Origin of the sequence: Pseudonocardia sp. WMMC193 (genome assembly GCF_021728735.1) — a bacterium.
Taxonomy (GTDB): Bacteria; Actinomycetota; Actinomycetes; order Mycobacteriales; family Pseudonocardiaceae; genus Pseudonocardia; species Pseudonocardia oroxyli.
In genome coordinates this window covers 281,254-337,975 of the sequence record NZ_JAKKDO010000003.1, presented here as the reverse complement: position 1 = coordinate 337,975, position 56,722 = coordinate 281,254, and the positions used below count along the sequence as shown (strand labels likewise).

Sequence of the window (56,722 nt, the reverse complement as noted above, 5' to 3'; positions counted from 1 at the left end):
ACCTTGCGGATCCGCTCGGACCCGCCCTCCGGGGCGAAGGTGAGCCCGGAGCGGCGGCCGTTGCGGGAGATCTCGTTGGCGAGGTCGATGTTGAAGGCGTCCACGCGAGTGGAGGGCAGCGACAGCGAGGTGTTCGTGCCCTCGTACCGGTCGGCGAGGCCCTTGGTGATGTCCGCGATCTCGGAGTGGTCCGCGCTGCTCAGCGAGAGCAGCCCCACCTCGTCGAACCCGGAGGCCCGGACGGCGGAGTCGACCATCTCGCCGATCCCCTGCAGCGACCGCTCCCGCACCGGGCGGGTGATCATGCCCGCCTGGCAGAACCGGCATCCCCGCGTGCAGCCGCGGAAGATCTCCACCGAGGCCCGCTCGTGCACGGTCTCGGCCAGCGGGACCAGCGGCGCCTTGGGGTAGGGCCACTCGTCGAGGTCCGACGTCGTGCGCTTCTGCACCCGCTCCGGCGCCCCGTCGACCGGGGTCACCGACCGGATCTCCGGCCCGTACTCCACCTCGTAGCAGGAGGGGACGTAGCAGCCGTCGGTGTGCGCGAGCCGACGCAGCAGCTCGCGGCGGGTGCCGCCGGCGGACTTCCACTCCCGCACGACGTCCGTGATGTCCCCGACGACCTCTTCGCCGTCGCCCAGCACGGCCACGTCGATGAAGTCGGCGATCGGCTCCGGGTTGAAGGCCGCGTGGCCGCCCGCGACGACGACGGGGTGCGTCTCGTCGCGGTCCGCGGCGTGCAGCGGGATCCCGGCGAGGTCCAGCGTGGTCAGCAGGTTCGTGTAGCCGAGCTCGGTGGAGAAGGACACCCCGAGCAGGTCGAACGCGCCCACCGGGTGGTGGGCGTCGACGGTGAAGGCGGGCACCCGGTGCTCGCGCATCAGCTTCTCGAGGTCGGGGAAGACGGCGTAGCACCGCTCGGCGAGCGCGTCGGGCCGCTCGTTGAGCACCTCGTAGAGGATCATGACGCCCTGGTTGGGCAGCCCGACCTCGTAGGCGTCCGGGTACATCAGCGCCCAGTGGACGTCCACGGACTCCCAGGGCTTGGCCTGCGCGTTCAGCTCACCGCCGACGTACTGCACCGGTTTCGAGACGCGGGGCAGCAGGGGTTCCAGGGCGGGGAAGACGGACGCGGGGCTCACGCGGGTCAAGGGTAGGCCCTGTGCACCGGACCCGCGGCACAGGGCCGACGCACACGCTCCGGCACACGGTCGGCGCGCAGCCTGCTCGGCATGACCACCACAGACCCCCTCCGCACCATCGGACCCAAGCACCGTGCCCTGTGGGCCTCGGGCTCCTACGCGACCGTCGCCGCGGACCTCATCCCCACCCTCGGCGCGCGGCTCGTCGAGGCGGCCGAGATCCGGCCAGGCGAGCGGGTGCTCGACATCGCCGCGGGCACGGGCAACGCGTCGGTGCCCGCGGCGGCCGCGGGGGCGTCCGTCGTCGCGTCGGACCTCACGCCGGAGCTGCTCGACGTCGGCCGCGCCGCCCATCCCGAGATCGAGTGGGTGGAGGCGGACGCGCAGGCGCTGCCGTTCGAGACCGGGGAGTTCGACGTCGCGCTGTCCTGCGTCGGGATCATGTTCGCCCCGTTCCACGAGCGCGCCGCAGGCGAGCTGCGGCGCGTCGTGCGGCCCGGCGGGCGGATCGCGCTGCTCAACTGGACGCCGCAGGGGTTCGTCGGGCAGCTGTTCGCGACCATGAAGCCCTTCGCGCCGCCGCCCCCGCCCGGTGCCTCGCCCGCTCCGCTCTGGGGCACGGCCGACCACGTCCGGACGCTGCTGGGGACCGAGGTCGTCGCGACGACCGGCACGATCACGTTCGACGTCACCCGCGACCCGGTGGCCTTCCGGGAGTGGTGGAAGGCGAACTACGGCCCGACCATCGCCGCCTACCGGGCCCAGGAGGACCCGGCCGCGCTCGACGCCGCGTTCCTGGAGTTCCTGCGGCGCACCCAGGACCCCGCCGGGACCTGGACGGCGGAGTACCTGGTGGTGACGGCGGTGCGTCCCTGAGGAGCGCGGTCGGAGCCGGAGCAGGATCGCACACACCGGGGCCCGAACGGACGTGTCCGGGCGTATCACCCGGTGCCGTCCTGGGCTCTCTCCGTGAGGAGGGGTGATGGGGACCGTCGTCCGCTTGTTGGGGCCGCCGCGCGTGCTGGGAGCCGACCTGCCCGTGCCCCGGGGCCGCAAGCCCTGGGCGCTGCTCGCGCTGCTGCTCACGAGCACCGGCCCGGTCCCCCGCAGCCGCGTGCTGGAGCTCCTGTTCCCGGACGCGGAGGACCCCCAGGCCGCCCTGCGCTGGACGCTCAGCCAGGCGCGGCGAGCCGTCGGAGCGGCCCTCACCGTCGGCGGTGACCCGCTGACCTGCGAGATCGCCGCGGACGTGCGGGTCGACGTGCGGGACGTCCTCGCCGGGCGCGCGCCCGCCGGCTGGCCGCTCGGCGAGGCGACCCTGCCGTTGTTGGAGGGCGCCGAGCCGGACGTCCCGGAGTTCGCGGCGTGGCTGCACGGGCGCAGGCAGACCCTCGCGGTCGCCGGTGCCCGCCTGCAGCGGGCGCACCGACGGGGCACCCCGGCCAGCCGGGTGGCGGTGCGGGAGCTCGTCCGGGTGGGCGAGCAGGTCATGGACGCGGGGGCCGCGCGGGACGGGACGGCGATCCTGCGCGGCGCCGTCGAGCGGGCCCGGGGCCTGGGAGACGACGTGGTCCTCGCCGAGGCCCTGGCCCACTACGGCCGGGCGTACGTCCACGCCGTGGCCAGCACCGATCCCCGCGCGATCGCGGCGCTGCGCGAGGCGGACCGGCTCGCCACCCGCGAGGGCCGCGCCGAGGTGGCCGGGCTGGCCCGGCGTGAGCTGGGCTTCGTCGCGACGGCGACCGGGGACCAGACAGGTGCGCTGCGGATGTTGGCCCGGGCCGAGGCGGCCGCGGCGGACCTGCCCGACGACCTCGCCGCCGTCGCCTACGGGCGCGGGTTCGCGCTGGTGGACACGGACGGCTCGGCGCACGCCGAGGCGCAGCTGGACAAGGCCGTGGCGATGACCGGCGGGCGGGACCGACCCCGCGCGCACGCGGCGGCCCTGGCGATGCGGGGCCGGGCCCGGCTCGCCACCGGGGACGACGAGGGCGCGGCGGCGGACGTCGACGCGGCGCGCGCCCTGGCCACCGAGCTCGACTGGACCCCGATGCGGCCGTGGATCGACTCGTTGCACGGCGAGGTGCTGCTCCGCGCGGGCCGGGCGCGGGAGGCGGCGACGGTCCTGGCGGACGCCCGCACCCTCGCCGAGGTCGTCGGCGACGCGTGCTGGGTCGCGCTGACCAGCCGCGGCCTGGCCGCCGCGCAGGCCCGCCTCGGCACCCCCCGCGAGGCCGCCGCCTCCCTCGCGACGGCGACCGAGACCCTCGTCGCCGACGCGGACGTCTGCTGCTGGATCGAGCTGCACCTGCGGGACACGCTCTGCAGCATCACCGCCGAGTTCGACCCCGCCCGGGCGAGCCGCCAGGCCGAGTACCTGCACGGCCGTGCGGTCGCGACGGGTCTGACGATGTACGCCTCCCGAGCCCGCCCCCGCATCATGTCGTGAGGGCGGAATCGCATTATGGAACCATATTGTCCGTTCAGCGGCCCGAAACGCGCATTATGGTTCCATAACGCCTGTTCAGGGGCTCGAAACCGGCGCGCTCAGTTCTCGAGCAGGCCCGCCATGCGCAGGGCGGCGCGGACGTCCTCGTGGTGCCACTCGTCGAGCTCGACGAGCGGCAGGCGGATGCCGCGCTCGATCAGCCCCATCTCGGCGAGCGCCCACTTCACCGGGATCGGGTTGGCCTCCACGAACAGGGCCCGGTGCAGGCCCGCGAGGTCCGCGTCGATCGTCGCGGCCTCCTCGGCGTCACCGGCGACGGCGGCCTTGCACATCCGCGCCATCTGCTCGGGCGCCACGTTCGCCGTGACCGAGATGTCGCCGTGGAACCCGGCGAGCATCGAGGCCCGGGCCGTGGCGTCGTCCCCGGAGTAGAGGGCGAAGTCCGGCAGTCCCAGCGCGACGAGGTCCCGCACCCGGTCCAGGTCGCCCTTCGCCTCCTTGAGCCCCACGATGTTCGGCACCTCGGCGAGCCGCTCCACGGTCGAGGGGAGCATGTCGCAGGCCGTGCGGCCGGGCACGTTGTAGAGGTACTGGGGCAGGTCGACGGCCTCGGCCACCTTCGTGAAGTGCTGGAACAGGCCCTCCTGCGGGGGCTTGTTGTAGTAGGGCGTGACCAGCAGGGCCCCGTCCGCGCCCGCCGCGGCGGCGGCCTTGGTGAGGTGGATGGCCTCGTCGGTGTTGTTCGCGCCGGTGCCCGCGATGACCTGCACGCGCCCGCCCGCGGCGTCGATCGTCCGCCGGATGACGTCCGTGTGCTCGGCCACGGTCAGCGTGGACGACTCGCCGCTGGTCCCGACCGAGATGATCGCCGCGGTCCCGGCGAGCACCTGGCGTTCGACCAGGCGCTCGAGGGCCTCGAAGTCGATCGCGCCGTCCGCCTTCATCGGCGTGACGAGGGCGACGAGGCTTCCGGTGATCATGTTTCCGCCTTTCGGTGAGTGCCGACCGGAGACGGTAGCAAGTGTGGTGGTCGCACCACCCCGGTTTCGGATGCTCGCACGGGTCCGCCGCAGTCCGGCGGTCCCTAGCGTCGACCACCATGACACGTCCGCTGCAGGTCGGCCTCGGAGCGGTCCTCGTCGCCGTCGCGGCGCTGGGCCTGCCGTGGTGGTCCACGCCGGTCTCCGCCGTCCCGCTCGACGAGCTCGCGAGCTGGCACGCCTCCACCCTGCTCGGCGCGGAGCTGATCGGCGGCGTTCCCGCGCTCGTCCTGGTGCTGCTCGCGGTGGCCGCGCTCGCGACGGGTCTGCTGGCGGGCGCGGGCAGGCTGCCCTCCGGGGTGCACGCCGCCGTCCTCGCCGCCGCCGGTGGGGCGGCCGTGGCGGCGGGGGCGTCCGCCCTGCCGGGCGCCGGGCCGTGGCTCACCGCGGCAGGCGGCGCGCTCGCGGTGCTCAGCACCCTCACGGCGGTGACGCCCGGCAGGCGCGTGGCCCTGGCGTTGGTCGCCGCGCTGCCCGTCCCCCTGGTCCTCGCGCTGCTCGGCGCCGGTCCGCAGCCGCGCACCGCGGGCCCGTTCGTCCGACTCGCCCCGCTCGCCTACACGGGATCCCTGCGGTCGGGTGCGGTCGCGCTCGCCGGACCCGCCGGGACGGCGCTGGCCGTGCCCCTCGCGGGGACGGTCGGCTACGCGGGCCCGGGCGGCCTCGCGACCGTCGCCCCGGACGGGCGGGTGGTCGTGCGCGCCGCGACCGACGGCCGGGACCCCGGCCGGGACCCGTACCGGATCTCCGGGATGTGGGACGGGCACGTCGTCTACTGGAGCGGGCCCGACACCGTCACCGTCCGCACCCTGGACCGCGACACGTCCGCGCAGGTCACCGGCGTCTCACTGGTCACCCGCCCGGGCCCCGACGGCTCGGTGTGGCTGCGCCCCACCGCCGACCCCGACGCGATGCGCCGCCTCGACCTGCGGACCGTGCGCGACACGGTGGACGCGGCGGCCCTCCCCCGGCCCGCCTCCTCCCCCGCGCGCTCGGAGGTCGACCCGTTCGCGACGCTCCCCGTCGAGGGCGGCCTCCTCGCCCTCGGCGGCCTCGACGGGCAGTGGCGGCTGCGGCTCTACGGCCCGGCCACCCCGGTCGACCTGCCCGCCTGCGCGACGTCCGGTGGTCGGTTGGCCGCGGACGCGGACGGCGTCTGGTTCACCCAGGGCCGCGCGGACGGCAACCGCCTCGTGCACCTCGCCCCGGACGGCACCCGCACCACGGTCGACGCCCGCCTGCCCGGCCAGGTGGAGTCCCTCGCCCTCGGCGCGGACGGCACCCTCGGCCTGCTCGTCGGCCCGGTCGGCGGCGGCGCGGGCCTGTGGTCGCTGCCCGCACCCGAGACCCACCTGACGCCGGCGCCGTGCGCGTAGTTCAGCGGAGCAGCAGGGCGTGCAGCCTGCGGGCCGCGAACACCACCCCGACCAGGGCCATCACGACGAAGTAGGCGAGGTGACCGAGCATCCCCCAGTGCACGGCCCCGGTGGTGAGCCCGCGCATCAGCTCCACCGCGTGGTAGAGCGGCAGGCACTCCACCACCACCTGCAGTACGGGCGGGTACACGCTGAGCGGGTAGAACGTGGTGCCGAACAGGAACATCGGCAGCACCGCGAGGGTGACGAAGTCGAAGTCCTGCCAGGAGCGCATGAACGACGTCGCCGCCATGCCCACGGCGGCGAACGCGAAGGCCACCAGCAGCGCCACCGGCAGCGCGAGCAGCGCCCACGGCGAGGTGACCAGCCCGGCGACCGCCATCACGCTGAGGAACCCGGTCGCGTAGAGCCCGCCGCGCAGCAGCGCCCAGCCGATCTCCCCGAGCGCGATGTCCACCGGACCGAGCGGGGTGGCCAGCATCGCGTCGTACAGCTTGGAGTCCCGCAGCTTGAAGAAGACGTTGAACGTCGCGTCGAACACCGCGCCGTTCATGGCGCTGGCGGCCAGCAGCCCGGGCGCGATGAAGGCGGCGTAGCTCAGCTCCCGCCCGTCCGGACCGGGGAGGGTGCCGACCAGGGCGCCGAGCCCGGTGCCCATGGCGAGCAGGTAGAACACCGGCTCGGCGAAGCCCGAGACCACGGCGGGCCACGTCCGCCGCGACGCCGTGGCCGAGCGGAGCAGCAGCATGCGGGCGCGGCCCGCGTAGCTCCCGGCGGGCAGCAGCCACGCGAGCCCCGAGATCGGCGCCGTCATGCCGTCAGCCTCCGGGTGAAGAACCGCATGGACAGCCCGGTCCCGATCCCGACCAAGACCAGCAGATAGGCGAGGTGCAGGAGCACCAGGTCGGACGCGCCGACGCCCGCCGCCCAGCGCGCGAGCTCGGTCCCGTGCCACAGCGGCGACACCCAGGCCAGCGGCTGCACCCACCCCGGCAGGGTCGCGATGGGGAAGAAGGTGCCCGAGAACAGCGTCATCGGCAGCACGACGAACCGGAACACCGCGTTGAACGCGGTGCCCTCGTCCTGCCGGGTCGCCGCGAACGCCATGACCAGCGCCGCCACCGCGGCCCCGGTGAGCACCGCCGCGACCAGCGACCCGAGCACCCCCACCGACCGCACCCCGCCGAACAGCGCGATCACCACCAGCGACACCGCGCCGGTGAGCAGGGACTTCGCGGTGACGAACGCCAGCTGGCCGAGCGCGACCTCCCCGGGCTCGACCGGGGTCGCCGTCATCGCCTCGTAGGTGCGCCGCCACTTGAACCCGGCGAGCACGGGATAGCTCATCTCGAACGCGCCGGTCTGCACCGCGGACATGGCCAGCAGCGCGGGCGCGAGCCACACCAGGTAGTCCGCCCCACCCGTCGCCTCCTGCGCCCGGGCTCCCACCAGGCTCCCGAACCCGAGCCCGAACGCGAGCAGGAACAGCAGCGGCTGCAGCACCGAGGAGATCGCGGTGGCCCGCCAGTTCCGCCGGTACCAGCGCAGGTGGGCCTCCAGCACCCGCGCGACCCCGTGCACCCGGACCATCAGTCGACCAGCGTGCGGCCGGTGAGGCGGAGGAAGACGTCCTCCAGCGACGAGCGCCGCACCAGCGCCGACAGCGGCCGGACGCCCGCGGCGTGCACCGCCGCCTGCGCGCGCTCGCCGTGCGGCACGTAGAGCAGCACGCGGTCCGGCAGCAGTTCCACCCGCTCGGCGTGCGGCTCCAGCTCGGCGACCGGCGGGGCCGCGTCCGAGGGGAACCGCAGCTCCAGCACCTCGCGGGTGGACCAGCGCTCGATCAGGCCCGCGGGCGAGCCCTCCGCCACGATCACCCCGCCGTCCATCACCACGAGCCGGTCGCAGAGCTGCTCGGCCTCGTCCATGTAGTGCGTGGTGATGATCTGGGTGACGCCCTCGCGTTTGAGCCGGTAGAGCCGCTCCCACAGCAGGTGCCGGGCCTGCGGGTCCAACCCGGTGGTCGGCTCGTCGAGCAGGAGCAGGTCGGGGTCGTTGACCAGGGCGCGGGCGATGGTGAGCCTGCGCTTCATGCCGCCGGACAGCGCGTCCACCTTCGCGTCCGCCCGGTCGGTCAGCCGCGCGAACTCCAGCAGCTCGCCGGCCTTGGCGCGCACGTGCCGCCGAGACAGCCCGAAGTACCGGCCGTAGACCTCGAGGTTCTCCCGCACCGACAGCTCGATGTCCAGGTTGTCCAGCTGCGGCACCACGCCCAGCCGGGCCCGGATCCGCGGGCCCTCCCGGTCGGGGTCTCGCCCCAGCACGCTCAGCTCCCCCGCCGAGCGCGGCGACACGCACGCGATCATCCGCATGGTCGAGGACTTGCCCGCGCCGTTCGGCCCGAGGAAGCCGAACACCTCGCCCTCGGCGACCTCGACCTCGATCCCCCGCACCGCCTCGAACGCGCCGAAACTCTTGCGCAGCCCGCGCGCGACGACCAGTCCCTCCCCCATGCCCGGCACACTAACCACCTCCTCCGACACTTCCGGTGCCGTCAGAGGTCGAGCTGGAACCAGTGCTCGTCCCGCCAGTCCGCCGGGCCCAGGCGCAGGGCGCGGGGGAACCGGCCGACCTCCGTCCAGCCCAGGTGGCGGTAGAACGCGGGCAGGCCGGTGCCGCCCCGGGCGGAGAGCAGGAGCTGGGTCAGCCCCAGCGCGCGGGCCCGGTCGACGGCGGCCGCGAGCAGTAGCCTGCCCAGGCCGCGGCCCTGCCGCTGGGGGTGGACCATGAGCCGCAGCACCGTCGCCCGGTGCTCGACGACCGGTCCGCCGCCCGGCTGCAGGAACACCACGCCGTCGAGGTCTTCGGGGCCGCCGAGGGCGATCAGGTGCAGCCGCCCGGCCCGGACCTCGTCCAGCGAGCGGGCGGCGAGGCCGCGGATCTCCGCCTCGGGCGCGTCCGGGGCGAAGCCGACCGCCCCGCCCGCCCGGATGACGGCGACCCACAGGTCGGCGAAGGGCGTGTCCAGCCCGGCCGGGTCGAGCACCGGCCGGGCGGTCACGTCAGAGATCGGGGAACCAGAGCTTGATCTCGCGGGCGGACGACTCGGGCGAGTCCGAACCGTGCACCAGGTTCGCCTGGGTCTCCAGGCCGAAGTCGCCGCGGATGCTGCCGGGCGCCGCCTTCTCGACGGGGTCGGTGCCGCCGGCGAGCTGGCGCCACGCCGCGATCGCGCGCGGCCCCTCGGCGACGGCCGCGAGGACCGGGCCGGAGGTGATGAACTCGAGCAGGGACTCGAAGAAGGGCTTGCCGTCGTGCTCCGCGTAGTGCTGCGCGGCGAGCGCCCGGTCGACGGTGCGCAGCTCCACGGCCACGAGCTTCAGGCCCTTGCGCTCGATGCGCGCCAGGCACTCCCCGATCAGGTTGCGGGCGACGCCGTCCGGCTTGACGAGGACGAGGGTGCGTTCAGTCACGCCACGCAGCGTATCGGCGGGCTCAGCGGGCGAGATCGGCAGCCCCGAACGAGACGGCGAACCGCTCGCACCAGATGCTGACGCTGGTCAGGCCGGTGAGGTCGGTCCCCGGCGGGACCGGATAGTTCGCGCTGCCGAGGTTGCCCTTCAGGTCCCCGAGGTCCAGCACGCGGCCGTCGTCGAACACGTGCCAGCCGGCGCGCCCGGGCAGGACGGGGGCGTCGGTCAGCCACACCTTGAGCTTCGGGCCGTTGCTGGTGACCAGGTCCGCCAGCCGCACCACGAAGGTGCCGTCGGGCAGCTGCAGGAGCGTCGCCGTCCCCCTCGTCTCGTGCTCGTGGCTGATCAGCTCGCCGCGGGCGACGACGACGGGTTCAGCCGGTGCGGCAGGCGCGGCGGGCTGGGCGGGCTGGGCGGGCTGGGCCGTGGGGGCGGGCTCCGCCACGGTCTCGTCGACCACGAGCTTCCACGGCTGGAACCAGAACGCCGCGGCAGCGAGCAGCACGACGAGACCCGCCATCGCCGGGAGAACCACGCGACGACGGCGCCACCAGGACCGGGGCGGAGAGGAGTGCACGCCGGTCAGCCTCGCGAACCGGACGGACCGCCGCCAGGGGCACGGACCTGACGAAACGCTTACGGCTCGCCGCGCTGCGCGGGCAGCTCGCCGCGCGACATCCTCCGTGCGACGTCCTGGCGCATCCACAGCAGGGTGCCCCAGACCAGCGCGAAGAGCGCACCGACGATGAACAGCGAGAAGTGCAGGAACCCGCACAGCAGCAGCGCCACCTGCAGCCCGACGGCGACCCGCAGCCCGTACGGCCGCCGCTGCACCCCCGAGGCGAGGATCATCAGCACCCCGAGGACCGAGACCACGGTCAGCGCCAGCGGGGTCGCGGCGGCCCCGTCGAACCGGGCGACCACCAGCAGCGCGAGCACCACCACGATCGCCTCGAGGATCAGCACCCCCGCGCAGATCCCACGGAAGCCCTTCATGGGGTCGACCGGTGCGGGCCGGGCCGCGGGCTCGGTCATGCCGGTTCCTTCCCGTACAGGGTGCGGGTCTCCCCCGCGGTCACCACGGAGCCGGTGACGATCACGCCGACGCCGGAGTCCCCGGCCTCCTCGGCCAGCTCCACGGCCTGGTCGATCGCGGCCTGCAGGTGCGGCTCCACGCTCACCCGGTCCCGCCCGAACACCTCGACGGCGAGCTCGCCCAGCTCGTCGGGGTCCATCGCCCGCGACGACGAGTTCCGGGTGATCACGACCTCGTGCAGGGCGGGCTCGAGGGCCTCGAGCAGCCCCTTCGCGTCCTTGTCCCGCATCACGCCGATCACGCCGACCAGCCTCGCGAACCGGAACTCCGAGAGCAGCGCCGCCGCGAGCGCGCGGGCGCCGTGCGGGTTGTGCGCCGCGTCGATCAGCACCGTCGGCCGCCCGACGCCGCCGTCCATCGGCTCCAGCCTGCCGGGCGAACGCACCCCCGCGAACGCGGCGCGCACCGCCTCCGGGTCGAGCGGCTGCTGCGGGCCCGCACCGACGAGGGCCTCGGCCGCGGCGAGCGCGATCGCCGCGTTCGACGCCTGGTGCTCGCCGTGCAGCGGCAGGAAGATCTCGTCGTAGGTGCCGGACAGGCCCTGCAGGGACAGCCGCTGCCCGCCCACGGCCAGCTCCCGCTCCCGCACACCGAACTCGGCACCCTCGCGGGCCACCTGCGCGTCCACCTCGGCGCAGCGTTCGATGAGGACCTCGGCCACGTCCTTGTCCTGCGCGGCCAGCACCGCGACCGAGCCGGGCTTGATGATCCCGGCCTTCTCGCGGGCGATGCCCAGCAGGTCGGTGCCGAGGAACTCCGCGTGGTCCAGCCCGATCGGCGTGATCACCGCGACCGCGGCGTCGACGACGTTCGTGGCGTCCCACCGGCCCCCCAGCCCGACCTCGACGATCCCGGCCTCGACCGGCGCGTCCGCGAAGGCCGAGTACGCCATGGCGGTGAGCACCTCGAACTTGCTCAGCGGCGTGGGCTGTTTCGCGTCGATCAGCTCGAGGAACGGCTCGACGTCCCGGTACGTCGACACGTACTTCTCCGGGCTGATCGGCCGGTTGTCCAGGTTGATCCGCTCGGTGGCCCGCTGCAGGTGCGGGCTGGTGTAGCGGCCCGTGCGCAGCCCGATCTCGGACAGCAGCGCGTCCACCATGCGGGAGACGGACGTCTTGCCGTTGGTGCCGGTGATGTGGACGACCGGGTACCCCCGCTGGGGGTCGCCGAGCACGTCGACGAGGGCCTGGATCCGGTCCAGCGACGGCTCCATGACCGCCTCCGGCCAGCGCCGGTCCAGCACCGCGTCCACGGCGAGGAACTCGGCGTAGCCCGCGACGGTGGACTGCGCGGGCACGACGTCCGGCGACTCGCCGCCGCGGATCTGATCCAGGACCGCGGAGATCACCGCGTCCTCCGCGCTCTCCTCGGGCGAGCGGACCCCGCCCTCGCCCTCGGGCAGCTCCTCGGGGTGGTCGGGGTACTCCTCGGGGTACTCGCCCCGCTCGTCGTCCGGTCCCGTCATGACGCGGGCAACCCGGCCAACCGGGCCTCGACCCGCTCGATCTCCGCGACCGCGGCGGCCCGGCGCTCGCGGATCCCCGCGACCACCTTCTCCGGCGCCTTCTCGGTGAACTTGGGGTTCCCGAGCTTCTTGTCGGCCTGCTCCAGCTCCTTCTGCGCGGCCGCCAGGTCACGCCCCAGCCGGGCCCGCTCGGCGGCGACGTCGATCGCACCGGAGGTGTCCAGCTCGACGTGGACGGTCCCCGACCCGAGCGCGACCTCGACCGTGGCCGTGGGCGCGAACTCCGCGCCCGGCGGGTCCAGCCGGGTGAGGAACCGCGCCGCCCGCTCGTGGGCGGACAGCCCCGCCGCGTCCAGCCCGACCAGCCTGGCCTCGACCGACTTGCGGTCCGGCAGGCCCTGCTCGGTGCGGAACCGGCGGACCTCGGTGATCAGCTTCTGCACGGCCTCGACCCGCGCGACCGCCGCGGGGTCGACCGGGCGGCCCGCGCCCGTCGGCCAGGCCGCGGTCACGACCGTCTCACCGCCGGTCAGCGCCGTCCACAGCACCTCGGTGACGAACGGGGTGATCGGGTGCAGCAGCCGCACCAGCGCGTCGAGGACGTGCCCCAGGACCGCCCGGGTGCCCTCCGCCGTGGCCGGGTCGTCCAGCTGCGGCTTGGCCAGCTCCAGGTACCAGTCGCACAGCTCGTCCCACGTGAAGTGGTAGAGCCCTTCGGTGGCCTTGGCGAACTGGAAGTCCTCCAGCAGCGCGTCCGTCTGTTCGCGGACCTCGCGCAGCCGGCCGAGGATCCACGTGTCGGCGTCCGTCGGCTCGGCCGGGAGCGGCAGGGCCGGGTCCGCGCCGTTGGCGAGGGCGAACCGGGTGGCGTTCCACAGCTTGGTGGTGAAGTTGCGGGACGCCGCGACCCAGTCGGTGGACAGGGACATGTCCGTACCCGGGTTGGAGCCGCGCGCGATGGTGAACCGCAGCGCGTCCGCCCCGTAGGTGTCGATCAGCTCCAGCGGGTCGATGACGTTGCCCTTGGACTTCGACATCTTCTTGCCGTGCTCGTCCCGGATCAGGCCGTGCAGGTAGACGTCCCGGAACGGCGTCTCCCCCATCGCGTACGTGCCGAACATCATCATCCGGACGACCCAGAAGAACAGGATGTCGTAGCCCGTGACCAGCACGGAGTTCGGGTAGTACCGCTCCAGGTCCGGCGTGCGGTCCGGCCACCCGAGCGTGGAGAACGGCCACAGGCCGGAGGAGAACCAGGTGTCGAGGACGTCCTCGTCCTGGTGCCAGCCCTCGCCCGTCGGCGGCTCCTCGTCCGGCCCGACGCAGACCATCTCCCCGTCGGGGCCGTACCAGACCGGGATCCGGTGGCCCCACCACAGCTGCCGCGAGATGCACCAGTCGTGCATGTTGTCGACCCAGTCGAAGAACCGGGACTCCATCTCGGCCGGGTGGATGCGGGTGTCCCCGTTGCGCACGGCGTCCCCGGAGGCCTTGGCCAGCGACTCGACCTTGACCCACCACTGCAGCGACAACCGCGGCTCGATGATCACGCCGTTGCGCGAGTCGTGGCCGACCGAGTGCAGGTAGGGCCGCTTCTCCGCGACGATCCGACCCTCGGCGCGCAGCGCCTCGGTGATCGCCTTCCGCGCCTCGAAGCGGTCCAGCCCGTCGAACTGCGTGCCCGAGCCCGCGATGACGCCGGACTCGTCCATGATCGTGGGCATGGGCAGGTCGTGGCGGCGGCCCATCTCGAAGTCGTTCGGGTCGTGCGCCGGGGTGATCTTGACGGCGCCGGTGCCGAACCCGGGGTCGACGTAGGGGTCCGCGATGACCGGGATGTCCCGCCCGGTGATCGGCATCCGGATGGTGCGCCCGACGAGGTGGGTGTAGCGCTCGTCGTCCGGGTGGACGGCGATCGCGGTGTCCCCGAGCATCGTCTCGACGCGGGTGGTGGCGACGACGACGGAGTCCTCCCCGTCCCCGTACCGCATGGAGACGAGCTCGCCCTCGATCTCCTTGTGGTCCACCTCGATGTCCGAGATGGCGCTCTGGACGGCCGGGGACCAGTTGACCAGGCGCTCGGCGCGATAGATCAGCCCGTCGTCGAACATCTTCTTGAACACCGCGCGGACGGCGCGGGACAGCCCCTCGTCCAGGGTGAAGCGCTCACGGGACCAGTCGACCCCGTCTCCGAGGCGGGTCATCTGGCCCAGGATCGCGCCGCCGGACTCGGCCTTCCACTCCCAGACGCGCTGGACGAACGCCTCGCGCCCCAGCTCGCGGCGGGTGGGCCCGCCCTCCTCGGCGAGCTGCCGCTCGACGACGGCCTGGGTCGCGATCCCGGCGTGGTCCATGCCAGGCAGCCACAACGCGTCGAACCCCTGCATGCGGCGCCGCCGCGTGAGGATGTCGATCAGCGTGTGGTCCATGGCGTGCCCCAGGTGGAGGCTGCCGGTGACGTTGGGCGGGGGGATGACGATGCAGTACGGGTCCTTGCCGGACTCCGGGTGCGCGGTGAAGTACCCCTTGTCGACCCAGCCCTGGTAGAGGGCACCCTCTACCTCCGCCGGGCTCCACTTGGTGGGGAGTTCGGCGCGGTGTTCAGGCAGGGTCTCGGTCACGCCGTCGAGTCTACGAGGCCCTGCCGACGGGATTTCGCCCGCCCGCGGCCCCTGTGGATGGCGGACCCGGGCTGGGGATGAATGCGACGTGCAGGCGGTCGAAACCGAGGACCGGTCCGAGCGTGCCGGTACGGATGAGCCCGGGATCGAGGGCGCGGACCTGTCCGCTGGTGGGCTCGTAGACGCGCCAGGTCCCGTCGTCGGCGATCCGGAGAGCGAGGGTGTAATGGCGGGGAACCAGCGTGCCGACCAGCAGGGGCACCGGCCGCCGCGCGGCCAGCGCCGCCTCGACCTGTCGGATCACCAGGTCGGTGTCCTCGGCGGAGGCGTCGTCCACCCAGCGGAGCCGGTAGCGGCCGGCGTCCGGAGCGTGGCGGTGCAGCCAGCGCACGAAGCCCCACGGCGAGGTCCCCAGCGCCTGCGGCCACAGGCGGTTGGTCTGGCGGTGGATCTCCTTCTGCCGGGCGTCGAATCGCGCGGCGAACCCGCGGGTCAGCCCCGCCGCGTTCACCTCGCGCACCTCGAGCTCGGCGAGCCGGTCGGGGTCCGCCCAGGTCTGCATGGCCAGCAGCACCGCGGAGCCGCAGGTGGTGCCGTCCACCTGGTCCAGCCGGGCGCCCGCGTGCCGTTGCTCGCCGAGGGCCTCGGCGATGAGCGGGCGCCGCTCGCCGGAGAGCGCCGAGACCGCGGCCACCGGCACCACGACCCGTCGGGTCGTGAGCCGTTGCCAGGCCCGTCCGAGCGCCGAGACCGTCCGCATGGGGTCACCCTAGAGCGTGACGGCCCAGAGTTCCCGGCCGCGCTGGTCGCGCAGGGAGACCCGCGGGGATGTCGATCTCGCCGAAGTGCTGGGAGCCCTCGGCGGGCGAGGTGGTCGGGGCGGCGGGGGCGCTCACGACCACCTGCTCGGGCCCGACGGTCGCGTCCAGCGGCCACCTCCACCCGTCCGGATGAACGGACCATGACGAAAGGTCCGACCCGTCGGCGGTCGTGGGTGCGCTCACGCCACGATGGCTCTCATGAGCACCCCGAGCGCAGACCTGACCCCCGAGGTCGTCGAGTTCCTCAACCACGGCACCCGCACCGGCATCCTGTGCTGGACCGCCAAGGACGGACGGCCGCTGGCCGCGCCCGTCTGGTTCCTCGCCGAGGACGGCACCCTGGTCTTCAACACCGGCAAGGACACCGCGAAGGGGCGGGCGCTGACCCGCGACCCGCGGGTCGCGCTCGTCGTGGACCTCCCCGCGCCGCCGTACGCCTTCGTGCAGGTCCAGGGCACGGTGGAGCTGTCGGAGGATCCCGACGAGCTGCTGCGGACCGCGACCGAGCTGGGCGGCCGGTACATGGGTGCGGACCGTGCGGAGGAGTTCGGCCGCCGCAACGGGGTGCCGGGCGAGCTCGTGGTGCGGATCCGTCCCACGAAGGTGGTGTCCTCGCTCGACGTGAGCGGCTGAGGTTGCGCCGACGTGTTACCGGCGGTAACGTTACCGCCGGTTACACCAGCGAGCGCAAGGGAGCGATCTCATGGACGCCGCAGTGCGGGGCGATGTGCGGGGCGATGTGCAGAGCGAGCGGCGAGACGGTGTCGTCGACACCGAGTCCGTCGCGACGCGCCTGCTCCGCTCCTCCGAGCAGCTGTCGTACGACCCGGTCGTCGAGGTCGACTGGGAGACCCCGCTCGACCCGTCCTTCCACGGGACCAGCCCGGAGTGGTCCACCCTCTACGGCACGGCCTACTGGGACGAGCTGACCGAGGAGCAGCGCCGCGAGCTGACCCGCCAGGAGTCGGCCTCGGTCGCGAGCACCGGGATCTGGTTCGAGATGATCCTGCAGCAGATGGTGCTGCGGGACTTCTACGCGAAGGACCCCACCGACCCCGCCTTCCAGTGGGCGCTGACCGAGATCGCGGACGAGTGCCGCCACTCGATCATGTTCGCCCGCGGCGCGGCCAAGCTGGGCGCGCCCGCGTACCGCCCGAAGCGGCACGTCGTGGAGCTCGGACGGGCCTTCAAGACCCTCGCCGCCGGGGAGGCCGCCTACGCGGCGATCCTCGTCGCCGAGGAGGTCCTGGACGTCATGCAGCGGGACTGGATGCGAGACGACCGGGTGGCCCCGTTCGTCCGCACGATCAACAACATCCACGTCGTCGAGGAGTCGCGCCACATGCGCTTCGCCCGCGACGAGGTGCTGGCGCGGATGAAGGGCAGCGGTCGGCTCTCCCGCGAGTGGAACGCCTTCGTGATCGCCGTGTCCGCCTACGCCATCGTGACGAGCATGGTCAGCCCGGAGGTGTACACCCACGTCGGTCTCGACCGGGCCCGGGCCCTGCGCGAGGCGAAGGCGAACGAGCAGCACCACGCGATGCTCCGGTCGAGCTGCACCGGGCTGATGGAGTTCCTCGGCTCGGCGGGCCTGCTCACCAAGGCCGCCCGCGCGATCTACCGCCGCGCGCACCTCCTCTGAGCCGAGCATGCCCTACGCGATCACGCAGACCTGCTGCACGGACGCCTCCTGCGTGGCGGCCTGCCCGGTCAACTGCATCCACCCCACGCCGGACGAGCCGGACTACGGCAAGGCGGACATGCTCTACGTCGACCCGCGGACCTGCATCGACTGCGGGGCCTGTGCCGACGCCTGCCCCGTCGACGCGGTGTTCCCGGCCGAGACCCTGGTCGGCGGGCTGGCGGAGTACCCGAGGATCAACGCGGACTACTTCGCGGACAAGCCGGTGGCGCCGCGCTCGGGCCCGACCTTCCACCAGTGGGGCCCGCCCCGGTTCGACCGGGTGCTGCCCGCGGACTTCCCCCGGCTGGACGTCGCGGTGGTCGGGACCGGGCCCGCGGGGATGTACACGGTGCAGGACCTGCTGCTGCACACCCCCGCCCGGGTCACGGTCTACGACCGGCTGACCGAGCCCGGCGGGCTGATCCGCTACGGGGTCGCGCCCGATCACCAGGCCACGAAGCGGATCGGCGAGACCTTCGCCCGCCACCACGTGCACGAGCGGGTGCGGATGCGGCTCGGCGTCGAGGTGGGCCGGGACGTGAGTGTCGAGCAGCTGCGCGCCCGCCACGACGCGGTGATCTACGCGACCGGTGCCGCCGAGTCGCGCGCGCTCGGCATCCCCGGCGAGGAGCTGACGGTGCCCGCCACGACCGTCGTCGGCTGGTACAACGGTCACCCCGAGGTCCCCGCCGACGCGCTGGACGTCTCGGGCGAGCGGGTCGTGGTCGTGGGCAACGGGAACGTCGCGCTGGACATCGCGCGCATCCTCACCGCCGATCCGGCCGCTCTCACCGGGGTGCCGCCTGCGGTGCGGGCCCGGCTCGGCGCCGTGCGCGAGGTCGTGCTGCTCGGCAGGCGCGGCCCGGAGTCCGCCGCCTACACGCGACCGGAGCTGATGGCGATTCGGAACCGCTCGGGCGTCGATCTGGTCGTGGACGACGCCGACCAGCGGGTCGGGCAGGCCGTCGAGGACGGGGCCGCGCCGCTGCTCGCGGGCGTGCGGCGGGAGCGCGTCGACTGGGCCGCCCCCGTTCCGCCGGGCCGCCGGATCGTCCTGCGGTTCCACTCGGCCCCGGAGAAGTTCACCGGGTCGCTGCTGCACACCGGCGGTGCGGACATCCCCGCGGACCTGGTGGTCAAGGCGATCGGGCACCGCGCCCGCCCGCTGCCCGGCCTGCCGTTCGACGAGGCCACCGGCACCGTCCCGAACGAGGCGGGCCGGGTGGCGCCGGGGACCTACGTCGTCGGCTGGATCAAGCGCGGCTCCACCGGCGGGATCGGCGCCAACCGCCAGGACGCCGCCGAGACCGTCGCCACCCTCCTGCAGGACGCACGGGCAACAAGATAACCGCACTATGGAACCACAACGCGCCTCAGTACCCCCAGAAAGCGCATTATGGCTCCATAACGCCCGTTCTGAGCCTCCGAAACGGCATTGTGGCTCCATAATGCGGGGTCAGGCGCGCTGGGACTGGTCGTTCGAGGCGACACCGCGTTCGGTGTCGGCCTCCCAGCCCTGGGCCAGCGCCGCGATCTTCCGCGCGTAGTCCGCGGCGGCGACCGACGGGTCGTCCGCCCGGCCCGCCGCGATCCCGATCAGGAACGCCGTCACGGGCGCGGCCGGGCGGCTGACGCCGTGCGCGACGTCCGACGTCAGGTCCAACACCGTGTCGACGACCGCATCGCCGCCGACCTCGATCCCCAGCTCCCGGGTCACGGCCGTGACCCACTCCGACATGGCCTTCGCGTCGTCACTCACGGCGCGAGGCTACCCACCGAACAGCGCGGGAATCTTCACGATCAGCTGGACCAGGCCGTAGAGGAACGGGATCCCCACCCACAGCCAGGCGAGGACCACCACCGCGACGGGCGCCTTGCCGGTCCGGTCCCCCTCGTGCGCACGCTCACTCATCAGTGACCCCCTTCCTGGGCCGCGGCCGGCTCGTGCCAGCGGTCGTTCACCGGCCGGACCAGCTCGTTCGCGACGAAACCGAGCACCAACAGCGCGATCATCACGATGAAGGCGGGGGTGTACCGCGCGGGCCCGGCGACGTCGGCGCGGGAGTCCGCGATGGCGTTGACGATGATCGGGCCCAGCACGCCCGCCGTGGACCACGCCGTGAGCAGCCTGCCGTGGATGGCGCCGACCTGGTAGGTGCCGAACAGGTCCCGCAGGTAGGCGGGGATCGTGGCGAAGCCCGCGCCGTAGAAGGACAGGATCAGCATCGCGCAGATCAGGAAGACGGCCTTGTTGCCCTCGCCGATGAAGGTCAGGGCGATGTAGAGCAGCGCCCCGACGCCGAGGTAGATCCGGTAGATGTTCTTGCGCCCCACCACATCCGACAGCGACGACCAGACGAACCGGCCGAGCATGTTCGCCAGCGACAGGATCGACACGAACGCCACGGCGGCGGAGGTCAGCGTCTCGGCCGTGGTGGAGTCGCGGAAGAAGTCCTGGTAGATCGGGTTGGCCCGCTCCAGGATCCCGATGCCGGCGGTCACGTTGAAGCACAGCACGATCCAGAGCAGCCAGAACTGCGGGGTCTTGATCGCGTTGGCCGCGGAGACGCCGGCGGTGGTGACCATCGCCCGCGTCTTCTGCACCGCCGGGTCCCACCCCGCGGGCTTCCACCCGTCGGCCGGGACGCGGATCAACAGCCACCCCATCGTCATGAACACCGCGTAGACGACGCCGTGGATGAGGAAGGCCAGGGCGATCCCGTTCGGGTCGGGGTCGTTCCCGCTCGCGCCGAACGCCGTCAGCATCGACGCCGTCCACGGGTTCGCGATGAGCGCGCCGCCGCCGAAACCCATGATGGCGATGCCGGTCGAGAGGCCCGGGCGGTCCGGGAACCACTTGATGAGCGTGGACACCGGCGAGATGTAGCCGATCCCCAGCCCGATCCCGCCGACGCCGCCGTACCCGAGGACGACCAGCCAGTACTGCCCGAGCCAGATCCCGAGCGCGGAGATGAGGAAGCCCGCGACGAAGCAGGACGAGGACACGACCATCGCCCACCGCGGACCGTTGGCGTCCACCTTCGTGCCGAACACCGCGGCCGAGAGCCCCAGCATCACGATGCCGAGGGTGAAGGGCAGTGCGGAGGCGACGCCCCCGATGTCCATGCCCTTCTCGAGCGCGCCCTTGAACGCGCTCCACGCGTAGACCTGACCGATCGCGAGGTGGATCGACAGCGCGGCAGGCGGGACGAGCCAACGGCTCCATCCCGGCGGCGCGACGATCCGTTCCCGCGAGAGGAACCCCGACATGTGCTTACCTCCCCGACATTCGCGGCGAACGTAAGCCGGGTCGGTCCGGTCCGCAATCGCTGGGTCGCCCGACTCGCGTGTCCGGAGTGGGGGACTCCCGGGAATGCGACGGCGCCCGCCTCCCGATCGGGAGGCGGGCGCCGTCAGGGCCTGCTCAGGCGGAGCGTTCGCCGCGCTCCCGGCGCTGCGGGCGACGCGGGACGATCGTGGGGTTGACGTTGTTGCGGACCGTCTCCCCCGTGACCACGACCCGTGCGACGTCGTCCCGGCTCGGGATGTCGTACATGACCGGGAGGAGGACCTCCTCCATGATCGCGCGCAGCCCTCGGGCGCCGGTGCCGCGCAGGATCGCCTGGTCGGCGACGGCCTCCATGGCGTCGTCGCTGAACTCCAGCTCGACCCCGTCCATCTCGAAGAGCTTGCGGTACTGCTTGACCAGCGCGTTCCGCGGCTCGGTGAGGATCTTGACCAGGGCCTCCTTGTCCAGCGAGGTCACCGAGGCCACCACGGGCAGGCGCCCGATGAACTCCGGGATCAGGCCGAACTTGATCAAGTCCTCGGGCATGGTGTCCGCGAAGGACTCCGCACCCTCGAGCTCGTTCTTCGAGCGGATCTCCGCGCCGAAGCCCAGCCCTCGGCGGCCGACCCGGTCCGAGATGATCTTCTCGAGACCCGCGAAGGCACCGGCCACGATGAACAGCACGTTCGTCGTGTCGATCTGGATGAACTCCTGGTGGGGGTGCTTGCGCCCGCCCTGCGGCGGCACCGAGGCGGTGGTGCCCTCCAGGATCTTCAGCAGCGCCTGCTGCACGCCCTCGCCGGAGACGTCCCGCGTGATCGACGGGTTCTCCGACTTGCGCGCGATCTTGTCGACCTCGTCGATGTAGATGATCCCGGTCTCGGCGCGCTTCACGTCGTAGTCCGCGGCCTGGATCAGCTTGAGGAGGATGTTCTCGACGTCCTCACCCACGTAGCCGGCCTCGGTGAGCGCCGTGGCGTCCGCGATCGCGAACGGCACGTTCAGCAGCTTCGCCAGGGTCTGCGCCAGGTAGGTCTTGCCGCAGCCGGTCGGGCCGAGCATGAGGATGTTCGACTTGGCCAGCTCCACGCCGTCCCCGTCGCCCCGGGACCGGTCGCCCGCCTGGATGCGCTTGTAGTGGTTGTAGACGGCCACGGACAGCGTCCGCTTCGTCTGCGCCTGCCCGACGACGTACTGGTCGAGGAACTCGTGGATCTCGGCGGGCTTGGGCAGCTCGTCGAGCTTCACGTCGCCGGTCTCGGCGAGCTCCTCCTCGATGATCTCGTTGCAGAGATCGATGCACTCGTCGCAGATGTAGACGCCGGGACCGGCGATGAGCTTCTTGACCTGCTTCTGGCTCTTCCCGCAGAAAGAGCACTTGAGCAGGTCACCGCCGTCACCGATGCGTGCCATGGCCCCAGTCCCATCCGGCGCGCCCGGGTCGGGCGAGCCCACGTCGTCACAGACGGTACCTGCCGAGACCGGGCCCCGCGACGGATCGAAGGTCCTGTCGCGAATCCCGTCGGCAGACGGTCGTTATCGGTGCGCCTTGCAAGAGCTCCGCCGGTGGTCGGGCGAGGCCCGACCACCGGAGGGTGATCAGCCGACTGCGGACAGCTTCCGGCTCTGGATGATCTCGTCCACGATCCCGTACTCCTTGGCCTCGGTGGCCGTGAGGATCCGGTCCCGCTCGATGTCCTCGTGCACCTGCTCGGGCGTGCGCCCGGAGTGCGAGGCGAGGGTGCTCTCCAGCAGCTTGCGCATACGGGTGATCTCCGCGGCCTGGATCTCCAGGTCGGACACCTGGCCGTAGAAGCCCTCGGTGGCGGGCTGGTGGATCAGGATCCGCGCGTTCTGCACCGCGAGCCGACGCCCGGGCGTACCCGCGGCGAGCAGCACCGCCGCGGCCGACGCCGCCTGCCCGAGGCAGACGGTCTGGATGTCGGGACGGATGAACTGCATGGTGTCGTAGATCGCCATCAGCGACGTGAACGAGCCGCCGGGCGAGTTGATGTACATCGAGATCTCGCGGTCCGGGTCCGCCGACTCGAGGCACAGCAGCTGCGCCATCACGTCGTTCGCCGACGCGTCGTCGATCTGCACGCCGAGGAAGATGATGCGCTCCTCGAACAGCTTGTTGTACGGGTTCGACTCCTTGACCCCGTACGAGGTGCGCTCCACGAAGGACGGCAGCACGTAGCGCGACTGGGCTCCCTCGTGGGCTCGCCCACCCGGCATCTGGAAACCACTCATCACGAGCTCCCGTTCTCACTCGGGTGCGGGAGGTCGCCCGCCCGCGACACGACGTGGTCGACGAAGCCGTACTCCAGGGCCTCCTGCGCGGAGAACCACCGGTCACGGTCGAAGTCCTGGGTGATCTTCTCGACGGTCTGGCCGGTGTGCCCGGCGATCAGGGCCGCCATCTCCTCCTTGTGGCGCCGGAACAGCTCCGCCTGGATGCGGATGTCCGACTCCGAACCGCCGACACCCGCCGACGGCTGGTGCATGAGGATCTGCGTGTGCGGCAGCGCGTACCGCTTGCCGGGCGTGCCCGCCGACAGGAGGAACTGCCCCATCGACGCGGCCAGGCCCATGGCCGTGGTCGACACGTCGCAGGGGATGAACTCCATCGTGTCGAAGATGGCCATGCCCGCGGTGACGGAGCCACCGGGCGAGTTGATGTACAGCGAGATGTCCGCCTCGGCGTCCTCCGCGGCGAGCAGCAGCATCTGCGCGGCGATCCGGTTGGCGATCTCGTCGTCCACCTGCTGGCCGAGCACCACGATGCGCTGCTGGAGCAGCCGCTCGTAGACCGAGTCCGACAGCGTCATGCTCGAGGGGCCCGAGCGCATCTGCAGCGCCCGGCGGTCCTCCACGAGACGGTCCGCGGTGGACCGCGGGCCGGTGTCCTGCTGGGTCACTTCACCCTGCCTTCGCATTGGTTGACTCGGGGTCTGGACCCGACCCTACGCGGACGCGGGGTCGGAGGACCCGCAACGGACGGCGTGTTCGCCGACAGCGCAGCGACCACCCGTCCGTGCAGGTCAGCGGGATGTGATCAGGACTTGGCGGGGGCGGGCTCGACGGTCTCGTCGGCCGGCTCCGCGGCGGTCTCCTCGACCGTGCCCTCCACCGTGCCCTCGACCGTGCCCTCGACGACGGCGCCGTCCTCCGGGGTCTCCGCCGAGTCGTCCTCACCCAGGAGGTCGGACAGGTCGACGGGCTCGCCCGCCTCGTCGGTCACCGTGGCCGCGCGCACCGCGACGATCAGCGCCTTGCTGCGCCGGACGTCCTGGTAGATGGAGCCGAGCTGGCCCGCCTGCTGGATGCGCTGGACGAACTCCTCCGGCGCCATGCCGTACTGCTGGGCCTGGTAGACGATCCGCTCGGTGAGCTCCTGGTCGCCGACGGAGACCTCCTCGGCGTCCGCGAGGGCGTCGAGCACGAGCCGGGTCTTGACCGACTTCTCGGCCTCCTCCTTGGTCTCGGTGTCGAACTCCTCGCGGGTCTTGCCCTGCGACTCGAGGTACTCGTTGAACTTCTCGTCGCTGTGGTCGAAGGCGTGCACCGCGTCGTGGTGGCGGGACTCGATCTCCGCCTCGACGATCGACTCGGGCAGCGGGACCTCGACGGCCTCGACGATCTCGTCGAGCACCTTGTCGCGGGCCTGCGTGACCTGCTCCATGCGGCGGACCCGGCCGAGGCGCTCGGTGAGGTCCGCGGTCAGCTCCTCGAGGGTGTCGAACTCCGACGCGAGCTGGGCGAACTCGTCGTCCGCGTCCGGGAGCTGGCGCTCCTTGACGGCGGTGACCTTGACGGTCACCTCGGCGTCCTTGTCCGCGTACTCGCCCGCGACGAGCTTCGAGGTGAAGGTGGCCTCCTCGCCCGCGGAGAGCCCGGTGATGGCCTCGTCGATGCCCTCGATCAGGCCGCCCTGGCCCACCTGGTAGCTGAACCCGGTGGTCTGGGCCTCCTCGACCTCCTTGCCGTCCACGGTGGCCGACAGGTCGATCTGGACGAAGTCGTCCGCGGCGGCGGGGCGGTCGACGCCGGTCAGCGTGCCGAACCGGGCGCGCAGCTGGTCGAGCTGCTCGGTGACCTGCTCGTCGGTGACCTCGACGTCGTCGACGGTCACGGTGATGCCGTCGAGCTCGGGGAGGGTGATCTCGGGCCGGACGTCCACCTCGGCGGTGAACGCGACCTTGTCGCCGTCGGCGAGCTCGGTGACCTCGATGTTCGGCTGGCCGATGGGCTTGACGTCCTCGGCGGCCGACACGGCCTCGCTGTACTTGGCCGGGACCGCGGCGTTCAGCACCTCGTCCAGCACGACACCGCGGCCCAGCCGCGCGTCGAGGATCCGGGCCGGGGCCTTGCCCTTGCGGAAACCGGGGATGTTGACCTGCTGCGCGATCCGCTTGTAGGCGCGGTCGAACTCGGGCTTGAGCTCGTCGAACGGCACCTCGACTGTGAGCTTGACGCGTGTCGGGCCGATGTGCTCGACGGTGCTCTTCACGGTGGGACTCCTCGGACTGCTGCTTCGCTTCTGGTGCCCACGGCATCGACCCGCTCAGGTCGTGCGGGAACGGGTTCCGGGCACGTGTCCGGGCGAGTCTAGGCGAGAGGCGGCGAACCGGTTTCGGCCGGTCTCACCCGCGACCGGTGTCGCGCTCGGTGTCGGCGACGGTGACCTCCACCTCACGCTCCCCCACCACGGCGCGCACCACGTCGACGATCTGCGCGGCCACCTCGGTCAGCGGCGCGGCCGACGGCCAGCGCAGCACCACGGCCACCTCGACCGGCTCCGGCGCCACCCCGAGCCGGACCCCGACCACGCGGTGTCCGGGCAGGTAGGACGCCACCGTGCCGAACGGTCCACCGTCGAGCCGGACGACGGCGGGGTGGGCGAGGACGGCGTCCGCGACCTGCTGGGGCTCCACGCCGCGAACGTAGCGGACGGCGGCACCCGCGAGGGGTGCCGCCGTCCGCCGAACGAGGGGTGGGGCTCAGCTCTTGAAGACGTCCTTGATCTTCTCGCCCGCCTGCTTGAGGTTCGCGCCCACCTGGTCGGTGCGGCCCTCGGCCTCGAGCTGCTCGTCGTCGGTGGCCTTGCCGGCGGCCTCCTTCGCCTTGCCCTTCAGCTCATCGGCCTTGTTCTCGAACTTGTCCGACGTGCTCATCGCTGACCTCCCGTGTCGGCGGGCGGACGGTGGTTCCGACCCACTACCGTTCGACTCGTGGGACGGGGTACCCCGGTCTCCGACCGGTACACATCGCGGCCGGACCTCGACGACACGACGCTGGTCGTCCGGGCCCGGGAGGGCGACGTGGGGGCGTTCGCCCAGCTCGCGGAGCGCCACCAGGCCGCGCTGTACCGCGTGGCGCTGCGCCTGCTGGGCAACACCGCGGACGCCGAGGACGCCCTGCAGGAGGCCCTGCTCGACGCCTGGCGGCGGCTGGACCGCTTCCGCGGCGACTCCGCGTTCAGCACCTGGGCCTACCGGATCGTGACCAACCGCTGCCTGGACCTGCTGCGCGCCCGCCGGGCGACGGTGGGCCTGGACGCGGTGGAGGAGCCCGCGGCGCCGGACACCACCGAGCACGCCGCCGAGCTCGACGCCGGGCTCGCGGCGGTCGGCGCCGCGCTGCGCACCCTGCCGGACGACCAGCGCGCCTGCTTCGTGCTGCGCGAGCTGGAGGGCCTGGGTTACGCCGAGATCGCGCAGATCACCGGGGCGTCGGAGACGGCGGTGCGCGGTCGGATCCATCGGGCACGGACGACGTTGGCGGGAGTGCTGCGCGCATGGCGATAGATCCGGAGCCGATCGAGCCCCTGGCCTGCGGCCGGGACGCGGCGCAGGTCTGGGACGACGCCGTCGCGGGCACCCTCGAGGAGCACGAACGGACCTGCCCGCACTGTCGGGCCGCGGCGGCGGACGCCCTCGGCCTCGACGGCGTCGTGCACCGGTTCGCCGCGCAGCGGCCCGCTCCCCCACCCACGGTGCTCGAGGCCGTGCTGGGCAGCGTGCGGGACCTGGTGGCCGCCGAGCTGCGCCCGCAGGACCTGATCCCCCTCGACTCCCCCGAGGGACCGGCCCGGCTCGCCCGACCCGCCGCCGCCCGGGTGCTGCGGCACCTGGTGGACGGGATGGAGGGGGTGCGGGCGCGCAGCTGCCGGGTGGGGACGACCGGTGTGACGATGACCGTGACCGCGCGGTTCGGGGTGGACCTGGCGAGCGTGACGGCGCGGGTGCGGCAGATGGTCGTCGCGGCGGCCGAGCAGACCCTCGGCCTGCCGGTGGGCCGGGTGGACATCACCGTCGTCGACCTCTGGGAGGAGGACCCGTGGGACGCGTGATCTTCGGGGACACGGCGGTCGCCCGGATCGCCGCGGCCGTGGCGGCCGAGGTGCCCGGCGTCGAGTCCCTGCGCCCGGACCTGAGCCAGGCCCTCCTGGGCCTGGTCGGCGCCGAGCCCGTCCGCGGGGCGACGGCGGCGGTGCGGGAGGGCCGCGCCGAGGTCGTCCTGACGGTGGTGACGACCCTGGGCCACAACCCCCGGGACCTGTGCGTCGCGGTGCAGCGCGCGGTGGCGGAGCGGCTCCGGCGGGAGACCGGCCTGGTCGCGACGGTCACGGTGACGGTGGCCGACATCCTCCTGTGAGCGGGTGGGCTCAGGTCAGGGCGCAGTCGCTGCACTTCCCGCCCGCGGGCAGGCGGTAGTAGAGGCAGCAGGAGCGGCGCCGGAAGGTCCAGTCGAGGTCGGGCCCGACGGGCGGGCGCCGCTCGCCCGCCGCCGCCAGCAGCGGGTGGGCCAGGACCTGCTCGACCACCGCCGTGGCGCGCGGGTCGGCCAGCACCCGCTTCGCGCCGGCGACCGACGAGGCGACGTTGCCCCACAGCAGCTTCGCCGACACCCGTCCGGCGGCCGCCGCGACGAGGGGTTCCGCCATCTCCTCCGCGACCAGGGCGGGCAGCTCGCCCGGGTCGCGGAACCCGTCGGTGTCCGTCCAGAGCGGCCACGGGCCGGTCACCGAGATCCGCCAGAACAGGGAGTCCGGGCTCAGCGCGGGCAGCGTCCCCGTCAGCGCGACGGCGGCGATCGGCGCCGAGACCAGCCGCGCGGCGAAACCCTGCACGGCGATCGACGCGGCCACCCGGTGCTCCACCGGCGACCCCGCCTGCTCGGACAGCACGCGCTCCACGTGCGCGATGCGGGCGTCGACGGCCTCCGGCAGGGAGCGCAGCGGCCGCCAGGTCGGGTCGACCTCCTCGGCGGGGTCGGTGGACACCGTGAAGAAGGGGCCGAACCGGCCGACCTCCGCGAGCACCGCCGCCACCGATCCCGTCACGCCGACCATGCCCGCATCCTCCGCCCGTCACCCGCCCGGCGGTACTCCGGGCCCCCTCCGGCACCTCAACCTCGGGTGGGGTCGTGGGTGCGCTCGATCACGTCGAGGGAGCGGCCTGCGTCCGACCGGGTGCCTCCGACCTGCCCGAACGGACGTGACGGCGATCTCGAAGGGCCGCTTTCGTCCCAGCTCACACCGCTGATCGCGGCTATCCCTGGCGAAATGCGGTCGTCGCATGTCACTCTTTGCGCGGCGAGTGGGCACCCGATGCCGCGTGCTGCGCGCCTGACGAGCACGACGAGCAAGCCGCCGGCCGGCCCCGCCCACGGGTACCGGCCGAGAACTGTGCGCCCGCACCACCACGAAGACGACAAGGCGCGACCGCGAAAGCGTTGACCCGATCGGACCAGTGACCAGGTTCCGACGGAGCATCGCTGTAGTCTGGACCCCCCTGTGGACCTGGAACCCCCACGGTTCACGTCGTCCCGATGCGAAGTCGGGGTGCGCACCGAGACGACAGGAGGAGCTGTTGGCTGCGACGAGCAACCGCCCCGGACCCACACCGCAGGCACCGGCACCCGGCGGGCTGTACGCGCCCGACCAGGAGCACGACGCGTGCGGTGTCGCCATGGTCGCCGACCTGCAGGGTCGCCGTGACCACGGGATCGTCGAGAAGGCGCTCACGGCGTTGTTGCGCCTGGAGCACCGCGGCGCCCGCGGCGCCGAGGAGAACACCGGCGACGGTGCGGGCATCCTGATCCAGATCCCGGACGCCTTCTACCGGGAGGTCGTGGACTTCGACCTGCCCGCGGCCGGGGCCTACGCGACCGGTATCGCGTTCCTCCCCCGGGACGAGGCGAAGGCGGCCGAGGCCGTCGAGCGGATCAACGTGCTCGCCGCGGAGGAGAACCTGCGCGTGCTGGGCTGGCGCGACCTGCCCACCGACCCGGTGAAGGCCGACCTCGGCCCGACCGCGCTCGCCGCCATGCCGAGCTTCCGGCAGCTGTTCGTGGCCGGCATCGAGACCGGCATCGTGAAGCCGCCGCCCACCGGCATCGAGCTGGAGCGGCGCACGTTCTGCCTGCGCAAGCGCGCCGAGCACGAGACGGGCACCTACTTCCCGAGCCTGTCCCCGCGGACGGTCGTCTACAAGGGCATGCTCGCCGAGCCCCAGGTCGAGGCGTTCTACCCCGACCTGTCGGACCAGCGCGTGACGAGCGCCCTGGCCGTCGTGCACTCGCGGTTCTCCACGAACACCTTCCCGGCGTGGCCGCTGGCGCACCCCTACCGGTACGTCGCGCACAACGGTGAGATCAACACCCTGCGCGGCAACCGCAACTGGATGAAGGCGCGCGAGGCGCTGCTGGCGTCCTCGAAGCTGCCCGGCAACCTGGACCGGCTGGTCCCGATCGTCACGCCGGACGCGAGCGACTCCGCCACCTTCGACGAGGTGCTGGAGCTGCTGCACCTGTCCGGGCGGTCGCTGCCGCACGCCGTGCTGATGATGATCCCCGAGGCGTGGGAGAACCACGCCGAGATGGACGCCAAGCGCCGCGCCTTCTACGAGTTCCACTCCAACCTGATGGAGCCGTGGGACGGGCCCGCGCTCGTCGCGTTCACCGACGGCACCCAGATCGGCGCGGTCCTCGACCGCAACGGCCTGCGCCCGGCCCGCTACTGGGTCACCGACGAGGGCCTGGTCGTGCTGGCGTCGGAGGTCGGCGTGCTGGACGTCGAGCCCGACCGCATCGTGCGCAAGGGCAGGCTCGAGCCGGGCCGCATGTTCCTGGTCGACACCGAGGCCGGGAAGCTGGTCGCGGACGAGGAGATCAAGACCGAGCTGGCCGAGGCGCTGCCCTACGAGGAGTGGCTGCACGCCGGCCGGATCACCCTCGAGGACCTCCCCGAGCGCCAGCGCGAGACGCCCTCGCACGTCGAGCTGACCCTGCGCCAGCAGACCTTCGGCTACACCGAGGAGGAGCTCAACATCCTCCTCAAGCCGATGGCGTCGACGGGCGCCGAGCCGATCGGCTCGATGGGCAACGACGCGCCGATCGCCGCGATCTCGGAGAAGCCGCGGCAGATCTACGACTACTTCATCCAGCTGTTCGCGCAGATCACGAACCCTCCGCTGGACGCCATCCGCGAGGAGCTCGTCACCTCGCTGCGGTCGCTGCTCGGCCCCGAGGAGAACCTGCTCGAGGCGGGCCCGGCGAACTGCAGGCGGATCGTGCTGCCCTTCCCGGTGCTCGCGAACGACGACCTGGCCAAGATCGTCCACGTCAACGACGACGGCGACATGCCCGGCTTCGCCAGCTACACCGTCAAGGGCGTGTTCAAGGCGGCCGACGGCGGCGAGGGCCTCATGCGCCGCCTGCAGGAGATCCGCGGCGAGGTGTCGGACGCGATCTCGGCGGGCGCGCGGCTGATCGTGCTGTCCAGCCGCGGCATCGACGCCGAGCACGCGCCGATCCCGTCGCTGCTGCTCACCGGCGCCGTGCACCACCACCTGGTGCGCGAGCGGACCCGCACCCGGGTCGGCCTGATCGTCGAGTCCGGGGACGCGCGCGAGGTGCACCACATCGCGCTGCTCATCGGCTACGGCGCCTCCGCGGTCAACCCGTACCTGGCCATGGCCACCGTCGAGGACCTCGCCGAGCGCGGGGACATCCCCGGCGTCGACGCGAAGACCGCGGCGAAGAACCTGGTCAAGGCGCTCGGCAAGGGCGTGCGGAAGACGATGTCGAAGATGGGCATCTCGACCGTCGCGTCCTACACCGGCGCCCAGATCTTCGAGGCCGTCGGCCTGTCGAAGGAGGTCGTCGAGGCCTGCTTCGCGGGCACCACGTCCCGGATCGACGGCGTCGGGTTCGACGTGCTGGCGGGCGAGGCGCTCAAGCACCACAGGCGGGCCTTCCCGGCGGACGGCACCCGTGCCTCGCACCGCGCGCTGGCGGTGGGCGGCGAGTACCAGTGGCGCCGCGAGGGCGAGCTGCACCTGTTCAACCCGCAGACCGTCTTCAAGCTGCAGCACTCGACCCGCTCCGGCCGGTACGAGATCTTCAAGGAGTACACGAACGCGGTCGACGACCAGGCCAAGCGCCTGATGACGCTGCGCGGGCTGTTCTCCTTCAAGGAGGGCGTCCGCCCGCCGGTGCCGCTCGAGGAGGTCGAGCCGGTCGAGTCGATCGTCAAGCGGTTCGGCACGGGCGCGATCTCCTACGGCTCCATCAGCCAGGAGATGCACGAGACCCTGGCCATCGCCATGAACCGCCTCGGCGGCAAGTCCAACACCGGCGAGGGCGGCGAGGACCCGGAGCGGTTCACCCCGCTGCCCAACGGCGACAGCAAGCGCAGCGCGATCAAGCAGGTGGCGTCCGGCCGCTTCGGCGTGACCAGCAACTACCTGGTCAACGCGGACGACATCCAGATCAAGATCAGCCAGGGCGCCAAGCCCGGCGAGGGCGGTCAGCTGCCCGGCGGCAAGGTCTACCCGTGGATCGCGAAGACCCGCGGCAGCACGCCCGGTGTGGGGCTGATCTCCCCGCCGCCGCACCACGACATCTACTCGATCGAGGACATCAAGCAGCTCATCCACGACCTGAAGAACGCCAACCCGCGGGCCCGCATCCACGTGAAGCTGGTCAGCCAGGTCGGCGTCGGCACGGTCGCGGCGGGTGTCGCGAAGGCGTACTCGGACGTCGTGCTCATCTCCGGGCACGACGGCGGCACCGGCGCCTCGCCGTTGTCGTCGATCAAGCACGCGGGCGGCCCCTGGGAGCTCGGCCTGGCCGAGACCCAGCAGACGCTGCTGGCCAACAACCTGCGCGACCGGATCGTCGTGCAGGCGGACGGGCAGCTCAAGACGGGGCGTGACGTCGTCATCGCGGCCCTGCTCGGCGCCGAGGAGTTCGGTTTCGCGACCGCTCCCCTGGTGGTCAGCGGCTGCATCATGATGCGCGTCTGTCACCTGGACACCTGTCCGGTCGGCGTCGCGACCCAGAACCCGGTGCTGCGCGAGAAGTTCGACGGGCGGCCCGAGTACGTCGTCAACTTCATGCGGTTCATCGCCGAGGAGGTGCGCGAGTACCTGGCGCAGCTCGGCTTCCGGACCCTCGAGGAGGCCGTCGGCCACGCCGAGATGCTCGACACGGACGCGGCCCTGCACCACTGGAAGACCCAGGGCCTGGACCTGCGCCCGATCTTCCACTCCCCGGAGCTGCCCGAGGGCGCGTCCCGCCACCGCACCCGCGGCCAGGACCACGGCCTGGACAAGGCGCTGGACAACACCATGATCCAGCTCGCGGAGGGCGCCCTGCGCAACGGCGACAAGGTCCGCCTGGACCTGCCGGTGCGCAACGTGAACCGGACCGTCGGCACTATGCTCGGCTACGAGCTCACCACCAAGTGGGGCGCCGAGGGCCTGCCGGACGACACGATCGACATCACGCTGACCGGCTCGGCCGGGCAGTCGCTGGGCGCGTTCGTGCCGAAGGGCATCACGCTGCGGATGGTCGGCGACACGAACGACTTCTTCGGCAAGGGCCTCTCCGGCGGCAGGCTCATCCTGCGCCCGGACCCGCGGGCGCCGTTCGTCGCCGAGGAGAACATCATCGCCGGCAACGTGATCCTGTACGGGGCCACGAGCGGCGAGATGTTCATCCGCGGCATCGTGGGCGAGCGGTTCTGCGTGCGGAACTCCGGTGCCGTCGCCGTCGTCGAGGGCGTGGGCGACCACGGCTGCGAGTACATGACCGGCGGCAAGGTGGTCGTGCTGGGCAAGATCGGCCGCAACTTCGCGGCGGGCATGTCCGGCGGCTCCGCCTACGTGCTCGACCTGAACGACGGCGTGCTGGACAAGCGCGTCAACCCCGAGATGGTCGACATCGACCCGCTCGACGACGCCGACCGCGAGTTCCTGCGCGAGGCCGTCGAGAAGCATCACGCGGAGACCGACTCCCCGGTCGCCCGCACCCTGCTCGCCGACTGGGACAGTGCGGTGGAGCGCTTCGGCAAGATCATGCCGAAGGACTTCAAGCGGGTGCTCAAGGCCCGCGAGCAGGCCGAGAAGGACGGTCGGGACGTGAACGTCGCGATCATGGAGGCGGCACATGGGTGACCCCAAGGGCTTCATGACCACCGCGCGGGAGACCCCGACGCGGCGCCCGGTCGACCTGCGCCTGATGGACTGGCGCGAGGTGTACGAGGACTTCCCGCGCGACCACGTGGAGAAGCAGGCGGGCCGCTGCATGAACTGCGGCATCCCGTTCTGTCACCAGGGCTGTCCGCTCGGGAACCTCATCCCCGAGTGGAACGACCTGGTCTACCGCCACGACTGGCGCGAGGCGATCGAGCGGCTGCACGCCACGAACAACTTCCCGGAGTTCACCGGGACGCTGTGCCCCGCCCCGTGCGAGGCGGCGTGCGTGCTGGCGATCAACAACGACGCCGTGACCATCAAGCAGGTCGAGGTCGAGATCATCGACCGGGCCTGGGACGAGGGTTGGGTCACGCCCGTCGTGGCGCAGACCAAGACCGGCAAGAAGGTCGCGGTCGTCGGTTCCGGGCCCGCGGGCCTGGCCGCCGCCCAGCAGCTGACCCGCGCGGGGCACGACGTCGTCGTGTTCGAGCGGGCGGACCGCATCGGCGGCCTGCTGCGCTACGGCATCCCCGAGTTCAAGATGGAGAAGTCGCGGCTGGACCGCAGGCTCGAGCAGATGGTCGCCGAGGGCACGCACTTCCGCGCCTCGGTGGACGTCGGGGTCGACCTGACCGTCGAGCAGCTGCGCTCCGACTACGACGCGGTGGTGCTCGCGGGCGGGGCCACGGCCTGGCGCGACCTGCCCGCCGAGGGCCGGGACCTCAAGGGCATCTACCAGGCCATGGAGTTCCTGCCCTGGGCCAACCGGGTCCAGGAGGGCGACCTGGAGGAGCCCCCGATCTCGGCGAAGGACAAGCACGTCGTGATCATCGGTGGCGGTGACACCGGGGCGGACTGCCTCGGCACCTCGCACCGTCACGGCGCCGCGTCGGTCACCCAGCTCGAGATCATGCCGACGCCCCCGGAGCACCGCACCGAGGGCATGCCCTGGCCGACCTACCCGATGGTCTACCGGGTCTCCTCGGCGCACGAGGAGGGCGGCGAGCGGCTGTTCTCGGTCAACACCACCGCGTTCGTCGACGACGGCACCGGCCAGGTCAAGGCGCTGCGGCTGGTCGAGGTCAAGCGCGGGGACAACGGCTTCGAGGCCGTCGAGGGCACCGAGCAGGAGATCCCGGCGGACCTGGTCCTGCTGGCGATGGGCTTCGTCGGGCCGCAGCAGGAGGGTCTGGTCGCCGAGCTGGGCGTCGAGCTCGACCCGCGCGGGAACGTGGCGCGCGACCAGGACTACATGTCCAGCGTCGAGGGTGTCTTCGTGGCGGGCGACATGGGCCGCGGCCAGAGCCTGATCGTCTGGGCGATCAGCGAGGGCCGCTCCGCTGCCGCGGGCGTGGACAAGTTCCTGACCGGCCGGGAGGTCCTCCCGCGCCCGATCAACCCCACGGACCGCCAGATCGCCTGACCCACCCTTCCCGCCCGAGCGGCACCGTGGGGACACGACGTGTCCCGACGGTGCCGTTCGTGCGTTCGGGGTGGGGGTTGCGTCCGATCTGTCCGCTGCGGTCTGTGGTCGCCCGGGCGCGTTCGGCGTGCCTTGTTGCCTGCTCACACACTCATCTACCGATCGTCGCGCCGTGTCCCACGTTCGGCGTGACGGGTGGGACTTGTGGTGATCGCACCGCACCTCCGGGCGGAGTCCCGCGTTGAACCGGACACCGGTACCGGTGGACTGGGGAGCCCCCACCGGTACCGGACAGCTTCCGGCCGGCAGGTCCCGGCCGATGTCCCGGCCGATGTCTCACGCGATACGGAACACCGGGAAGCCCGGCGCGACCGCGGCGAGCTGCTCGTCGGTGGCGTCCTTGTCGAGGCCCTCGAAGAAGCGGCCGACCTCCCAGCCCCACTTCCGCAGGTAGTAGCGCAGGATGGGCGCCTTGTCGGCGTCCGCCAGCTCGACGACGTCGATCGTCTCGGCCCGGCGCCCCAGCCGCAGCTCACCACCGCCCGCGGCCCTGATGTTGCGCACCCACTGCGTGTGGCCGCGCGGGGCGACGAGGTAGCGGGCGCCGTCGACGGTCATCAGGTTGACCGGCGTGGTCCGCCACTCCCCCGACTTCCGCCCGCGCACCGCCAGGATCCGGCTGTTCGCGATGCTGATGCCGCGCCGTGCGAGCCAGGCGACGGTGGCGTTGAAGGCACGGTCGGCGGACTGCGGGACCAGGTATCGGGTGGCGTCGTTCACGAGGACTCCTAGTGTGAGCACTGCTCTCTGTTGAGAACAGTGAACCGCGCGCACCGCACGGAGTCAAGAGCAGTGCTCTCGTTCTAGGTGTCGAGCTCCAGCTCGAAGGAGTCGTCCCCGATCCAGACGCGCAGGCCGTCGGCGTCGTCGGTGAAGAAGCCGTCCTCCTCCTCACCCAGCTCGCGGGCGGCGCCGAGCGCGAGGGCGCTGTAGCTGATCCTGCCGTCGCCCAGGTCGACCGGGCGGTACTCCCGTGCCAACCGGGCCGTTCGGCTCTCCGTGGCCAACCAGGCCGCGTTCTCGGGTCCCACCTGACCGGTCCACGCCTCGTCGCGCATCCCCCCAGTCTCGGGCCGCACGGGCCCGGGCGGGGTCTCAGCGTGAGACGGGATCAGCGGACGACGGGAGCGACCACCGCGTCCGAGGTGGCCTCCGACACGGCGATCAGGGCGGCCGCGGCGCGGCGGGCCAGGATCCGGCGCCGCACGCGCCGGGCGATCTCGAAACCGCCCGCGGTGATCCCGGCCATCAGGATGCCCGCGGCCAGGCACAGGATCGGGTTGCCCTTGGTGATCGGCCCGAGGATCGCCCCGACCAGCAGCATGTAGACGCTCCACACCGCGGAGCTGACCAGCGTGGTGGGCAGGAACATCCGCAGCGGCAGCCGCACCCGCCCGCAGGCGGCGGTGCTCACCAGGCGCCCGCCCGGGACCAGCCGGGCACCCACACAGGCCACGATCGGCCGGGTGTAGAGGTTCCGCCGGACCCAGGCGCCGAGCCCGTCCTCCTTCGTGCCCGCGCCCCGCAGGACCCGGTTGGAGGAGCGGCCGAGCGCGTAGACGAACAGGTCACCCAGGATCGACCCGGCGACGGCGGCCACGAACAGGCCGGACACCTCGACCACGTCCCCCGTGCCGAACGCGGCGGCCGCGGCGACGGTGAGCAGGGTTTCGCTGGGCAGGACCGGGAAGGGCCCGTCCAGGGCGATGAGGAAGGTCAGCACCGGCAGCAGCCAGACGCTGTGCAACACGACGTCGAAGAACGTCGTGATGGCGTCCAGATGGTGCACCGGGCCTCCTTCCGCGCTCGCGCGACGACGGGGTGTTCGTCGAGTACTCGTTCCACCCTGTCAGAACGTCACAGCGGGGTCACGGGGGACGTCCCGGAGACCGACTCGGGGGCATCCTGATGCGGTGAGCGGTCGACGCGGGTATGCGGTCCTGCTGCGCGGGGTCAACGTCGGGGGCAACCGGAAGGTGCCCATGGCCGAGCTGCGTTCGCTGCTGGAGGAACTCGGCTTCACCGAGGTCAGGACCCTGTTGCAGAGCGGCAACGCGGTGCTGCGCGGCTCCGGCGACGTGGCGGGGGACGTGGAGCGGGCCCTGGCCCGGCGCTACGGCGTCGAGATCCGCTGCCTCGCCCTCACCCGCGAGGAGCTGCAGTCCGCCGCCGACGGGGACCCGCTCACCGACCAGGCCGACAACGGCTCGCGCGCCGTCGTGCTGTGGCTGTTCGACGACATCCCCGAGCCCGCCCTCGTCGAGGAGCTGGACCCCGGGCGCATCGCGGTCCGCGGGCGGCTGGTCTACCAGTGGTGCCCGGACGGCATCTCGAACTCCCCGGACGTCGCCGCGCTGATCCGCAGGAACTGGAAGGTCGCCACGACCGCCCGCAACCGCAACACCGTGGCGAAGCTGCTGGCGGCGATCCCGGACTGACCGGGGTGCTACCCACACCCCGGACCTCCGTGGTGCCTCGGGTGTCTCGGCGCCCGTTCCCCGCGACCCTTGTCCGTCATGAGCACCCTCACGGCAATCCCCACCCGGCCCACCGCCCGGACCGCCGCGATCGCCGCCCTGCCCGTGTCCTTCGCCGGGCGCGCGGTGGCCGGGTGGGGGCGCCGGCTCGCGGGCGCCGACCGCGCGGAGGTGTCGGCGGAGGCCATGGAGCGCAACGCCGAGCAGCTCTTCGCCGTGCTCGGCAGGCTCAAGGGCGGCGCCATGAAGGTCGGCCAGGCCCTCTCGGTGTACGAGCCGATGATCCCGGCGGGGTTCGCCGGGCCGTACCGCGAGGCGCTGGAGAAACTGCAGGACTCCGCGCCGACCATGCCCGCCCGCGAGGTGCACCGGGTGCTCGCCGGGCAGCTGGGGCGGGACTGGCCGCGCCGGTTCCGGGAGTTCTCCGACACCCCGGCCGCGGCGGCGAGCGTGGGGCAGGTGCACCGCGCCGTCTGGCACGACGGGCGGGAGGTCGCCGTCAAGGTCCAGTACCCCGGCGCCGCCGACGCCCTCGACGCCGACCTGCGCACCCTGCAGCGCTTCGCAGGCCTGTTCTCCCTGCTCGCCCCCGCGCTCGACGCCCGCGCCGTCCTCGCCGAGCTCCGCTCCCGGATGCTCGACGAGCTCGACTACCGCGCCGAGGCCGACCGCCAGCGCACGTTCGCGGCGGGCCTGGAGGGCGACCTCGTCGCGCCGCGGGTCGTCGCCTCGGCGCCGACGGTGATCGTCGGCGAATGGCTGGACGGCGTCCCGCTGCGGGACGTGCTCGGCGCGGGCGGGTGCGCGGCGACCCGCGACCGGTACGCCCACGCCATCGTCGAGACGGTGGTGTCCTCCCCCGCCCGGTTCGGGCTGCTGCACGCCGACCCGCACCCCGGCAACGTCCTGGTGCTGCGTGACGGCCGGCTCGCCCTGATCGACTTCGGCGCCGTGGCCGAGCTGCCCGGCGGGTTCCCGCCCGGGCTGGCCCGCCTGCTGACCCACCTGGCCGACGGCGACGCCGCGGCGATGCTCTTCGAGCTCAAGGCGCAGGGCTTCGCCGGGCCGGGCGTGACCGCCGACGAGGTGCTCCGCTACGTCGGCGCGCTCGCGGACCCGTTGCGCCACCGGCACTTCCACCTGCACCGCGAGTGGCTGCGGCGCCAGGGCGAGCGGATGGTCGACCCGCGGGGCCGGGCCTTCTGGGAGACCGGGCGCCGGTTGGCCCTGCCGCCGGAGCACCTGCTCGTGGTGCGGGTGCTGTCCGGGTGGCTGAACATCCTGGCGCAGCTGGACTGCACCGTCGGGTTGCGTGGCCTCGCGCAGCGGTGGGTGCCGGGGTTCACGCCGGTGGCGTAGGCCGGGTCCCCCATCCCGACGCTGCCGTCGGTGGCGGTGTGGGCGCCGGGAGCGGTGGCGCCGGATCGGGAGACACGGCCAAGCGGTACGGTCCGAATCATGGACGGGGTTCCGCGCTTCGGGCGGTCCGCACGGCTCGCGTCGTTGCCGCTGAGCTTCGCCGGGCGCGCCGTCGGCGACTGGGGGCGGACCCTCGTCGGCGCGGAGGCGGACTCGGCGCAGACCTTGGCGCGCAACGCCGACCAGCTGTTCGCCGTGCTCGGCACGCTCAAGGGCGGGGCGATGAAGCTCGGCCAGGCGCTGTCGGTCTACGAGGCGATGATCCCCACGGAGATCGCCGGGCCCTACCGCGAGGCGCTGGCGAAGCTGCAGACCTCCAGCCCGCCCATGCCGACCGCGGACATGCACCGGATGCTCGCCGAGCAGCTCGGCCGCGGCTGGCGCGCCCACTTCCGCGAGTTCGCCGACGAGCCGACGGCGGCGGCGAGCGTCGGGCAGGTGCACCGGGCCACCTGGAAGGACGGCCGGGAGGTCGCCGTCAAGGTCCAGTACCCCGGTGCCGACCTGGCCCTGGACGCCGACCTGCGCACCCTCGAACGCTTCTCCCGGCTCTTCGCCGCGATCTTCCCCGCCCTCGACGCCCGCGCCCTGATCCGCGAGCTGCGCGCGCGCACGATGGAGGAGGTCGACTACCGCATCGAGGCCGACCGCCAGCGCGCCTTCGCCGCGGGCTTCGCCGACTGGCCGGGGCTGCGGGTCCCGCGCGTCATCGCGTCCGCACCGAAGGTGCTGGTCAGCGAATGGCTGGACGGGGCGCCGCTGCGCGAGTCGCTGGGCGGCAAGGGGTCCGTGGCCGACCGGGACCGCTACGGCACCACCGTCGTCGAGACGATGTTCGCCTCCCCCACCAGGGTCGGGCTGCTGCACGCGGACCCGCACCCGGGCAACTTCCTGGTGCTGGCCGACGGCTCCGGGCTCGGCATGATCGACTTCGGGGCGGCCGCGTCCCTGCCGGACGGCATCCCGCCCGTGCTCGTCGCGATCCTGCGGCTGACCGCGGACCGGGACGCCGAGGCGCTCGACGCCCTGCTGCGGGCCGAGGGGTTCCTGGCCCCCGGCGCCGAGTCCGCGGACGTCCTGCGCTGGGTGGGCGCGCTGGGCGACCCGCTGCGCGAGGAGTCCTTCCACTTCACCGAGGAGTGGATCGCCCGCCAGGGCGCCCGGGTGGCCAACCCGACCAACCGCGCCTACCGCGAGACCGGCCGCGCGCTGAGCTTCCCCCCGGAGTACGCCCTGGTCATGCGGGTCCTCTCCGGCTGGATGAACATCCTGGCCCAGCTGGACTGCACCGTCGCCGCCCGCGGGCTCGTCGAACGCTGGGTCCCCGGCTTCCGTTGAGCCTCATGATCCCTGCCCGGGGAGGCACGCGGTCAATCTCCGACCGTTCCGCTCCCGACACGGGGATCACCAGGGGAGGACGGCGGTGCAGCACACCGGTGACACCGATGCCCGACCACGAGCGTCGCGGAGCGCACCGCTGCTGCGGACCCGACGCCCGGCCACCGCGCCGACCCGGCGACGTGCGTCACGGGTCCCGTAACGAGCGCGCGCACGGTCCCGATGGTTCGGCGTGAGCACGCCGTCCGAGAGCACCACGTACCTGTCCATCCCACCCGCGGACGAGCCCACCCCCGCACCCGCGGCGTCCGAGACACCCGCCGAGCCCTCCCTCGAGCCCTCGGACGGGCCCTCCGACACGCCGTCCGACGCGGGGCGGCCCGAGCCCGCCGACGCACGGGAGGCCGGGCCCTCGACCGCCGTCCTGGAGCCGATCGCCCCGCCGCCCACGATCCCGGCGCTCCCCCTCGCCCCGCGCGACCCCGCCGACCGGCCCTTCGCGGCGCCGCAGCGCTCCGTGCCCGGCAGACCCGACGCCTGGTGGCGCCGCCTGTTCCGCCGCTGACCCGGCGAACGGCGCGTTCGCTCACACCTGGTGAGCCGACGCGCCGTTCGCCGTCGAGAGCCGGTCGTCAGGACGCGGCGAGGCGGCCCAGCCGTCCGTGCACCTCGGCGACGACCTGCCCGGCCTCCGGGTCGGTGAGCCGGGAGCCCGCGGCGACGAGCCGCCCGCCCACCCACACCTGTTCCAGGTTGCGCAGCGAGCAGGCGAGGACGTAGGTGCCGTAGGCGTCCCAGACCGGGCCGGTGTCCGGGTCCCGGGGGTCGACGACGAGGAAGTCCGCGAAGCGCCCGACCCGCAGCGACCCGACGTCGTCGGAGATCCCCAGGACCTCGGCCGAGCCGAGCGTGTGCAGGGTCAGCATGTCCCGCACCGGCATCACCGCGGGGTCGCGGTGCGTGGCCCGCAGCAGGTAGATCCCGAAGCGGCAGTTGGAGAAGGGGTCCGCGACGTCCGTGCAGGACTGGTCGTCGAGCCCCACGCCGACCCGCATCCCCGCCGCCCGGATCTCCGGGATCGACGCGACCCCGGACGCCAGGCGCCCGTTGGACATCGGCTGCCAGCTCATGCCGCAGCCTGCCGCGGCCGCCTCGGCGATGATCTCCGGGGTGGTCTGGATGAAGTGGCCGAACACCAGGTCCGGGCCGAGCGCGCCCGCCTCGCGGTACCAGGCGAACTTCTCCTGCTGCGCCTGCACGCCGTAGGCCGTCTCCAGCAGGTGCGGCTGGTTGATCAGCCCGTGCTTGCGCATGGCGGCGACCTCCAGCTCGGCGGTCGCCTTCGACTCCGCCCACTGCACCGTGCCGCTCACCGCCACCCCGAGGTGCAGGTCCGACTGCACCGACGCGGCCAGCGCCACCGTCTCGTCGACGTGGTCGAGCGCCTCGTCGAGGGAGAACGCCCCCTGCGCCAGCATCACCGAGTGCACGTGGCGCAGCCCGGCGTCGACCTTCGCGCGCAGCTGGGCGTGCTGGTACTCCACCGGCGGGATCGTGCCGACGTAGCCGGACGACGTGGTCGACTGCGCCTCGAACCGCAGCCCGACGTCGGTGAAGTCGTAGGCCGTGGTGATCCCGTTGCGCAGGAAGTCCTGCGCCCCGTGCCGGGTCGTCCAGTAGATGTCCTGCGCATCGGCCTTCTCGGTCACGGCGGTCATCGCCTGGATCCAGCCGTAGAGCGCGAGGTCGGTGCCCAGCCCGCGGGACCCGGAGGTGAACAGGTGGCTGTGCGCGGAGACGAAGCCGGGCGCGATGATCCTGCCCGTCGCGTCCACCACCTCGGAGGCGTCCAGGCCTGCGGGCGGCGGGCCCTCCTCGACCGCGGTGATCCGCCCGTCCGCGCCGACGGTGAACCAGCCGACGAAGGGGTCGGGCCGCGCGGGGTCGATCGTCAGCAGGGTCGCGCCGTGCACGAGCAACGAGGTCACCGCGACAGCCTGCCCGTGCAGCGTTACCCCGACGTGAAATGGTCCCAGCCCGTCGGCCCGGCGTAGGGCTCGCCGTCGACGAGCACGTCGGTGCCCTCGGCCACGACCCCGATCTCCACGAAGCCCTCGGGGAGCGTCGCGTCCGCCGGGAAGGTGGCGGCCAGCGCGTGGTCCTCGCCGCCGGTGAGGATCCACTCGAGCGGGTCGACGCCGAGCGCGGACCCCACCTCGACGAGCCGGTCGGGCACGGCGAAGGCCGTGCGCGACAGGGAGATCCCGACGTCCGAGGCGCGCGCCACGTGGGCCAGGTCGGCCAGCAGGCCGTCCGAGACGTCGATCATCGCGGTCGCCCCGGCCAGTGCGGCGGCCGGGCCCGCGGCGTACGGCGGCTCGGGCGACCGGTGGGCGCCCACGACCGCCCCCGGGGAGCGGAACCCCCTGGTCAGCACGGCGAGACCGGCGGCGGCCCAGCCCAGCCGCCCGCACACGGCCACCCGGTCGCCCGGTCGGGCCCCGGAGCGCAGGACGGGGGCCCGGCCCTCCAGCGAGCCGAGCGCCGTGACGGAGATCATCAGGGCGGGACCGGACGCCACGTCCCCGCCGACCAGCCCGACGTCGACGACCCCGGCCTCGGCCCACATCCCGTCGGCGATCCCGGTCAGCACCTCGACCGGCGTGTCGGCGGGCGCGGCGAGACCGCACAGCAGCCCGGTGGGGGCGGCGCCCATCGCCGCCACGTCCGCCAGGTTGGCGGCCACGGCCTTGCGCCCCACGTCCTGCGGGCGGGACCAGTCGAGCCGGAAGTGGACGCCCTCGACGAGGACGTCCACGCAGGCCACGACGCGGCCGTCCGGCTGGGCGAGGACGGCGGCGTCGTCACCCGGGCCGAGCAGCGTGGCCGCCCCGGCGGGCCGGTCGCGGGTCACCCGCTCGATCAGCCCGAACTCGCCGAGCGACCCCAGGCTCGGTGTGTCGCTCGCCTCAACGTGCGCCACGGAGGGGTCCTCCGGGACGCTCGACGATGGGGACACGGGCCCTCCTCAGGTACGTTGCCTTCCGACTTTCCTACCGGACGTCGCGTCCGGAGGACCGAGCGAGTGAGAAAGGGAGGCACGCCGTGGTGCAGGCCTACATCCTGATCCAGACAGAGGTCGGGAAGGCGGCGGCCGTCGCCGCCGAGATCGGTGCCATCGCGGGCGTGGTGAGCGCGGAGGACGTCACCGGTCCGTACGACGTGATCGTGCGCGCCGAGGCGGAGGACGTCGACCAGCTGGGCAGGCTCGTCGTCGCCAAGATCCAGGGGATCATCGGGATCACCCGCACCCTGACCTGCCCGGTGGTCGACCTGGGCTGAGCGGATCCCCGGTGAGCACCTCTGATCTGCGACGGCCGGCGGTGGTCTTCGCGATCGCGTTGCCGCTGCTCCTCGCCCTGGTCGTGGCCGGGCTGGCGCTCTACGCGCGGGCGGGCGGGTTCACCCCCGCCCCGCCCGCGCCGGAGACCGGCCCGCTCGCCGTCGCGCCGGTCGTCGCGCCGGATGCCGGGTCGCAGGCGTGCACGGACCTGCTCGCCGCACTCCCGCCCGACCTGCCCGGTGACCCCGCGCTGGTCGGGCGGCCGGTGACCGAGCCGGGGGTGGCGGCCTGGGCCGCCGCGCCGCGCCCGGTCGTGCTGCGCTGCGGTCTCCCCCGCCCGCAGGAGCTGACCCCCACCTCGACGTTGACCGAGGTCAACGGCGTCAGCTGGCTGACGATCACCGACGGCACCCCGGAGCCGAGCCTGGTGACCTACGTCGCCGTGGACCGGGGCGTCTACGTGGCCCTGACGACCCCGACCCAGGGCGGCAGCTCCCCCGTCCAGACGATCAGCAACGCGATCACGCAGACCCTCCCCGAACGCCCGGTCCAGGTCCGCTGACGCCCCGTGAGTGGCGATGGTCGCTAGGGCGACCATCGCCACTCACGACCTCAGCGCAGGCCCACTCCTCGTGCCAGGGCGGTGTCGACGAGGGTGCTCAGCAGGGTCGGGTAGTCGACGCCGGTCTGCGCCCACATCCGCGGGTACATCGAGATCGGGGTGAAGCCCGGCATGGTGTTGACCTCGTTGACGGTCAGCTCGCCGCCGTCGCCGACGAAGAAGTCCACGCGCGCGAGGCCCTGGCAGTCCAGCGCGCGGAAGGCGGCGATCGCCATCTCCTGCACGGCGTCCGAGGTCGCGTCGTCCAGCTTGGCGGGGATGTCGAACTCGCAGACGTCCTCGAGGTACTTGGCCTCGAAGTCGTAGAACTCGCTGGTCCCGCCGACCACCCGGATCTCGGCGGGCAGCGAGGCGCGCAGCGTGCCGTCCGGGAGCTCCAGGACGCCGCACTCCACCTCGCGCCCGACGACGGCGGCCTCCACCAGCACCTTCGGGTCGTGCTCCCGGGCGGCCCCGACGGCCGCGTCCAGCGCCGCCCAGTCCGTGACGCGGGTGATCCCGACCGACGAGCCCGCCCGGGCGGGCTTGACGAACACCGGCAGCCCGAGCCGCTCGCGGTCCGCCGCCGACAGCGACTCACCGCGCCGCAGGACCGCGAGGGTGCCCGCGGGCAGCCCCTCGGCCATCAGCAGCTTCTTGGTGAACTCCTTGTCCATGCCCGCGGCGCTGGCGAGCACGCCCGCGCCGACGTAGGGCAGGCCCGCCATCTCCAGCAGGCCCTGGATGGTGCCGTCCTCGCCGAAGGGCCCGTGCAGCACCGGGAACACGACGTCGACGCCCGCGAACACGTCCGCCGTGTCCAGGCGCAGCAGGCCGCCGCGGGTGGGGTCGCCGGGCAGCGCCAACGGGGTCGCGGTCGCGTCCACGGCGGGCAGGGCGCGCTCCCGGATCCGCAGCTCGGCGGGGTCGTCGGTGCCGAGGACCCAGGCGCCGTCCGGGGTGATCCCGACCGGCACGACGTCGAACCGCGTGCGGTCCAGGTGGGTCAGCACGCTGCCCGCGGACACGCACGAGATCGCGTGCTCCGAGCTCCGTCCGCCGAAGACGACGGCCACTCTGATCCGGTCACCCATGCCCGGGGACTCTAGGGCGTGTCTCCCACTCCGCCACCACCGCTCCCGGCGCCCACGTCGCCACCGGCGGCGTTGCCGGGCCGCCCGGATAGCCCGGTATGAGGGCGGCCCGGCTGCCTTGCCGGCGGCGACGTGGATCACCGGGCCCGGCGGCGCCGGAGTGGGAGACGCGCCCTGGTCAGCGGTACCGCTGCTCCAGCTCCCGCACCTCCGGCAGGCCCACCAGGTCGGTGAACTCGTCGAAGGCGGGCAGGCCGGGCAGGGCGGACGCCGGGGTGCCCTCCCGGCGCACGGTCTCGAGCAGCGCGCGGATCCCCGCGGTGGCCGCGAGCAGGGTGCCGATCGGGTACAGCACCAGCGAGAAGCCGAGCTCCCCCGCGCGCTCCAGGCTGACCGGCGGGGTCTTGCCGCCCTCCGCCCAGTTCAGGACGAGCGGCGCGACGCCGCGCAGCCCGGTCGCGACCCGCTCGAGGTCCGCCTCCGAGGTGGGGGCCTCGACGAACAGCAGGTCGGCGCCCGCGTCGGCGAAGGCCAGCGCCCGCTCGACGGCGGCGTCGACGCCCTCGACCGCGACGGCGTCGGTCCGGGCGATGATCAGCATCTCGGAGCGCGCGTCGGTCGCGGCGCGGATCTTCCCCAGCATCTCCGGTAGCGGCACGATCTCCTTGCCCGCCATGTGCCCGCACTTCTTCGGCGCCACCTGGTCCTCAAGCTGGATCGCGGCCACGCCCGCCTGCTCGTAGGTCTGGACGGTGCGGATCACGTTGAGCGCGTTGCCGTAGCCGGTGTCCGCGTCGGCGATCACCGGCACGTCGACGGCCGCGACGATGCGGCGGGCGTTGTCCGCCATCTCGGTCCCGGTCAGCAGGCCGACGTCCGGGCGCCCGGTCAGCCCCGCCGTCGTGCCGAACCCGGTCATGTAGACGACGTCGAACCCGGCCTGCTCGACGAGCCGGGCGGACAACGCGTCGTAGGCGCCCGGCGCGACCAGCGGCGCGGGCCCGGCGAGCAGGTCCCGGAGGGGGCGACGGTCACGGGAGGACAACAGATCGGCCACGGCCCGAGGGTACGAGGAGACTGCCCCCCATGAGCGTCGATCTCGAGCCCGTCCGCCGCATCGTCACCCAGGAGCACGGCCTGTGCTCGGTCACCGTGGTCCGCGCGGACGGCACCCCGCACTCCTCACTGGTCAACGCCGGTGTCCTCGACCACCCGCGGACCGGGGCACCGGTCGTCGCGTACGTGACCTACGGCCCGGTGAAGCTGCGCAACCTGCGCGCCCGACCCGCGACCTCGGTGCTGTGGCGCTCGGGGTGGCGCTGGGCCGCCGTCGACGGCACGAGCGAGCTGATCGGCCCCGGAGACGTCGACGCCGAGGAGCTGCGTCTGCTCCTGCGCGCGGTGTTCACCGCGGCGGGCGGCACGCACGACGACTGGGACACCTACGACCGCGTGATGCGTGAAGAGGGTCGCGTCGCGGTCCTCGTCGCCCCGACCAGGGTGTACGGCAACGGGTGACGCTTCCCACTCCCGGCGCGGGAACCCTCGGCTCGACCGATGCCTCATGCAACAGTTAGCCTGAGTCAAACAGTTTCGCCGCGCAACTGGAGGCTGGGTGTCCGTCGAACAGACCATCGCGCCGGGTCCGGGCTACAAATGGATCGCGCTGTCCAACACGACGTTGGGCATGCTCATGGCCACGATCAACTCCTCGATCGTGCTCATCGCACTGCCGGACATCTTCCGCGGCATCGGCATCAACCCCCTCGAGACGTCCAACACCAGCTACCTGCTGTGGATGATCATGGGGTTCCTGGTCGTCACCGCGGTGCTGGTGGTCGGCTTCGGCCGCCTCGGCGACATGTTCGGCCGGGTCCGGATGTACAACCTCGGCTTCGCCGTGTTCACGATCTCGTCGATCCTGCTCGCCGTCACCTGGCAACAGGGGGACGCCGCCGCGATCTGGCTGATCGCCTGGCGGATCGTGCAGGGCATCGGCGGCGCGTTCCTGATGGCCAACTCCAGCGCCATCCTCACCGACGCCTTCCCGGTCCACCAGCGCGGCATGGCCCTGGGCATCAACGGCGTCGCGGCCATCGCGGGCTCGTTCCTCGGGCTGGTCGTCGGTGGCCTGCTCGGGCCGGTCAACTGGCACCTGGTGTTCGTGGTGTCGGTGCCGTTCGGCCTGTTCGGCACGTTCTGGGCGTACTTCAAGCTGCACGACGACGGCCGCCGCACCCGCGCCAAGATGGACTGGTGGGGCAACATCACCTTCGCGGTGGGCCTCATCGCCCTGCTGGTCGGCATCACCTACGGCATCCAGCCCTACGGCGACAGCGTGATGGGCTGGGGCAGCCCGCTGGTGCTGAGCTGCATCATCGGCGGGATCGTCGTGCTGCTGGTCTTCGCGTTCATCGAGACCCGGGTGGCGACGCCGCTGTTCGAGCTCTCGCTGTTCCGCAACCGGCCCTTCACCCTCGGCAACATCGCGAACCTGCTGGCCTCGCTCGGCCGCGGCGGCCTGCAGTTCGTGCTGATCATCTGGCTGCAGGGCATCTGGCTGCCCCAGCACGGCTACAGCTTCGAGCAGACGCCGCTGTGGGCCGGCATCTACATGCTGCCCCTGACCATCGGCTTCCTGGCCTCCGCCCCGCTGTCCGGCGTGCTCTCGGACCGCTGGGGCGCCAAGTGGTTCACCACCGGCGGCATGCTGATCACGGCCGTCAGCTTCGTGCTGCTCGAGATCCTCCCGGTGAACTTCGACTACTGGGGCTTCGCGGCGATCCTGCTGGTCAACGGCATCGGCATGGGCCTGTTCGCCTCGCCCAACCGGGCCGAGATCATGAACGCGCTGCCCGCCGGGAGCCGCGGGGCCGGCGCGGGCATGACGGCGACGTTCCAGAACTCCGCGATGGTCCTGTCCATCGGCTTCTTCTTCAGCCTGATGATCGCCGGGCTGTCCACGAACCTGCCGTCGGTCATGCAGACCGGCCTGCTGCAGAACGGGGTGCCTGCGGCGGACGCCGCCCGGATCGCCGACCTGCCGCCCGTGGGCGTGCTGTTCGCGGCGTTCCTCGGCTACAACCCGATCCAGGAGCTGCTCGGGCCGGTGCTGAACCAGCTGCCCGCGAGCCAGGCGGACTTCCTGACCGGCCGCAGCTTCTTCCCGAACCTGATCTCCGGCCCGTTCTCCGAGGGCCTGACGGCGGCGTTCTGGTTCGCCGTGGTGGCGTGCGTCGTCGCGGCGGTGGCGTCCCTGTTCACCGGGCGGCGGACCGTCGCGGCGGCCACCCCGGAGACGGTCGGGGCGGAGCTGGCCGCGGAAGGCGGGGAGCTGGTCGAGGCGTCCGCGTTCGAGAGCGCGTTCGACGGGTTCCCGGACGTCCCGGCCGCGGGCACCGTCTCCGGCGCCCTGCGCACCCCGCACGGCACCGCGATCCCCGGCGGCGTCGTCACGGTCACCGCGCCGGACGGCCGCCAGGTCGGCCGCGCCGAGGTCGACGCGGCGGGCGGGTACTCCCTCGCCGGGCTGCCGTCGGGCGACTACACCGTGATCGCGACGGCCCCCGGGTTCCACCCCGAGGTCGCCGCCGTGCACCTCAACGGGCGCGGCACGGCACAGGACTTCGACCTGCGCGGCGACGGCGGCGTCCACGGCCGCGTCCGGGTGGGCGACCGCCCGGCGGCGGACGTCGCGGTGCTGGCCCTCGACCGGACCGGACGGCTGGTCGGGCGGGCGGTCACCGGGCCCGACGGCCGCTTCCGCCTCGACGGCATCCCCCTCGGCCCGACGACGGTGACCGCCACCCTCGCGGGCCACGAGCCCGCCGCCGTCACGGTGACCGACGGGCAGCCCGCCGACCTCGTCCTGGCCGCGGGTGGGGCGCTCGCCGGGACGGTCCACGGCCCCGACGGCACGCACCTGCCGAACGCCCTGGTCACGGTGGTCGACGGCGCGGGTGAGGTCGTCGCGACCACGACCAGCGGCCCCGACGGCCGCTTCGCCGTCTCGCAGGTCGCCCCCGGCTCGTACACGCTCACCACGAGCGTGCACCTGCCCGCGGTGGACCAGGTCGAGGTCAGCGGCTCGGGCTGCGCCGTGGTCGAGCTGCGACTCGGCGCCGTCGGTCCCGCCCACTGACCGTGAGTGGCGATAGTCGCCAGAGCGACTATCGCCACTCACGGGGGCTGAGCAGGGGGATCACGTCGCCGCGCGGACCAGGTCCGCGACGACCGGGAGCGCCGCCGCCAGCTCGGCGCGCGTCGGGCCCGCGTAGCCGAGGACGACGCCGTGGCCCGGCCACACGTCCAGCTCGACACCGCGGGCCGCGGCCGCCGCGCGGATCCCGTCGGTCCGCGCCAGCGGGACGACGACGTGGGCGCCCGCCTGGTCGCCGCGCACCGGCGGCAGGGCCTCGACGACGAGGGCCCGCCGCTCGCCCAGCTCCCGGCGCAGCCTGCGCAGGTGCCGCGCGAGGTCGCCCGCCTCGGCGAAGGCCGCGAACACGCGTTGCCCGGCGACCCCGGGCCTGCTGCCGGTCCGTTCCCGGGCGGCGAGCAGCGCGGCCCGGACCGCGGGCGGGGCCACCAGCCAGCCCGCGCCCAGGGTCGGCGTGAGGATCTTGCTGACCGTGCCGAGGTGGACGACGACGTCCGGGCCGAGCGCGGCGAGCAGCGGCAGCGGGGCGACGTCGTAGCGCAGCTCGCCGTCGTAGTCGTCCTCCAGCACGAGGAACCCCTCGGACCGGGCCCGCTCCACCAGCGCGATCCGCCGCTCGGCGGGCAGCCGGGCGCCGAGCGGGAACTGGTGCGCGGGCGTGCAGTAGACGGCCACGACGTCCGGCGGGATGTCGGACACCCGCAGGCCGTGCTCGTCCACCGGCACCGGCACGGTGTCCAGCCCCGCCGCCCGCAGCGCGCCGACCGCCCGCCGGTACCCCGGGTCCTCGACCGCCACCCGGCCGCGGGGCAGTACCCGGGCCACCTCGGCGAGCGCGCCGGTGCTGCCCCCGGTCGCGACCACGGCGCCCGGCTCGGCGGGGACCAGGCCCCGGTGGCGCAGCAGGTGCTCGGCCACCGCGGTCCGGAAGGCGGGCACCCCGGCGTAGACCGGCAGCAGGTCGGGCTCCGGTTCCGCCCCCGCGCGCCAGGCCCGCCGCCAGGCCGCCCGGTCGATCACCTCGGTGCACGGCACCCCCGGCCGCAGGTCGATCCCGCCGGGCTCGGCGGCCGGGCGGGCGGGCTCGGCGACCCGGGCCGGGGACAGGGCGGGCGGCACGGCCCGCACGAAGGTCCCCGCGCCCACCCGGCCCTGCACCCAGCCCTCCGCCAGCAGCTGGTCGTAGGCCGCGGCGGTGACCGTCCGGCTCACGCCCAGGACGGCGGCCAGTGCCCGGGTCGAGGGCAACCGGTCCCCCACCCGCAGCGCGCCGCCGACCGCCGCCGCGCGCAGCCCGTCCGCCAGCTGCGCGGCCAACGGCCGGGTGCGGTCCAGGGGCAGCGGGGGCAGCTCCACGAATGGCCTTCCGAGATCTCGTCGAAATGGCCGTTCCAGGATGCCACCCACGGGCCCGACACTCGACCCGTGACGCTCTCGACCACACCCCGCACCACGCTCGGCAGGCTCCGGGAACGGGGCGCGACCGACCGCACCGCCCTCCACGACGTCCTCGACGCCGGCCTGGTCTGCCACGTCGGCCTGGTCCGCGACGGTGCCCCCGTGGTGCTGCCCACCGGCTACGGCCGCATCGGCGACACCCTGTACCTCCACGGCTCCACCGGGGCGCGCTGGCTGCGCGCGGGGCCGGTCTGCGTGACCGTGACCCACCTCGACGGGCTCGTCTACGCCCGCTCGGTCTTCCACTTCTCGATGAACTACCGCTCCGCGGTCGTCTTCGCCGAGGCCCGCACCGTCACCGACGAGCAGGAGCGGTGGGCGGCCCTCGAGGCGATCGTCGAGCACCTCGCCCCCGGCTCCTGGGGGTACGCCCGGGTGCCGAACAGGCGCGAGCTGGCCGCCACCGTCGTGCTCGCCGTGGACCTCACCGAGGCCAGCGTGAAGGTCCGCACCGGCCCGCCCGGAGACGACCCCGAGGACGTCACGGACGCGGTGTGGGCCGGCGTCGTCCCGCTGACCGGCGGCTACGGCACCCCACAACCGGACGCGCACGTCCCCACCGGCACCGAACCCCCACCCCACGTCCGCACGCGCTGACGCACCCGTGCGCGGTAAGTGGTGCCAGAGCACCACTTACCGCGCACGACCCCGGGGCGGGGGCCGGGCCAGGCCGTGTCCCGTGGATCACCGGGCCCGGTGGCGGTGATCCACGGGACACGGCCTAACGTCGCGCGGCGTGAGCACGTCCTACCCACCCGCCGAGCGGCTCGACCTCGTCGAAGAGCTGCACGGTCACCCCGTCGCCGACCCGTACCGGTGGCTGGAGGACCCCGAGGACCCGCGCACGAAGGCCTGGTCGGCCGCGCAGGACGAGCTGGCGCGCACCGCGCTGGACGCCCTGCCCGGGCGCACCGCTCTCGCCGACCGGCTGCGCGGCTACCTGTCCGCGGGGTCGGTCTCCGTGCCGCTGTGGCGCGCGGGCCGGGCCTTCTTCAGCCGCCGTGCCCCCGGGCAGGACTTCGCCGTGGTGTACGTCCGGGAGGCCGACGGCTCCGAGCGCCCGCTGCTGGACCCCATCGCCTGGGACGCAGGCGGCCGCACCACGCTGGACACCTGGGTGCCGGACCTGGAGGGCGCGAAGGTCGCCTACCAGGTCAGCCACGGCGGGGACGAGCAGTCGGTGCTCTTCGTGCTGGACGTCGCGAGCGGCGAGATCGTCGAGGGCCCCATCGACCGGTGCCGGTACTCGTCGGTCGCGTGGCTGCCCGGCGGGGAGGAGTTCTTCTACGTCCGCAAGGTCGCCCCTGGCGAGGTGCCCGCGGGCGAGGAGGACTTCCACCGCCGCGTCTGGCGCCACCGGGTCGGCTCTCCGGACGACGTGCTGGTGGAGGCCCCGGGGCTGTACACGGACCACACCTACTACGGCGTGCGCGTCTCGCGGGACGGGCGCTGGCTCGTCGTCTCGGCGAACGTCGGCACCGCGCGCCGCGACTCCGTCTGGGTGGGCGAGGTCGGCGGCCCGCTCGTCCCCGTCCTCACCCAGGCCGACGACGTCCAGGCCACCTGCTGGGTCGAACGCGACGGCAGGCTCTACGTCCACACCACCGACGGCGCCCCGCGCGGGCGGCTGGCCGTGGCGGACCCGGCGGCGCCGCAACGGGAGCACTGGCGCGAGCTCGTCCCCGAGGATCCCGGTTCGGTCCTGCAGGGCGTCCGGTACCTCGAACCCGGCACCCTCGTGCTGGCCCGCTCCCGCCACGCCGTCGCCGAGCTGACCCTGCACGCGCTCGACGGCACGCCCACCGGCGAGATCCCGTTGCCCGGCACCGGGTCCCTCACCGGGCTGACCGTCGCGGACCGGGACACCCCGCAGGAGGGCGGGAAGGTCTGGATCGGCTGGACCGACCTCGTCACGCCCCCGCAGGTGCACCGCTACGAGCGGGGACGGACCGTGCTGGAGGCCACCGCGCCCGGCCAGGTCCAGCTCCCCGCGGTGCGCTCGCAGCTGCGCGAGTTCACCTCGGCGGACGGCACGACCGTGCGGATGTTCACGGTCACCCCGGACTCCGACGGTCCCTTCCCCACCCTGGTGACCGGGTACGGCGGCTTCGCGCTCGCCCGCGAGCCCGCCTACACGTCGTCCGCCCTGGCCTGGGTCGCCGCGGGCGGCGCCTACGTGCTGGTCGGGTTGCGCGGCGGCAGCGAGGAGGGCGAGGCCTGGCACCTGGCGGGCAACCGGGCGCACAAGCAGAACGTGTTCGACGACCTCCACGCCGCCTGCACGACCCTGCTCGCCGACGGCACGGCCTCACGCATCGCCATCCAGGGCGGGTCGAACGGAGGGCTGCTGGTCGGCGCGGCGCTCACCCAGCGCCCGGAGCTCTACGCCGCCGTCGCGTGCTCGGCGCCGCTGCTGGACATGGTTCGGTACGAGCGGTTCTCGCTGGGCCGCACCTGGAACGACGAGTACGGCACGGCCGACGACCCCGTCGAGTTCGGCTGGCTGCTCGGCTACTCCCCCTACCACCACGTGCACGAGGGCACCGCCTACCCGCCGACCCTCTTCACGGTCTTCGACTCCGACACCCGGGTCGACCCGCTGCACGCGCGCAAGATGTGTGCGGCGCTGCAGCACGCCACCACGGGCGGCCCCGTCCTCCTGCGTCGGGAGTCCGACGTCGGGCACGGGGCCCGCTCGATCTCGCGCACCGTCGCGCTGTCCGTGGACACCCTGGCCTTCCTGGCCCACCACACCGGGCTGGACCTGACCACGAGCGAGCGTGCGAGCGGATCATCGGCACAGCGCCCGCGCGCTCTGCCGAATCCCCCTGGGCCGGCCGAGCGAAGCGAGGACGAGCGGTGAGCGTGATCGCCCCGGAGGCACCGGCCTGTGCCGCGGAGGTGGGCTCCTGGTGCGCCCGCCTCTGGTCCTGGACCCACGTCGACTTCCTCGCCGACTCCGCGGACGCGCTGATCGGCGGCGGCCTGCGCATCCTGCTGATCGTCGTGATCGCGCTGTTCGTGCGCTGGCTGCTGCACCGCACCATCCACCGGGTCGTGGACGGCGCGGGGACCGGCCGGGTCTCCCGGCTGCTCGGCCGCGCCCCGAAACGGCTGCGGCCCAGCGCCCAGCTGTCCGCGCGCCGCGAGCAGCGGGCCAAGACCATCGGGTCGGTGCTGCGGTCGATCGTCTCGGCCGTCGTCCTGCTGGTCGCGTCGATCATGGTGCTCGCCGAGTTCGGGGTGAACCTCGCGCCGATCCTGGCCAGCGCCGGGATCGTGGGCGTCGCGGTCGGCTTCGGCGCCCAGAACCTGGTGAAGGACTTCCTGTCCGGCATGTTCATGCTGCTGGAGGACCAGTACGGGGTCGGGGACATCGTGGACACCGGTGAGGCGAGCGGCGTCGTGGAGGCCGTGGGGCTGCGGATCACCACGCTGCGCGATCACCAGGGCACGGTCTGGTACGTCCGCAACGGCGAGATCCTGCGCGTCGGCAACAAGTCGCAGGGCTACGCCGTGGCCGTCGTCGACCTGCCGCTGGCCCACCAGGCCGACATGGCCCAGGCGACCGAGCTCGCGGGCCGGATCGCCCGCGAGCGGGTCCAGGACCCCGAGATCGCCGCTGACGTCCTGGAGGACCCGGAGGTGCTCGGCATCGAGAAGGTGAGCGCGGAGGGCGTCACGCTGCGGATCACCGTGAAGGTCGCGCCGGGCAAGCAGTTCGGCGTGCAGCGCGCCCTCAACGCCGCGATCACGGACGCCTTCGACGAGGAGCACGTGCCGCGCCCCGCTCCGGTGTCGGGGAGGATGGGCTCGTGAGCTCTCCGCAGAACTTCTACGCCGAGGTGGGTGGTGAGAAGGTCTTCCACCAGATCGTCCACCGCTTCTACGAGCAGGTGGCCGAGGACGAGATCCTGCGGCCGCTGTACCCCGAAGAGGATCTCGGCCCGGCCGAGGACCGGCTGCGGATGTTCCTCGAGCAGTACTGGGGCGGCCCGCGCACCTACTCCGACCAGCGCGGACACCCGCGGCTGCGGATGCGGCACGCCCCGTTCAAGGTCGGGCCGCTGGAGCAGGCGGCCTGGCTGCGCTGCATGCGCGTCGCCGTGGACGAGGCGGATCTGGACGAGCCGCACCGCGCCCAACTCTGGCAGTACCTGGAGTATGCGGCGGCGAGCATGGTGAACTCGCCGTTCTGACCTACGATGGACAACCGTGCGTGCTGACTGGTGGGCGGAGGCCGTCGTCTACCAGGTGTACGTCCGCAGCTTCGCGGACTCGGACGGCGACGGCGTCGGTGACCTGGCGGGGGTCCGGTCCCGGCTGGGGTACCTGGAGCTGCTCGGCGTCGACGCGCTCTGGCTCTCCCCCGTCTACCCGTCCCCGGGGGTCGACCACGGCTACGACGTGAGCGACCCCCGAGACGTCGATCCCCTGTTCGGCACCCTGGACGACTTCGACGGCCTGCTCGCCGACGCCCGCGCCCACGGCCTGCGCGTGGTCATCGACCTGGTGCCCAACCACACCTCCGACCAGCACGAGTGGTTCCGGGCGGCGGTGTCCGCGGCGCCGGGGAGCCCCGAGCGCGCGCGCTATCACTTCCGCCGCGAACCGAACAACTGGCAGAGCGTGTTCGGCGGGCCCGCCTGGACCCGGGTCGCGCCGGACGACCCCGAGTACTACCTGCACCTGTTCACCCCCGGCCAGCCGGACCTCAACTGGGCCAACCCGGAGGTCCGCGAGGACCTGGAGAAGACCCTGCGGTTCTGGTGCGACCGGGGTGTCGACGGCGTCCGCATCGACGTCGCGCACGGGCTCGCCAAGGCCGACGGCCTGCCGGACGACCCGCGCCAGCCCGGCTGGACCGTCCTGGAGCAGGACACCCCGGACCCCCGGTTCGACCAGGACGGCGTGCACGAGGTCCACCGGGCCATCCGCGGCGTCCTCGACCAGTACCCGGGGCGGATGGCGATCGGCGAGGTCACGGTGCGAGACGACGCGCGCTGGTCGGCGTACGTGCGCCCGGACGAGCTGCACCTCGCCTTCCACTTCGGCCTGCTGCACTGCCCGTTCGACGCCGAGGAGATCCGGGCCTGCATCGACCGCACCCTGCTCGCCGCGGGCACCGCCCCCGCGGTGTGGACGATCGCGAACCACGACAACCCGCGCCCGCCCACCCGCTACGGGAGCCTGGAGCGGGCCCGGGCGATGGCCCTGATCGCCCTCGCGCTGCCGGGCACCGCCTACCTGTACAACGGCGAGGAGCTCGGCCTGCCGGACGTCGAGCTCCCCGCAGCGGTCGCCCGCGACCCGGGCGGGCGGGAGGGTTGTCGCGTCCCGCTGCCGTGGGAGGGCGAGGGCCCGGGGTACGGCTTCACCACCGGCGAGCCCTGGCTGCCCATGCCGGAGTCCTACGGCGCGCTGACCGCCGCCGACCAGCTGGAGGACCCCGACTCCACCCTGTCGCTCTACCGGCAGGCCCTGGAGCTGCGCCAACGGCACCCGGCCTTCCGGGGCGACCGGGTGGAGTGGTTCGGCGCTCCGGACGGCTGCCTGGCCTTCCGCCGCGTCGGCACCACCCTGGTCTGCGCCCTGAACGCGGGAACCCGCCCGGTCCCCCTCCCCCCGGGTGACGTCCTGCTCACCAGCGGTCCCCTGACCGACTGCGGCGACCTCCCCCCGGACACCGCCGCCTGGCTCGCCTGACCGCACCCCTCCGCGAGTCCCCCACCCCGACCACGCGAGTCCGCCGGTGGCCGCCGAGTCGTCAGGCCGCGGCGCGGCGGTGCAGCTCGGGGTGCGGCACGACCCGGTAGGCCTGCACGGACGCCACCGCCACCCAGCCGACGACCACCGCGATCCACAGCAGCGCGATCCCCGCGCCGCCCGGCGACAGCGCCGCCCCGCCGACGAACCCGAGCACGACGACCGACCCGGCCACCCGCGAGAACGCCGCACCGGGCGACGCTGCAGCCACGACCAGCGCGGACGCCGCGAGCGCAAGGAACCCGACCGCCCCGAACGCGAGATGCAGGATCCCGCTCGTCGACGTCTGCGCGGCCGCGCCGGGCGGGAACCCGTTCACCGGGTCGGGCGGGAAGACCGCGCTGAGCACCAGGCAGAGGGCGTACCCACCGAGCAGGCGCCCGGCGGTCCGACCGGCCCGCCCCCACGGCGCCCGGGCGAACCCGACCGCCGCCGCGGCGACCATGATCCCGGTGAGGACGAGGTTCACCGCTTGCAGCCACCCGCCGGGCCCGAGCAGCAAGGCGCTGAGCGGGTGCCTCGCCAGGTCGAACCCGGTCCGGGTCAGCGCGAGGACCAGGCCGAACACCAGGTAGAAGGGGCCTGCGACCACACCCCAGCCGAGCAGTGACCGCGTGACCGCGGCGCCGGCGTCGAA

The 56,722-nt window shown here is 73.2% G+C and carries 55 protein-coding genes (2 of these 55 running past the window's edge); 24 read left to right on the top strand and 31 right to left on the bottom strand.

Annotated features, from left to right (window positions below; translation table 11 throughout):
* Positions 1–1,142 carry the 5' portion of a TIGR03960 family B12-binding radical SAM protein gene (locus L3X23_RS02915; protein WP_237190560.1) on the bottom strand. 790 nt of this gene lie to the left of the window's left edge, so 1,142 of the gene's 1,932 nt are visible here — the first part of the coding sequence; its start codon is at positions 1,140–1,142; its stop codon lies off the left edge, out of view.
* A gap of 90 nt (positions 1,143–1,232) precedes the next feature.
* Here L3X23_RS02915 and L3X23_RS02910 point away from each other — a divergent pair, with 90 nt between their 5' ends.
* Complete coding sequence (locus L3X23_RS02910) at positions 1,233–2,018, top strand: class I SAM-dependent methyltransferase (protein WP_237190559.1); 786 nt, start codon at positions 1,233–1,235, stop codon at positions 2,016–2,018.
* Positions 2,019–2,124: 106 nt separating this feature from the next.
* Positions 2,125–3,591, top strand: coding sequence for a hypothetical protein (locus L3X23_RS02905; RefSeq protein ID WP_237190558.1), 1,467 nt, complete (start codon positions 2,125–2,127; stop codon positions 3,589–3,591).
* Positions 3,592–3,689: 98 nt separating this feature from the next.
* On the opposite strand, the gene dapA is transcribed toward L3X23_RS02905, so the two are convergent.
* A complete protein-coding gene (dapA, locus tag L3X23_RS02900) occupies positions 3,690–4,571 on the bottom strand; it encodes a 4-hydroxy-tetrahydrodipicolinate synthase (RefSeq protein WP_093087515.1) in 882 nt (293 codons plus the stop codon).
* Between the two features lie 119 nt (positions 4,572–4,690).
* Between dapA and L3X23_RS02895 the strand changes: the two genes are divergently transcribed.
* Positions 4,691–6,007: a hypothetical protein gene (locus L3X23_RS02895; protein WP_237190557.1), complete on the top strand. Its 1,317-nt coding sequence runs from the start codon at positions 4,691–4,693 to the stop codon at positions 6,005–6,007.
* A 1-nt stretch (position 6,008) separates the two neighbouring features.
* On the opposite strand, the gene L3X23_RS02890 is transcribed toward L3X23_RS02895, so the two are convergent.
* The 10 genes from L3X23_RS02890 to L3X23_RS02845 all read right to left on the bottom strand — a co-directional run bounded on the left by L3X23_RS02890 (position 6,009) and on the right by L3X23_RS02845 (position 15,425).
* Positions 6,009–6,821: an ABC transporter permease gene (locus L3X23_RS02890; protein WP_237190556.1), complete on the bottom strand. Its 813-nt coding sequence runs from the start codon at positions 6,819–6,821 to the stop codon at positions 6,009–6,011.
* On the bottom strand, positions 6,818–7,597 hold the full coding sequence (locus L3X23_RS02885; RefSeq protein WP_237190555.1) for an ABC transporter permease: 780 nt from the start codon (positions 7,595–7,597) through the stop codon (positions 6,818–6,820). Before L3X23_RS02885 ends, L3X23_RS02890 begins: the two co-directional genes overlap by 4 nt.
* A complete protein-coding gene (locus L3X23_RS02880) occupies positions 7,597–8,520 on the bottom strand; it encodes an ABC transporter ATP-binding protein (protein WP_237190554.1) in 924 nt (307 codons plus the stop codon). The genes L3X23_RS02885 and L3X23_RS02880 overlap by 1 nt, the downstream gene beginning before the upstream one ends.
* Before the next feature lie 41 nt (positions 8,521–8,561).
* Positions 8,562–9,068, bottom strand: a complete 507-nt coding sequence (locus tag L3X23_RS02875; RefSeq protein WP_237190553.1) for a GNAT family N-acetyltransferase — start codon at positions 9,066–9,068, stop codon at positions 8,562–8,564.
* Position 9,069: 1 nt separating this feature from the next.
* Positions 9,070–9,480, bottom strand: a complete 411-nt coding sequence (gene ndk, locus L3X23_RS02870; RefSeq protein WP_093087530.1) for a nucleoside-diphosphate kinase — start codon at positions 9,478–9,480, stop codon at positions 9,070–9,072.
* Between the two features lie 22 nt (positions 9,481–9,502).
* Positions 9,503–10,000 carry a DM13 domain-containing protein gene (locus L3X23_RS02865; protein WP_237190552.1) on the bottom strand — a complete coding sequence of 166 codons (498 nt, stop codon included), beginning with the start codon at positions 9,998–10,000 and terminating at the stop codon, positions 9,503–9,505.
* Between the two features lie 116 nt (positions 10,001–10,116).
* Entirely contained in the window at positions 10,117–10,515 is a 399-nt protein-coding gene (locus L3X23_RS02860; RefSeq protein WP_093087536.1) for a DUF4233 domain-containing protein, read from the bottom strand.
* Positions 10,512–12,044: a folylpolyglutamate synthase/dihydrofolate synthase family protein gene (locus L3X23_RS02855; protein ID WP_237190551.1), complete on the bottom strand. Its 1,533-nt coding sequence runs from the start codon at positions 12,042–12,044 to the stop codon at positions 10,512–10,514. The genes L3X23_RS02860 and L3X23_RS02855 overlap by 4 nt, the downstream gene beginning before the upstream one ends.
* The gene (locus tag L3X23_RS02850) at positions 12,041–14,665 is read right to left on the bottom strand and encodes a valine--tRNA ligase (protein ID WP_237190550.1); all 2,625 of its coding nucleotides are present in this window, start codon (positions 14,663–14,665) and stop codon (positions 12,041–12,043) included. Before L3X23_RS02850 ends, L3X23_RS02855 begins: the two co-directional genes overlap by 4 nt.
* A 10-nt stretch (positions 14,666–14,675) precedes the next feature.
* Positions 14,676–15,425 (bottom strand): hypothetical protein, encoded by a 750-nt coding sequence (locus L3X23_RS02845; protein ID WP_237190549.1) that lies wholly within the window; start codon positions 15,423–15,425, stop codon positions 14,676–14,678.
* A gap of 259 nt (positions 15,426–15,684) precedes the next feature.
* Here L3X23_RS02845 and L3X23_RS02840 point away from each other — a divergent pair, with 259 nt between their 5' ends.
* The 3 genes from L3X23_RS02840 (at position 15,685) to L3X23_RS02830 (ending at position 18,518) form a co-directional block, all read left to right on the top strand.
* Positions 15,685–16,119 carry a PPOX class F420-dependent oxidoreductase gene (locus L3X23_RS02840; protein ID WP_308116860.1) on the top strand — a complete coding sequence of 145 codons (435 nt, stop codon included), beginning with the start codon at positions 15,685–15,687 and terminating at the stop codon, positions 16,117–16,119.
* Between the two features lie 70 nt (positions 16,120–16,189).
* Positions 16,190–17,128, top strand: coding sequence for a diiron oxygenase (locus tag L3X23_RS02835; RefSeq protein ID WP_237190547.1), 939 nt, complete (start codon positions 16,190–16,192; stop codon positions 17,126–17,128).
* A 7-nt stretch (positions 17,129–17,135) separates the two neighbouring features.
* Complete coding sequence (locus tag L3X23_RS02830) at positions 17,136–18,518, top strand: FAD-dependent oxidoreductase (protein ID WP_237190546.1); 1,383 nt, start codon at positions 17,136–17,138, stop codon at positions 18,516–18,518.
* 108 nt (positions 18,519–18,626) lie between these two features.
* On the opposite strand, the gene L3X23_RS02825 is transcribed toward L3X23_RS02830, so the two are convergent.
* The 9 genes from L3X23_RS02825 to L3X23_RS02785 all read right to left on the bottom strand — a co-directional run bounded on the left by L3X23_RS02825 (position 18,627) and on the right by L3X23_RS02785 (position 25,636).
* Positions 18,627–18,929, bottom strand: coding sequence for a DUF6457 domain-containing protein (locus tag L3X23_RS02825; RefSeq protein WP_237190545.1), 303 nt, complete (start codon positions 18,927–18,929; stop codon positions 18,627–18,629).
* Positions 18,930–18,938: 9 nt separating this feature from the next.
* On the bottom strand, positions 18,939–19,082 hold the full coding sequence (locus L3X23_RS02820) for a hypothetical protein (protein ID WP_237190544.1): 144 nt from the start codon (positions 19,080–19,082) through the stop codon (positions 18,939–18,941).
* Entirely contained in the window at positions 19,082–20,440 is a 1,359-nt protein-coding gene (locus tag L3X23_RS02815; protein ID WP_237190543.1) for an OFA family MFS transporter, read from the bottom strand. Before L3X23_RS02815 ends, L3X23_RS02820 begins: the two co-directional genes overlap by 1 nt.
* 154 nt (positions 20,441–20,594) lie before the next feature.
* Complete coding sequence (gene clpX, locus L3X23_RS02810; RefSeq protein WP_093087564.1) at positions 20,595–21,872, bottom strand: ATP-dependent Clp protease ATP-binding subunit ClpX; 1,278 nt, start codon at positions 21,870–21,872, stop codon at positions 20,595–20,597.
* Positions 21,873–22,058: 186 nt separating this feature from the next.
* Entirely contained in the window at positions 22,059–22,712 is a 654-nt protein-coding gene (locus L3X23_RS02805) for an ATP-dependent Clp protease proteolytic subunit (protein WP_305080924.1), read from the bottom strand.
* Positions 22,712–23,311 (bottom strand): ClpP family protease, encoded by a 600-nt coding sequence (locus tag L3X23_RS02800; RefSeq protein ID WP_237197917.1) that lies wholly within the window; start codon positions 23,309–23,311, stop codon positions 22,712–22,714. Before L3X23_RS02800 ends, L3X23_RS02805 begins: the two co-directional genes overlap by 1 nt.
* Before the next feature lie 206 nt (positions 23,312–23,517).
* Positions 23,518–24,972 carry a trigger factor gene (gene tig, locus L3X23_RS02795; protein WP_237190542.1) on the bottom strand — a complete coding sequence of 485 codons (1,455 nt, stop codon included), beginning with the start codon at positions 24,970–24,972 and terminating at the stop codon, positions 23,518–23,520.
* A gap of 133 nt (positions 24,973–25,105) precedes the next feature.
* Positions 25,106–25,396, bottom strand: a complete 291-nt coding sequence (locus L3X23_RS02790) for a hypothetical protein (RefSeq protein WP_237190541.1) — start codon at positions 25,394–25,396, stop codon at positions 25,106–25,108.
* 66 nt (positions 25,397–25,462) lie between these two features.
* Positions 25,463–25,636, bottom strand: coding sequence for a CsbD family protein (locus tag L3X23_RS02785; RefSeq protein ID WP_237190540.1), 174 nt, complete (start codon positions 25,634–25,636; stop codon positions 25,463–25,465).
* A 57-nt stretch (positions 25,637–25,693) separates the two neighbouring features.
* On the opposite strand from L3X23_RS02785, the gene L3X23_RS02780 reads away from it, so the two are divergent.
* From L3X23_RS02780 to L3X23_RS02770, 3 genes are read left to right on the top strand one after another with little or no spacing between them, the layout of a single operon-like run.
* Positions 25,694–26,269 (top strand): RNA polymerase sigma factor, encoded by a 576-nt coding sequence (locus L3X23_RS02780; protein ID WP_237190539.1) that lies wholly within the window; start codon positions 25,694–25,696, stop codon positions 26,267–26,269.
* The gene (locus tag L3X23_RS02775; protein ID WP_237190538.1) at positions 26,260–26,814 is read left to right on the top strand and encodes an Asp23/Gls24 family envelope stress response protein; all 555 of its coding nucleotides are present in this window, start codon (positions 26,260–26,262) and stop codon (positions 26,812–26,814) included. The genes L3X23_RS02780 and L3X23_RS02775 overlap by 10 nt, the downstream gene beginning before the upstream one ends.
* Positions 26,802–27,119: an Asp23/Gls24 family envelope stress response protein gene (locus L3X23_RS02770; RefSeq protein ID WP_237190537.1), complete on the top strand. Its 318-nt coding sequence runs from the start codon at positions 26,802–26,804 to the stop codon at positions 27,117–27,119. The genes L3X23_RS02775 and L3X23_RS02770 overlap by 13 nt, the downstream gene beginning before the upstream one ends.
* Before the next feature lie 10 nt (positions 27,120–27,129).
* Here the strand turns inward: L3X23_RS02770 and L3X23_RS02765 are convergent, their stop codons facing one another.
* Positions 27,130–27,816, bottom strand: a complete 687-nt coding sequence (locus L3X23_RS02765) for a (2Fe-2S)-binding protein (protein WP_237190536.1) — start codon at positions 27,814–27,816, stop codon at positions 27,130–27,132.
* A gap of 520 nt (positions 27,817–28,336) precedes the next feature.
* Here L3X23_RS02765 and gltB point away from each other — a divergent pair.
* A complete protein-coding gene (gltB, locus tag L3X23_RS02760; RefSeq protein ID WP_237190535.1) occupies positions 28,337–32,926 on the top strand; it encodes a glutamate synthase large subunit in 4,590 nt (1,529 codons plus the stop codon).
* Positions 32,919–34,370, top strand: a complete 1,452-nt coding sequence (locus L3X23_RS02755) for a glutamate synthase subunit beta (RefSeq protein WP_237190534.1) — start codon at positions 32,919–32,921, stop codon at positions 34,368–34,370. The genes gltB and L3X23_RS02755 overlap by 8 nt, the downstream gene beginning before the upstream one ends.
* Before the next feature lie 336 nt (positions 34,371–34,706).
* On the opposite strand, the gene L3X23_RS02750 is transcribed toward L3X23_RS02755, so the two are convergent.
* The 3 genes from L3X23_RS02750 to L3X23_RS02740 form a co-directional block, all read right to left on the bottom strand.
* On the bottom strand, positions 34,707–35,150 hold the full coding sequence (locus L3X23_RS02750; RefSeq protein WP_237190533.1) for a nitroreductase family deazaflavin-dependent oxidoreductase: 444 nt from the start codon (positions 35,148–35,150) through the stop codon (positions 34,707–34,709).
* Positions 35,151–35,233: 83 nt separating this feature from the next.
* A complete protein-coding gene (locus L3X23_RS02745) occupies positions 35,234–35,488 on the bottom strand; it encodes a hypothetical protein (protein ID WP_093087593.1) in 255 nt (84 codons plus the stop codon).
* Between the two features lie 53 nt (positions 35,489–35,541).
* Positions 35,542–36,219: a DedA family protein gene (locus L3X23_RS02740; RefSeq protein ID WP_237190532.1), complete on the bottom strand. Its 678-nt coding sequence runs from the start codon at positions 36,217–36,219 to the stop codon at positions 35,542–35,544.
* Positions 36,220–36,343: 124 nt separating this feature from the next.
* Between L3X23_RS02740 and L3X23_RS02735 the strand changes: the two genes are divergently transcribed.
* From L3X23_RS02735 to L3X23_RS02720, 4 genes are all read left to right on the top strand, one after another.
* On the top strand, positions 36,344–36,868 hold the full coding sequence (locus L3X23_RS02735) for a DUF1697 domain-containing protein (RefSeq protein WP_237190531.1): 525 nt from the start codon (positions 36,344–36,346) through the stop codon (positions 36,866–36,868).
* Between the two features lie 78 nt (positions 36,869–36,946).
* Complete coding sequence (locus L3X23_RS02730; protein ID WP_237190530.1) at positions 36,947–38,266, top strand: AarF/ABC1/UbiB kinase family protein; 1,320 nt, start codon at positions 36,947–36,949, stop codon at positions 38,264–38,266.
* A gap of 99 nt (positions 38,267–38,365) precedes the next feature.
* The gene (locus tag L3X23_RS02725; RefSeq protein WP_237190529.1) at positions 38,366–39,664 is read left to right on the top strand and encodes an AarF/ABC1/UbiB kinase family protein; all 1,299 of its coding nucleotides are present in this window, start codon (positions 38,366–38,368) and stop codon (positions 39,662–39,664) included.
* 232 nt (positions 39,665–39,896) lie between these two features.
* Positions 39,897–40,229 (top strand): hypothetical protein, encoded by a 333-nt coding sequence (locus tag L3X23_RS02720; RefSeq protein ID WP_237190528.1) that lies wholly within the window; start codon positions 39,897–39,899, stop codon positions 40,227–40,229.
* A gap of 67 nt (positions 40,230–40,296) precedes the next feature.
* On the opposite strand, the gene L3X23_RS02715 is transcribed toward L3X23_RS02720, so the two are convergent.
* Both L3X23_RS02715 and L3X23_RS02710 read right to left on the bottom strand, forming a co-directional pair.
* Positions 40,297–41,652: an amidohydrolase family protein gene (locus tag L3X23_RS02715; protein ID WP_237190527.1), complete on the bottom strand. Its 1,356-nt coding sequence runs from the start codon at positions 41,650–41,652 to the stop codon at positions 40,297–40,299.
* A gap of 23 nt (positions 41,653–41,675) precedes the next feature.
* The gene (locus tag L3X23_RS02710) at positions 41,676–42,647 is read right to left on the bottom strand and encodes a thiamine-phosphate kinase (protein WP_237190526.1); all 972 of its coding nucleotides are present in this window, start codon (positions 42,645–42,647) and stop codon (positions 41,676–41,678) included.
* Positions 42,648–42,769: 122 nt separating this feature from the next.
* Here L3X23_RS02710 and L3X23_RS02705 point away from each other — a divergent pair, with 122 nt between their 5' ends.
* Positions 42,770–43,006, top strand: coding sequence for an Lrp/AsnC ligand binding domain-containing protein (locus L3X23_RS02705; protein ID WP_237190525.1), 237 nt, complete (start codon positions 42,770–42,772; stop codon positions 43,004–43,006).
* An 11-nt stretch (positions 43,007–43,017) separates the two neighbouring features.
* On the top strand, positions 43,018–43,569 hold the full coding sequence (locus tag L3X23_RS02700; RefSeq protein WP_237190524.1) for a DUF3515 domain-containing protein: 552 nt from the start codon (positions 43,018–43,020) through the stop codon (positions 43,567–43,569).
* 50 nt (positions 43,570–43,619) lie between these two features.
* Here L3X23_RS02700 and L3X23_RS02695 read toward each other — a convergent pair whose 3' ends face one another.
* A complete protein-coding gene (locus L3X23_RS02695) occupies positions 43,620–44,702 on the bottom strand; it encodes a D-alanine--D-alanine ligase family protein (protein ID WP_237190523.1) in 1,083 nt (360 codons plus the stop codon).
* Between the two features lie 178 nt (positions 44,703–44,880).
* On the bottom strand, positions 44,881–45,759 hold the full coding sequence (locus L3X23_RS02690; protein WP_237190522.1) for an oxaloacetate decarboxylase: 879 nt from the start codon (positions 45,757–45,759) through the stop codon (positions 44,881–44,883).
* A 29-nt stretch (positions 45,760–45,788) separates the two neighbouring features.
* On the opposite strand from L3X23_RS02690, the gene L3X23_RS02685 reads away from it, so the two are divergent.
* Entirely contained in the window at positions 45,789–46,220 is a 432-nt protein-coding gene (locus L3X23_RS02685; protein ID WP_093087629.1) for a TIGR03618 family F420-dependent PPOX class oxidoreductase, read from the top strand.
* 169 nt (positions 46,221–46,389) lie between these two features.
* Positions 46,390–48,843: an MFS transporter gene (locus tag L3X23_RS02680; RefSeq protein ID WP_237197916.1), complete on the top strand. Its 2,454-nt coding sequence runs from the start codon at positions 46,390–46,392 to the stop codon at positions 48,841–48,843.
* A 60-nt stretch (positions 48,844–48,903) separates the two neighbouring features.
* On the opposite strand, the gene L3X23_RS02675 is transcribed toward L3X23_RS02680, so the two are convergent.
* A complete protein-coding gene (locus L3X23_RS02675) occupies positions 48,904–50,217 on the bottom strand; it encodes a PLP-dependent aminotransferase family protein (RefSeq protein ID WP_237190521.1) in 1,314 nt (437 codons plus the stop codon).
* A gap of 69 nt (positions 50,218–50,286) precedes the next feature.
* On the opposite strand from L3X23_RS02675, the gene L3X23_RS02670 reads away from it, so the two are divergent.
* The 5 genes from L3X23_RS02670 to L3X23_RS02650 all read left to right on the top strand — a co-directional run bounded on the left by L3X23_RS02670 (position 50,287) and on the right by L3X23_RS02650 (position 56,025).
* Entirely contained in the window at positions 50,287–50,916 is a 630-nt protein-coding gene (locus L3X23_RS02670) for a pyridoxamine 5'-phosphate oxidase family protein (protein WP_237190520.1), read from the top strand.
* 139 nt (positions 50,917–51,055) lie between these two features.
* Positions 51,056–53,182: a prolyl oligopeptidase family protein gene (locus L3X23_RS02665; RefSeq protein WP_237190519.1), complete on the top strand. Its 2,127-nt coding sequence runs from the start codon at positions 51,056–51,058 to the stop codon at positions 53,180–53,182.
* Positions 53,179–54,138, top strand: a complete 960-nt coding sequence (locus L3X23_RS02660) for a mechanosensitive ion channel family protein (protein WP_237190518.1) — start codon at positions 53,179–53,181, stop codon at positions 54,136–54,138. Before L3X23_RS02665 ends, L3X23_RS02660 begins: the two co-directional genes overlap by 4 nt.
* Entirely contained in the window at positions 54,135–54,518 is a 384-nt protein-coding gene (locus L3X23_RS02655; RefSeq protein ID WP_093087643.1) for a globin, read from the top strand. Before L3X23_RS02660 ends, L3X23_RS02655 begins: the two co-directional genes overlap by 4 nt.
* Before the next feature lie 16 nt (positions 54,519–54,534).
* The gene (locus L3X23_RS02650) at positions 54,535–56,025 is read left to right on the top strand and encodes a glycoside hydrolase family 13 protein (protein ID WP_237190517.1); all 1,491 of its coding nucleotides are present in this window, start codon (positions 54,535–54,537) and stop codon (positions 56,023–56,025) included.
* A gap of 61 nt (positions 56,026–56,086) precedes the next feature.
* On the opposite strand, the gene L3X23_RS02645 is transcribed toward L3X23_RS02650, so the two are convergent.
* Positions 56,087–56,722: the 3' portion of a DUF998 domain-containing protein gene (locus L3X23_RS02645; RefSeq protein ID WP_237190516.1), read on the bottom strand. Its footprint extends 15 nt past the window's final position; the window shows 636 of its 651 coding nt (coding positions 16–651); its start codon lies off the right edge, out of view; it ends in the stop codon at positions 56,087–56,089.

What these genes read in the sequence shown, in the direction of transcription:
- L3X23_RS02880 (WP_237190554.1), bottom strand. Translation starts at nt 8,520, where the DNA reads ATGGGGGAGGGACTGGTCGTCGCGCGCGGGCTGCGCAAGAGTTTCGGC.
- L3X23_RS02910 (WP_237190559.1), top strand. Translation starts at nt 1,233, where the DNA reads ATGACCACCACAGACCCCCTCCGCACCATCGGACCCAAGCACCGTGCC.
- L3X23_RS02730 (WP_237190530.1), top strand. Translation starts at nt 36,947, where the DNA reads ATGAGCACCCTCACGGCAATCCCCACCCGGCCCACCGCCCGGACCGCC.
- clpX (WP_093087564.1), bottom strand. Translation starts at nt 21,872, where the DNA reads ATGGCACGCATCGGTGACGGCGGTGACCTGCTCAAGTGCTCTTTCTGC.
- L3X23_RS02685 (WP_093087629.1), top strand. Translation starts at nt 45,789, where the DNA reads ATGAGCGTCGATCTCGAGCCCGTCCGCCGCATCGTCACCCAGGAGCAC.
- L3X23_RS02820 (WP_237190544.1), bottom strand. Translation starts at nt 19,082, where the DNA reads ATGAGTGAGCGTGCGCACGAGGGGGACCGGACCGGCAAGGCGCCCGTC.
- L3X23_RS02855 (WP_237190551.1), bottom strand. Translation starts at nt 12,044, where the DNA reads ATGACGGGACCGGACGACGAGCGGGGCGAGTACCCCGAGGAGTACCCC.
- L3X23_RS02905 (WP_237190558.1), top strand. Translation starts at nt 2,125, where the DNA reads ATGGGGACCGTCGTCCGCTTGTTGGGGCCGCCGCGCGTGCTGGGAGCC.
- L3X23_RS02745 (WP_093087593.1), bottom strand. Translation starts at nt 35,488, where the DNA reads ATGCGCGACGAGGCGTGGACCGGTCAGGTGGGACCCGAGAACGCGGCC.
- L3X23_RS02800 (WP_237197917.1), bottom strand. Translation starts at nt 23,311, where the DNA reads ATGCGCTCGGGCCCCTCGAGCATGACGCTGTCGGACTCGGTCTACGAG.
- L3X23_RS02695 (WP_237190523.1), bottom strand. Translation starts at nt 44,702, where the DNA reads ATGGGTGACCGGATCAGAGTGGCCGTCGTCTTCGGCGGACGGAGCTCG.
- L3X23_RS02755 (WP_237190534.1), top strand. Translation starts at nt 32,919, where the DNA reads ATGGGTGACCCCAAGGGCTTCATGACCACCGCGCGGGAGACCCCGACG.
- L3X23_RS02830 (WP_237190546.1), top strand. Translation starts at nt 17,136, where the DNA reads ATGCCCTACGCGATCACGCAGACCTGCTGCACGGACGCCTCCTGCGTG.
- L3X23_RS02885 (WP_237190555.1), bottom strand. Translation starts at nt 7,597, where the DNA reads ATGGTCCGGGTGCACGGGGTCGCGCGGGTGCTGGAGGCCCACCTGCGC.
- L3X23_RS02805 (WP_305080924.1), bottom strand. Translation starts at nt 22,712, where the DNA reads ATGAGTGGTTTCCAGATGCCGGGTGGGCGAGCCCACGAGGGAGCCCAG.
- L3X23_RS02835 (WP_237190547.1), top strand. Translation starts at nt 16,190, where the DNA reads ATGGACGCCGCAGTGCGGGGCGATGTGCGGGGCGATGTGCAGAGCGAG.
- L3X23_RS02725 (WP_237190529.1), top strand. Translation starts at nt 38,366, where the DNA reads ATGGACGGGGTTCCGCGCTTCGGGCGGTCCGCACGGCTCGCGTCGTTG.
- L3X23_RS02785 (WP_237190540.1), bottom strand. Translation starts at nt 25,636, where the DNA reads ATGAGCACGTCGGACAAGTTCGAGAACAAGGCCGATGAGCTGAAGGGC.
- L3X23_RS02860 (WP_093087536.1), bottom strand. Translation starts at nt 10,515, where the DNA reads ATGACCGAGCCCGCGGCCCGGCCCGCACCGGTCGACCCCATGAAGGGC.
- dapA (WP_093087515.1), bottom strand. Translation starts at nt 4,571, where the DNA reads ATGATCACCGGAAGCCTCGTCGCCCTCGTCACGCCGATGAAGGCGGAC.
- L3X23_RS02815 (WP_237190543.1), bottom strand. Translation starts at nt 20,440, where the DNA reads ATGTCGGGGTTCCTCTCGCGGGAACGGATCGTCGCGCCGCCGGGATGG.
- L3X23_RS02840 (WP_308116860.1), top strand. Translation starts at nt 15,685, where the DNA reads ATGAGCACCCCGAGCGCAGACCTGACCCCCGAGGTCGTCGAGTTCCTC.
- L3X23_RS02895 (WP_237190557.1), top strand. Translation starts at nt 4,691, where the DNA reads ATGACACGTCCGCTGCAGGTCGGCCTCGGAGCGGTCCTCGTCGCCGTC.
- L3X23_RS02775 (WP_237190538.1), top strand. Translation starts at nt 26,260, where the DNA reads ATGGCGATAGATCCGGAGCCGATCGAGCCCCTGGCCTGCGGCCGGGAC.
- L3X23_RS02890 (WP_237190556.1), bottom strand. Translation starts at nt 6,821, where the DNA reads ATGACGGCGCCGATCTCGGGGCTCGCGTGGCTGCTGCCCGCCGGGAGC.
- L3X23_RS02865 (WP_237190552.1), bottom strand. Translation starts at nt 10,000, where the DNA reads ATGGCGGGTCTCGTCGTGCTGCTCGCTGCCGCGGCGTTCTGGTTCCAG.
- L3X23_RS02765 (WP_237190536.1), bottom strand. Translation starts at nt 27,816, where the DNA reads ATGGTCGGCGTGACGGGATCGGTGGCGGCGGTGCTCGCGGAGGTCGGC.
- L3X23_RS02680 (WP_237197916.1), top strand. Translation starts at nt 46,390, where the DNA reads ATGCTCATGGCCACGATCAACTCCTCGATCGTGCTCATCGCACTGCCG.
- L3X23_RS02845 (WP_237190549.1), bottom strand. Translation starts at nt 15,425, where the DNA reads ATGCGGACGGTCTCGGCGCTCGGACGGGCCTGGCAACGGCTCACGACC.